We start from the raw sequence: 53,052 nt of genomic DNA on the forward strand, positions 1-53,052 counted from the left end.
GGCAGCAATTGCCAGGAGCGACTTCTTCATTGGCTGACCTTTCGAGCAAACACGCGGGAACTCTTTGAGGGTAAAGTTCCATACTTCGTTTGAATGATCAATGAACGGCACCTTTGCCGGGGCGACCAATCGGTAGGGACCGCAGCCCAGCCAGGGGAGGGCGACGATGGGTAACGCGATGATAAATGCATTGATCGCTGCCGGGATCGTCTTCGCGATCGGCTACGGCTGGATTACCCATCTCCAGAACCGCGGCCAGCGCGGCTCCCGCGCCGGGGCCAGCGTCAATGGCGGCGGCGACACCGCCACCGGCACGAGCGACGGCTTCTCGTTTGGGAGTTGGTTTTCCAGCGATAGTTCCGGCTGCGCGACCGACGGCGGCAGCTGTTCCAGCAGCGATAGCGGCAGTAGTGGCGGAGATTGCGGGGGCGGCGGCGATGGTGGAGGCGGTGGGGGCGACTAGGTCCGCCGCAATCTTGATCCAGTGCAAGGCCCTATTTTAGAGCCGTTCTAGGCTGTTTCCGGGCTAGTTTGGAATAGCTTCAAATTCCGCTTTTTCCTTTTGCATCCGGCCGGCCCCTTAAATATCGATGATGGCGCATCACCAAAGGGCCTGCCGCTTCCATGATCGTTTGTTCCTGTAACGTGCTGAGCGATGACGACATCCGCGCCGCCGTCGCCGAGTCCGACGACGCTGTGCGCCATGCCAAGCAGGTCTATGGGTGTCTCGGCTGTAGCGCCGAATGCGGCCGCTGCGCTCGGACGATCAAGACCATTATCGACGAAGCGCTTGGCACCTGTGCCACGTCCTGCTGCTCCGGCTGCCCGCACAACCACACTGTGGCGGCGAACGACGAGACGGCCCAGCCGGCCGAGTTCGCCCTCGCGGCCTGCTGAAATGCTCCGCAACCCTGGCTGAGCTTTTCCCCGGCTGCGTCCCCGTAGCCGGTTGCTCCAGTCTTCAAACTCATTTAGAAGCGTTCTAAATTCGGTTTACGGCCGATTTGGACTGCAAGAGCTGGAGTGAACCATGCAGGGCGACGCAAAAGTTATCGACTATCTCAACAAGGCACTGCGTCACGAGCTGACTGCGATCAACCAGTATTGGCTGCACTACCGCTTCCTCGACAATTGGGGCCTGCGGGACATGTCCAAGGTCTGGCGCAAGGAGTCCATCGAGGAGATGGAGCACGCCGATAAGCTCACCGAGCGAATCCTGTTCTTCGACGGCTTCCCGAACATGCAGGTGCTCGATCCCTTGCGCATCGGCCAGAACGTCAAGGAGATCATCGAGTGCGATCTCGCCGCCGAGATGAGCGCGCGGGCGCTCTATCAGGAAGCGGCGACCTACTGCCACAGCGTCAAGGACTACGTGACGCGTGATCTGTTCGAGAAGCTGATGAGCGACGAGGAGCACCACATCGACTTCCTCGAGACCCAGCTCGACCTGATCGGCCGCATCGGCCTCGAACTCTACACCCAGAAGCACGTTGGCGGGCTCGAGGGGGACGGGCATTAGTTCGGCGCGTTAGCGATGGCACAACTCCGTATCGGCCTGATGCGCGATTGCGCACCAGGCCGGGACGACAGCCTGGACGCCAGCTACAACTGCGTCTTGTAGAGCTCTTCCACGATCTCCTGACTCTGCGGCTCACCAAGGCCGGTCTGCTCGTGGACCACCTCGACGATGCTCGGCATCACCGAGCGCGGCACCTTCTCGGACGACCAAAGCTTCGAGCGCATCAGTGCCTTGCCGCAGTGGAAATAGACTTCGCTGACGGCGACGTTCAGCACCGCGCGCGGCGACTTGCCAAACTCCACCATCGAGGCGAGCAGGTCCGGATCGGCGGACAGCGAGCCGCGGCCGCCGACGCGCAGCGTCTCGTCGATGCCGGGGACGAAGAACAACAGATGCACGAAGCCCGAGCCCTCGACGACATTTCGAAAACTGTCGATCCGGTTGTTGCCGGAGCGATCAGGCATCAGCAGCTGGTTGGGGCCGGCGACGTGGACGAAGCCAACGCCGCCGCCGCGTGGTGAGGCATCGACGCTGCCGTCCGCTCCCGATGTCGCGAGCACGCAGAACGGCGACATCTCGATGAATTTCTTCGCATGCGTGTCGATTGCGGGGCGCGCTTTCGCGATCACGCGCGGGCTCGGCTGGGCATAGATGGTGGCGAGGTCTTCGGCGCAAAGATCAGTCACGAAGGTCTCCCTGGTGGAATGCCCCGAGAATATCATCTCTCGGCCCGATCGCTATCCCCCTTTGTCACGCCGCCGCGTCCAGTCGATCACGCCAGCGCAGTTCAGAGCCCACCAGATCAGGACTGGCTGCAGCGCCAGCCGCGGCCCGTGATAGAGCCAGCTGTTGGGGATGGGTGGAAGGTCGATGGCCCTCCAGGACCTGCTTGATGCTTGCCGCCCACACGCAAGGCGGATAGAGCGCGAGCTCGCGTTCAGTCGTTCACAGGAGCTATCGGCCGAGCTAGCACACGCCGCGTCGAGGCGCTATCGCGCTACACCGCATCCGCCGGCACGAAGCAACTGATGATGATGGCGCCGCGGTGACGGACGTACCACACCACGGCCTGGCCGACCGGATTGCCGCGGTCGCGGATGATGGCGCGCTCGGGCACCTCCATCCATTGTCCCTCGATCGGCACCCAATAGGCACCGCTGCGCACGTCGTACTCCGTGCGATGGCCGTCGGAGACGTCACAGCAGGGCACGCCGTTCGGTGCGATCACGCTCTTGAACCAGGCGCGGATGTCGGGCGGGACGTGATCATATTGCCCGTTGTCGAACGCGAACGCGGCGCCCGTCAGTGCGGCCAGCCAAACGCACAGTGCGAGCCTGTGCATGCGATCCTCCTCATCGCGTGTCGTGCCGTTGGCGCGCGATTATCCCGCGCGTCGATTCGGACATCGACGCAATTAAGCCCGAGCCGTCAGCGTAATGCATGCTCAAATAATATGCGGGCTAGACGGCCGTTGATGCGATGCAAAATCAGCGGCGCGCAGATTCGATCGTTTGCTGCGGCGCGGCTTGCAGAAATTGCTGGACCTGCTCGCTGTAGAATTTGGCGTTTCCGGTGGTGCCGTGGCCGCGCGTCTCGGTGCTTGCCGGGATGAGATACAGTTTGCTGTTCTTCACCCGCGTCATCGCAGCGTCCGTGATGCCGGTCTCAGGCGGGTTGCGTTCGTCGTCGGCTGAATTGATCAGCAGCAGCGGCGCTTCGATGGCCTCCAGCTTCTCGCCGGCATTGTAGTCATGCGAAGACTCCCACTGGTAGACGAAGTCGTTGGCATCTGCCGTGATCGGCATGGCCAGCCGCTCGTCGACGATCTTGTCGGCCTTCGCCGCCGTCGGCGCCTGCGATTGATAGGCCAGCGTTCCACCGATGCTCGCGATGCCGTAGGCGGTGATGGCGTATTTCATCATGCGCGGCTGGCTGGTGTAATTCCCGCCGTTGTAGTCGGGGTCGCTGCGGATGGTGTCGAGCATGATCCGCCGCAGCATCCAGTTTCGGGATGCCATCTCGGTCGGCTGCGAGGCCATCGGGATCAGCGCGTCCATCGCCTTCGGATATTTCTCGCCCCACAACCAGGTGTGCATGCCGCCCATCGAATTGCCGATGACGAGCCGCAGATGCTTGACCCCGAGCCCTTCCGTCACCAGGCGATACTGGGCCTCGACCATGTCGTTGTAGTCGTATTTCGGGAAGCTCGTCTTCATCCCGTCGGACGGTTTTGACGATTTGCCATGACGGATATTATCGGGGATGATGATGTAATATTTGGAGGCATCGAGTGGCTGCCCCGCGCCGAACAGCTCGCCGGCAAAGGCTGATGACAGCATGCTCGCGCCCGAGCCGCCGGTGCCATGCAGCACCAGGACCGGCTGGCCGCTCGGCTCACCCACGGTTGTGTAGTTCAGCTTCAGCTCCGGCATGGTCTCGCCGGTGTGGAACTTGAAATCCCTGGCGATCCAGGCGCCCTGCTTCGGCGTCGGATAATCGGCCGCCCATGCGGATGTCGAGATGGCCGCCAACGAGACGGACAACAGGATGGCTGACAGCGCCGCGCAAGAAGCTTTCATGTCGATTTCCCCCGTGCGGCTCTGGTCGGCGGCCGCGTTGCGGCGGAACTTAGCAGAACTGTCCGGAAGGATGTAGGATTTCGTTTTCGCCGGTCGTCCTTGAGGGAAAGGTCAGGAGAGACTGCATGTGCCGCAACATCAAGACGCTGTTCAACTTCGAGCCGGAGGCGACCGAGGATGAGATCCACGCCAGCGCGCTCCAGTTCGTTCGAAAACTGTCTGGCTTCAACAAGCCGTCGCAGGCCAACGAGGCGGCCTTCGATCGTGCGGTGGCGGAGGTCTCGGAGGCTGCGCGAAAACTCCTGACGTCGCTGCACACCCATGCGCCGGCGCGTGATCGTGAGGTCGAAGCGGAAAAGGCCAAGGAACGTTCGCGGCTGCGGTTCGGTTAGGCGGCTCGAAGGTCCGTTCCGTGACCTGCCTCACGGTGACAACGGTCTCAGCGCGCGATGATGTTCGCCGGGCTTTTGACACCCCGGAGCACGACCATGAGCCGCCCCCTTCTTCCGCTGAAAGCAGGTGCCATCGTTTTCACGTTGCTGTGGACCGCGTGGATGACGTGGTGGAGCGGCTCGTTCTCGAGCGCGAACGTCGTGATCCTGGCCTTGTGCGGCGCAGCGGTCGGCTATCTCTGGTACCGCGCCATGCGCTGGCAGTTCGAGCGCATGGGCATGCTGCCGCGACGCGAGAATGGGACGAAATAGATTCGTCCGTCAGTCCTTGTGGCCGTGCTTCTTCTTTTTCTTCTTCTTCCTGTGATCGCCTTCGCTGTCCTCGTCTTCGTCATCGAGGGGCGCGTCGTCGGTCTCCTGCACCGCGGCTTCCAGCGCCTCGCGCTCGGCAGCCTCATGCTCGCGCTGGCGGCGGCGTTCGTCCCAGGCGTCGAGCAGCTGATCGAGCCACGGCAGCACCTGTTCGATCGACGGAAGTTGGCCCGGAGGTCCGGCTTCACCACGCGGGCCTTGCGGCCCCGCCGGCCCTTGCGGCCCGACAGGTCCCTGTGTCCCCGGCGCCCCGCGCGGTCCCGCTTCGCCCTGCTTGCCTTGCGGGCCGGGCTTGCCCAGCGGTCCGGGCTTCCCGATCGGCCCCGGCTTGCCCTGAGGTCCTGGCTTGCCACGCGCGCCATCCGGCCCGCGCTTGCCCGGATGACCCTGCGGTCCCGGCCGCCCCGGTTCGCCCTGCCGTCCGCGCGGTCCCTGAGGTCCCTGCCGTTTTTGTTCGTCTGCCACGCCGCTGCTCCCTCGACCGGAAGCAAGCTAATTAGCGGCGTTTGACGACAGCGGCAATTCCGCCCGGGCTCGCGCCTGGGCATGATCAACACCAATCGGCGGCACATCGCGCGCTAGTCGTGATAGGCCGGCACCTCTATGCCGGAGGCGGCATAGAGCCTGATCTTGTTGCGCAACGTGCGCACCGAGAGGCCGAGCACGCGTGAGGCGCGCGTGCGATTGCCGTCGCAGCGGGCGAGCGTCTGCAGCACGAGCTCACGCTCGACCTCGTCGACGGTCGCGCCGATCAGCAGCGGAACGATCTGGTTCGGTGAAAGGACATACGCGCCCGGTTCGGACGCAGCGACATGAACAGTGGTCATCGACACACTCCCCGATCAACGCCCGCTTCCGTCTTTGGAAGCGGATCGAGAACAAACGACCCCCAAGCCGTAGATCTACGGTGGGCGGGTTTGGTTAACGAAAGATTAACAGCGGGCGATCGCACGAATTGACCTTGGGAATGCCGCCGCGCCGCCGCGATTGGCACGGATTGCATATTCCTGCGAGCATACCCCGCAAAGCAGGCATCCCTCCCGCTCACACCGTCCGGTATCCGCCATCCACCATCACGATCGTTCCCGTGACGTAGGCCGACATGTCCGACGCAAGGAAGATCGCGGGACCCACGATGTCCTCGGGCTTGCCGGTGCGCGCCAGCGGGGTGTGATCGACGAAAGCCTGCACCAGCGCCGGATTGGTCGCACGCACATTGGCGTTGATGTTAGTCTCGATGAAGCCCGGCCCGATTGCATTGACGCGCACGCCCTCCTTGCCGAGCTCGACCGCGAGCGCCTTGGTGAAGCCGAGCACGCCGTGTTTCGAGGTGGTGTAGGCCGCCGAGCTCGGCGTGCGCAGATGCACGAAGGACTGGATCGATCCGATATTGACGATGCGGCCCTTGGCTGCTCGCAAGGGCGCGAGGAACGCCTGCGTCATGTTGAAGACGCCGTTGAGGTTGAGCGAGATGATGTCATTCCAATCCTTCGCCACCGTCTCGGTATCGGCGGTGAAGGCGTTGCGGCGGGTGATGCCGGCATTGTTGACGAGGATCGAGACCTGCCCGACCTTGTCGGCGACTTGCCTGGCGAGCGCGAAGCAGTCGTCGCGTCTGGTGACGTCGAGTGCAAAGCTCTCGGCCTTGCCGCCGGACTTGCGGATCCCCTCGGCGGCTTCCGCGACCGTGTCGGCGTTGACGTCGAGCAGCACCACCTGCGCGCCCTCGCGGGCGTAGCCGGCCGCGATGGCCCGGCCGATGCCCGAACCGGCGCCCGTGATGACGGCGATATGGTTTGCGAGCAATGCCATGACAATTTCCTCCCGATTTCTTTTCGAAGTTTCATGAAAGGCTAACTCGAAATTAAGGGGTCGGAAACGGCGCCCTTGGCATACTGATCTTGATTGCTAAACGTTGCGCGCATGATGGAACGGCTCGAATCCTGGAAACTCGCACTCGAACGCCTGCGGTCGGTGGACGGCGCCGATTGGGCCGAGGCCGGACGGCTGGTGGCCGAGATCGCGCGGATGAGCACCGATACCATGCTGCGTCAGGCCGCCGAGCAGGCGCTTCCTGTGCTGCGCCAGGCCGTGGACAATGACGATCACAGCGTCACGCTGGCGGCACGGCGCCGTCTCGGCGTGGTGCTCGATGTTCGTTCACGACCTGACCGCGCCGCGCTTCGGGCGCCGCAATGCTGCGCCGAAAAAATTGTCCAGCGAGGATCGTGCCCGCAAGGTGCTCGGCCTGCCGCTCGCGGTGCAGCTCACCTGCGAGGACATCAATCAGGCGTATCGCCGCGCCGCCAAGGGCATACACCCCGACCAGGGCGGCAGCGCGGAAGCGTTCATCGACCTCGCCGCCGCGCGCGACCTCCTGATCCATCCCGGCGCGTACAAGGACGCGTGAGGGCTCATGTGCTATCCTGTAGCCCGGATGAGCGAAGCGACATCCGGGACGGGTCTAGCCCATGGTTTTGTATCGCAGAAATTTTCTTCCCGGCGGCACCTACTTTTTCACTGTAGCGCTCTTCGACCGCAGATCGACCATTTTGATTGAAAACGTTGGCGCCCTGCGTGATGCCTTCCGGGCCGCTCGCAGGGAGCGCCCGTTCGAGGTCGATGCGATCGTGATCCTTCCGGACCATTTGCATGTCGTCATGAGCCTCCCGCCGCATGACGCCGATTTCGCGGGACGTTGGCGAAGGATCGAGGGGCATTTCAGCAGCGCACTACTGCATGCGGGTATCGACGTAGCCCGCCACTCCAATGGAGAATTGGCTCTGTGGCAACGACGCTACTGGGAGCACACGGTTCGCGACGAAGATGATTTCGCCCGCCACGTGGATTACATTCACTTCAACCCCGTCAAGCATCGCTACGTCCAGCGCGTTTGTGATTGGCCGCATTCGTCCTTTCACCGATATGCGCGGGCGGGATTGCTCTCGGAAGACTGGGCGGGCGATGCCGGCGAAAGTGGGATTGCTTTCGGTGAGCGAGCCCAGGGAGGCTGACCGGGAATTCCCGAATATCGCTTCGCTCATCCGGGCTACGGACGTCAGACTTGGAGTCGGACGCTGGTGCGCCCCGGACAAGATGTGAGTGGGTCCGCCAACCGGCCAGGTTCAAAGCGTGTGCGCGGAAAATGCGTGACGTCGGCCGAAAAACCGGTGGTCCGTCCAAAAGAAAAGGGCGGTCCGCTTGCGCGATCCGCCCTTTGAAATCCGGTCTGTCGCCTCACGCCTAGAGCGTGCAGCGGCGCTCCGCGCGCAGCTTGATCTGGAGCTCCGAGGCGGCCGTGAAGGTCGGGAGCGGCTTGCTGACGACCTTGTAGGTCGACACGCCCCACTGGAACGGCTTGTACTTGAGGTCCTCGTTCCAGACCTGGCAAATGCCGGTGTTGTCCCAGCGGATCACGTAATAGCCGACTGCCGCAGAGGCCGGCACGGCGAACACGGAGGTGGCGATGCCGGCAACGGCACAAAGGGCGAGAACGCGACGCATGAAATATCTCCTGATGGGAACGTGAGAGAAAACTGGTGCGGCAAATCTGCGTGGCTGGCAAGCGGGGCGGCGACCGTTCACGGATATGTCAGCCGTTGGTCGGCTGTTCGGACGACCCTTATCCCTTGACTATCGCCTGACGATCACACGTCTAACTCTTGGCCAGCGACGCCACCGCCTCGATCTCGATCAGCATCTTCGGATCGGGCAGTGCGTGGATCACGCAGGTGGTGCGGGCAGGGTAGGGCGGCGGGCCGAAGGCGCCGGCATAGAGCGCGTTCATGGCGGCGACGTCGGAGGCGCGGGTCAGCAGCACGTTGACCTTGACGAGATCGCGGATCTCGGCGCCGGCCTCCGCCAGCACGCGCTTGATGTTGATGGCGACATTGGCGAACTGCGCCTCGAAGCCGTCGGGCAGCGCGCCGTTCGCGTCGAAGCCGGGAATGCCGGAGACGAACAGGAGATCGCCTGCGCGCGTGGCAAAGGACAGCGGCGGCGCCTTGACGTGCGGCGGGGGCGCGAAATGCTGGATCGGCATGGGATCACCTCGGATGGAGGGCTGGAAGCGCAAGCGTAGCGGCAGCTCGGGGCGCCTCCAACAAAAAACGCGAAAACAACCCCATGCACAGTAGGCATCTAGCAGGAATCATTGAGCTTTCTTTTTCACTTCGGGAAAAACAAAATAATCGTTGCTCCGTCGGGCAAAACAGGGGCAGAATGGCATGATGGCGGGTGAGCGTCTTGTCGCGCCAAACTCCGCCGTCATGCCCCGGCTCGACCGGGGCATCCAGTACGCCGCGGTTTCGGTTCACTATCGCTCTCTCTGGAATACTGGATCGCCCGGTTGAACCGGGCGATGACAGTTGGGTGTGTTGCTACAGACCGCGACTCGCGCCCATCCCATCATGTTGCCGCCCCGATCCATCGGATAGATTCCGCTCGTTCGATTCGTTTCCCTCCTTGAAGAATAGCCCCCGGAGACTCCCATGAAGTTCGCATCCACCCTCCGCGCCGCGCTGGTCGGCATTGCCGCGCTTGCCGGCCTCTCGACCTCGGCTCTGGCCGACGGCGGCACCGTGGTGCTGACGATCTACAAGGCGGGCTGGATCATCGGCGGCTCCGGCGGCTCGGGCGTGCTGAACTTCCGCGGCCGCGCCTATTCGCTCTCGACCGGCGGGCTCGACTACGGCCTCGTCTTCGGCGGCTCCAAGACCGTGCTGCGCGGCCGCGTCTCCAACATCAACCGGCCCTCCGACATCGCCGGCGTCTATGGCGCCGCCGGTGCGGGCATCGCAGTGGGCCGCGGCGCGCGTGCGATCGTGCTGACCAACCAGAAGGGCGCCGTGCTCGAGCTGTCCGGCACGCAGGTCGGCCTGATGGCGAATGCGGATCTGAGCGGGCTTGCGATCACGCTGCGGTAAGGCCGATGTCGTAGGGGGAAATGGGGCGCAAGCGCCGCGCCCACCATCTCTTCCCGACAATTCCGGCCGGGGTCGCTATACTCACGATCCCAGTGACCTCGGCAAGATGGGGATCCCATGGCGAGAGAGTTGGACGGCAAGGTGGCGGCCGTGACCGGGGCTGCGTCGGGCATCGGATTGGCCAGCACCGAGGCGATGCTGGCCGCCGGCGCGCGCGTGGTGATGGTCGACCGCGATGAGGCCGCGCTGAAGGCGCTCCGCGACAAGCACGGCGACGCGGTGATCCCGCTGCTCATCGATCTGCTGGACCCAAAAGACTGTGCAACGGTGCTGCCGCGCGTTCTGGAGCAGGCCGGCCAGCTCGATATCCTGCATGCGAATGCCGGGACGTATGTCGGTGGCGATCTGGTCGATGCCGACACCATGGCGATCGACCGGATGCTGAACCTGAATGTCAACGTCGTGATGAAGAACGTACACGACGTGCTGCCGCACATGATCGCGCGCGGGACCGGCGACATCATCGTCACGAGCTCGCTGGCGGCGCATTTTCCCACGCCATGGGAGCCGGTCTATGCGTCGTCCAAATGGGCGGTGAACTGCTTCGTCCAGACGGTGCGGCGCCAGGTCTTCAAGCACGGCATCCGCGTCGGCTCGATTTCGCCCGGTCCGGTCGTCAGCGCCTTGCTCGCGGACTGGCCGCCGGAGAAGCTGAAGGAAGCCAGGGACTCGGGAAGCCTGCTGGAGGCCGGCGACGTGGCTGAGGTCGTGATGTTCATGCTGACGCGGCCGCGCGGCATGACCATCCGCGACGTGGTGATGCTGCCGACCAATTTCGATCTTTAGGGCGCCAAGCGTGCCCCGGTGAACACCGCCAATTGCGCATCGAACGCCCGCCTGAACGCGGGCCGCGCTTCGCCGCGAGCCACATAGACGGCGATATCTGGATATTCGTCCAGCATGCCTGATGCGTTCAACCTGCGCAGCACTGTCACCATCATGAGGTCGCCGGCGCTGAACGCGCCGTCGAGCCAGTCGGCATCGCCGAGGCGACGGGCCAATTCGCCGAGCCTGACATGGACGCGATCCTGCAGCATGGGCAGCCGCTCCGCGTACCAGCTCTTGTCGCGCTCGAACAGCATGGCCATCCCGAGCTCGACGATCGGCGGCTCCAGCGTGCTCAGCGCAGCAAACATCCAGGCGATCGCGCGGGCCCGGGCGTGCGGCTCCGTCGGCAGCAGCCCGGCGTGACGCTCGGCGATATGGAGCACGATCGCGCCGGACTCGAACAGGGCGAGATCGCCGTGCTCGTAGGTCGGAATCTGCCCGAATGGATGCAGGGCGAGATGCGCGGGTTCTTTCATCGCTTGGAACGAAACCAGACGCACGTCGTAAGGCTGGCCGACCTCTTCGAGCGCCCAGCGCACCCGCATGTCGCGGGCTTGCCCCTTGCCGCGGTCGGGCGAGCTTTCGAAGGCGGTGATGGTGGGGGGCATCGGGAGGGGCTCCGGGGTTGATCGCGTTTTGCGTTCGGAGGACGAATGGAATGAGTGGATTCCGACAGGTTAATGCGTTTTCGTGGACCCCGTAGGCCGCATGAGCGATAGCGATATGCGGGGCAGCTGCCGGCCCCGGATGTCGCTGTCGCTCATCCGGGCTACAAGAAAATCCCGCCGCCGCTGTCGGAACGTCCCTACCTGCCACGTCCTTGGAACATCGGCGCGCCGCCGCGCGCCCGCCCGAGGCGAAAGGATATCCGTTCATGACCTCCATCACGCCGTTTCTCTGGTTCGACAACAACGTGCCGGCGGCCGTCGCCTTCTACAAATCGGTGTTTCCCAACGCCAAGGTTGAGACCGTCAGCGACTTCATGGCGGTGTTCGAGCTCGAAGGCCAGCGCTTCAACGCGCTCAACGGGGGCCCGCAATACAAGTTCAACGAAGCGGTGTCGTTCTTCATCAGCGTGGAGACGCAAGCGGAAGTCGATTATTTCTGGGACAGGCTCACCGCCGACGGCGGCGAAGAATCCCGCTGCGGCTGGCTCAAGGACAGGTTCGGGCTGTCCTGGCAGGTGATCCCATCAGCGCTCGGCCGCTACCTCGGCGACCCCGACCGCAGCAAGGCGAACCGCGTCATGCAGGCGATGATGCAGATGAGAAAGATCGTGATTGCGGATTTGGATAGGGCGTATGCTGGGTGAGGCAGGTGCCCGTGCCCCGGACGCAGCGCATCGCGCCGCTCTTCGCGGCGTGGTGCGCTGCAGAGCCGGGGCCCATGCCGCATCCGTGCCGGAGCTTCTGGGTCCCGGGTCTGCGCTTCGCTTGCCCGGGACACGCGAGCAGGCCAAAGCGGGGACACTCTCGACTATTCCGTTGCAGCGATCCACGCCGCAAGCTCGCGCCACGGCTCCAGCGTCCAATGCCCGGACGCCGCGCCGGACGGCGAGGGCAGCACGAACATCTCGGGCAGACTCTCATCCCGCAGCTGCCGCCCCAGCGCAATCCCGCTTGACGGCCTGCCATAAAACAAGCTCGCCGCCTTCTTGCTCGTGAACGCAATTGTCCTTGGCTGATACTTTTCGATCTTGGCCCTGAACCCCGGCACGTCGATCGTCTCCGCCGCGATCTGGTGATCCATCCCGGCGCCCGATTTGGAAAGATCGGTGAAGCCGATCCCGAGATCGAGCAAGCTTGCGAACTGGCCCGGCTGATAGCGCCGCGGCGTGATCCCGGCCTCATGAATCGCGCGCCAGAAGCGGTTTCCGGGATGGGCGTAATAGTGCCCGAGCTCGGCCGACCGCGTCGAGGCGGCGGTGCCGACGAAGACGAGACGGAGGTTGGGAAGGAGCTGGTCGGGGAGGCGGTGAGGGGATGTATCCGGCACGTCAATTATCCGCGGCTGTAGCCCGCATGAACGGAGTGATATGCGGGGCGGCAAAGACCCGGATGTCGCTGCGCTCATCCGGGCTACGCTTGCCCGCGCTAGTCCGATTTGCGCGTCACACGCACCGCCCGAGCCGCATCTAACTCATAAACTCCGTCGGTGCAGTGGTCTGTCAAAAGATCGAGGCTGAATGATACCCAAGAGTCTCCAATTGCAGACCATGCTTCGCCGGTAAGTTTGGTTTCGTGGACATTGATACTGCGGAAGCTATCCCACGAAATCCGCGGACTAATCCATCACAGGTCATCTGACCGAACCGCGCTAAAATCGACCAACCCTTGGAAAACCACCAGTCCAAGAGCCGGTACCGCAATCACTTGTCCGGTGTCACTTGCAATGCGATCTCGAATGGCGTGGTGTTCCGGATCGATAATGCAAGTATCGCCACACGCGACAACGATCACGTCCCTTCCGTTGGGATGATCGAGCACAGTGGTGCAATCGAAGATGCCTCCCACGAAATTGCCGATCCATGGATCGGAACCCTTGGGATAGAAGCGGACAACCAAACCTTCCCGAAATTCGCGCTCACCGTGTCCGGTCAAAGAGATGGCCGGAGGTCCGTACGGTGGTAGTCCTGGTAGTATTTCAGACCGCATGGGCCGTTCGCATTGCGTTTCCAACTTTGGGGGCGACGATCGTCGCCCCCAAAGTTCGCACGGGCCCGCTCACAACACCCGATTGCTCTCCTTCACCTTCTCCGCATCCAGATACAAGTTCTCGCCCATCTCCTTGAACTTCGCGCTCATCTTAGCCATGCCGTCCTCGGCGGTGCCGCTCATCGACATGCCCACGCCGTTCGGGTCGTTCAGCGTCGCGGCGTAGTCGCGGACGTCCTGCGTGATCTTCATCGAGCAGAATTTTGGGCCGCACATCGAGCAGAAATGCGCGACCTTGTGGGCTTCCTTCGGCAGGGTCTCGTCGTGGAAGTTCTTGGCGGTCTCGGGGTCGAGGCCGAGGTTGAACTGGTCGCTCCAGCGGAAGTCGAAACGGGCGCGGGAGAGCGCGTCGTCGCGCAGCTGGGCTGCCGGGTGACCCTTGGCGAGATCGGAGGCGTGGGCGGCGATCTTGTAGGTGATGACGCCGACCTTGACGTCGTTGCGATCGGGCAGGCCGAGATGCTCCTTCGGCGTGACGTAGCAGAGCATGGCGCAGCCGAACCAGCCGATCATGGCGGCGCCGATGCCCGAGGTGATGTGGTCGTAGCCCGGCGCGATGTCGGTGGTCAGGGGCCCGAGGGTGTAGAACGGCGCTTCGCCGCATTCCTTGAGCTGCTTGTCCATGTTGATCTTGATCTTGTGCATCGGCACGTGGCCGGGGCCTTCGATCATGACCTGGCAGCCCTTGTCCCACGCGATCTTGGTGAGTTCTCCGAGCGTCTCCAATTCGGCGAATTGCGCGCGATCGTTGGCATCGGCGATCGAGCCCGGACGCAGGCCGTCGCCGAGCGAGAACGAGACGTCATACTTGCGCATGAGATCGCAGATCTCGTCGAAATGGGTGTAGAGGAAGCTTTCCTTGTGATGCGCCAGGCACCACTTGGCCATGATCGAGCCGCCGCGCGACACGATGCCGGTGACGCGGTTGGCGGTGAGGTGGATGTATTGCAGGCGCACGCCGGCGTGGATGGTGAAATAGTCGACGCCCTGCTCGCACTGCTCGATCAGCGTGTCCTTGTAGAGCTCCCAGGTCAGCTTGACCGGATCGCCGTCGCACTTCTCCAGCGCCTGATAGATCGGAACGGTGCCGATCGGCACCGGCGCGTTGCGCAAAATCCATTCGCGGGTGGTGTGGATGTTGCGCCCGGTCGAGAGGTCCATCACGGTATCGGCGCCCCAGCGGATCGCCCACACCATCTTCTCAACCTCTTCCTCGACCGATGACGTCACCGCCGAGTTGCCGATATTGGCGTTGATCTTGGTCAGGAAGTTGCGGCCGATGATCATTGGCTCGAGTTCGGCGTGGTTGATGTTGCAGGGGATGATGGCACGTCCCCGCGCGATCTCGCTGCGGACGAACTCCGGGGTGATGAAGGCGGGCACTTCCGCGCCAAAGCTTTCGCCGTCGGCAAGGGCTGCTTCCGCACGCTCGAGCTGCTCCTTGCGGCCGAGATTTTCGCGTGCCGCGACGTAGATCATCTCCTTGGTGATGATGCCGGCACGGGCGAATTCGAGCTGCGTAATCTTGTGGCCGTCGCGGCCGCGCAGCGGCTGGTGATAGGCCGAGAAGGCGCGCGCGGCCTTGTCGGTGGAGACGCTGCCATTGTCCTCCGGCTTGATCTGCCGGCCCTGATATTCCTCGACGCCGCCGCGCTCCAGCACCCAGGCCTTGCGGCCGCGCGCCAGACCGGCGTTGACGTCGATGGTCACGCTAGGGTCGGTGTAGGGGCCGGAGGTGTCGTACACCGGCAGGTTCGGTTCGCCGGCGCCTTCGGACAGGATGATCTCGCGCAGCGGCACGCGCAGGTCGGGCGCGGCATCGGGCGAGGCGAAGATTTTTCGCGACGAGGGCAGCGGGCCGGTGGTGACGGCGGGGACGGTCTTGTCGGGATTGGAGCGGATGTTCATGGGATCCTCCGGTTTAATTCGTTGATGTCGCTATGCGAGAGGCAAATTCGGCTGTCATCCCCGCCTAGTGCGCAATTGCGCACGGGAGCGGGGATCCAGTACTCCGAGACGGTGCGGCTCAAGCCGAGAAGCCGCGGCGTACGGGATCGCCCGGTCGAGCCGGGCGATGACAGTGGCGTGCGGGGTGAGAGAGTGAGGCGCATCACGCCGCCTCCGCGGACAGGCCGAGCCATTGCCGCACCCGCGCATCCGGGTCGGCATTCTGGGTGACGTCGCTGACGACGGCGATGGAATCCGCGCCCGCGGCAAAGATCTCCGCGGCGTGCTCGAACTTGATGCCGCCGATCGCGACCAGCGGGATGTGGCCTACGCGCTTCTTCCATTCCGTGATCTTCGGAATGCCCTGCGGTTCGAAACGCATCGATTTGAGCGTGGTGAAGAAGATCGGGCCCAGCGCGACATAGTCGGGCTCGGCGGCAAGCGCGGTGTCCAGCTCCGCATCGTCGTGGGTGGAGACGCCGAGCGACAAGCCGGCCTCGCGGATGGCAGCGAGGTCGGCGTCGGCAAGGTCCTCCTGGCCGAGATGCAGATATTTTGCGCCGGCGACGATCGCCGCGCGCCAATAGTCGTTGACGACGAGCTTGGCTTGCGTGCCCGCGGTGATCGCCAGCGCGTCGGTGACCATCTGCAGCGATTGCGAGTCGTCGAGGTCCTTTGCGCGCAGCTGGATGGTGCCGACGCCGAGCTTGGTCAGGCGCTCGACCCAGGCGAGGCTGTCGACGACGGGATAAAAGCGATCAGGATACGGCATGCCAGAACGGTGTCCCAACGACAGGGGTGGAAGGGGAGGCGAAATCGCGGGCGTTCATCAGCCCGGCCTCAAAAGCGGTGCGGCCGGCCTCGACGCCGAGGCGGAAGGCGTTGGCCATCGCGACGGGATCGGCGGCCTTGGCGATGGCGGTGTTGAGCAGCACGGCGTCGTAGCCGAGTTCGAGCGCCGCGGCCGCATGCGACGGCGCGCCGATGCCGGCGTCGACCACCAGCGTGATATCGGGCAGCCGCTCGCGCATCAGCTTGAGCGCGTCACGGTTGGTGATGCCTTTTGCGCTGCCGATCGGCGCCGCCCACGGCATCACCACCTTGCAGCCGGCATCGACCAGGCGGTTCGCGATCGAGAGATCCTCGGTGCAATAGGGGAACACCTCAAAACCGTCCTTGATCAGGATGGTCGCGGCTTCGACCAGGCCGACCACGTCGGGCTGCAGCGTGTCGTTGTCGGCGATGACTTCGAGCTTGATCCAGGATGTGCCGAACAATTCGCGCGCGAGCTTGGCCGTCGTCACCGCCTCGCGCACGCTGCGGCAGCCGGCGGTGTTCGGCAGCACCGTGACGTCGAGCTCGCGGATCAGATTCCAGAACGCATCGCCGGTCTTGCCGCCGGCGGATTCGCGCCGCAGCGACACCGTGACGATGTTCGAGCCCGAGGCGCGGATCGCCGACTGCATGATCGCAGGCGAGGGATAGAGCGCGCTGCCGATCAGGAGGCGGGAGGGGAAGGTTTTGCCGTAGAAGGTCACCATGGGGTGTCTCTCCAAATGACACTGTCATCCCCGCCTAGTGCGCAAATTGCGCACGGGGGGCGGGGATCCAGTATTCCAGAGGCGGTGCGGTTAGAACCGAGACGCCGCGGCGTACTGGATCGCCCGGTCAAGCCGGGCGATGACAGCTGAGTGTTCGGCGAGCGCGCCATCATCATCACCCTCCCTGCCGCGGCGTGATGATCTCGATCTCGTCGCCGGGCTTCAGCGCCGTCTCGGCCCAGCGGCTCTTCGGCACGACGTCGTAGTTGAGCGCGATCGCGAAATGGGTGCCCTCGTAGTCGAGCTCGCTGAGCAGCGCGTCGACGCTGGCCGAATTCACCTCGCGCTGCTCGCCGTTCACGATCACGCGCATTGCATCACCTCATTGTCGATCTGGCCGCGCTCGACAAAGCCAAGCGTCAGCTCGGCCAGCGCCGGGGCGATCAGGAAGCCGTGACGGTAGAGGCCGTTCACGCTGATCGTGTTGCCGCGAATGCCGATGCGCGGCAGATTGTCGGGAAAAGCGGGGCGCAGGCCGGAGCCGAATTCGACGATGCGGGCCTCGCCGAAGGCGGGATGCACGGCATAGGCCGCGCCCAACAGCTCCAGCGCCGAGCGGACGCTGACGCCGGTGTCCTCGGCCTCGATCGAGGTCGCGCCGAGCATGAACAGATTGTCCTCGCGCGGGATCACATAGAGCGGCCAGCGCGGATGGATCAGCCGCACCGGCCGCGCAAGCTGCACCTCGCTGGTCTCGATCAGGATCATCTCGCCCTTGACGCCGCGCAAGCCGGGCTGCTCGTCGCGCGCAGCAAGGCCGCGGCAGTCGATCACGATGCCTTCAGGATCAAGTTTTGCGAGTTCGGCCGCGGCGACGTCGCTTTCGAACTTGATGGTGCCGCCGGCGGCGCGGATGCGCTCGTGCAGTTTCGGGAGCACGCGGCGCGGCTCGACATGGCCCTCGGTCGGAAAGAACAGCGCGTCGCGGAAGCGGCCTTCGAGCGAGGGCTCGAGCTCGGCAAGGCCGGCGGCATCGAGCCGGCGATGGCCCTCGGTCATCCGGGCAAAACGCTCGAAGTCGCTGCGCTCGCGCGGGTGGGCGACGACCAGCGAGCCGTTGAAGGGCGTGTCGGGCAGCTCGCGCCGCCAGATGTCGAGCGAGCGCAGGCCGAGCCTGGAGATGATCGGTTCGGAAACTTCCGCCTCGCAATAGGGCGCGAGCATGCCGCCGGCCCAATGGCTGGTGGCATCGGTCATGTCGGCGTCACCGCGCTCGTGCAAGGTGACGGCGTGGCCGGCCTGCGCGAACAGCAAGGCCTGCCAGGCGCCTGCGATGCCTGCGCCGATGATGGATACCGGGGAATCCGGTCGCTTGGTCGTCTGCAACATCCCTGTCCCTTCGCCGGCATGACCCGGATCAGGTTCAAAGGGTCACCGCGGTCCTGGGCGGATTTGCCCATTTAGCGGTATCTCAGCTCCTCCTCGGAGCACCCCTCGGAACGGCTCTAATGTATGCCAGCAGGGCAGGGTGGTCAACGCGCTTGGGCGGGAACCGCGCTTACCTGGGCGCCTGCGCCCGGGCGTTGCGGACGCGCTGGGCGAGCTTCCTGTGCGGCGCGGCGCCGAATATCGGCTGCGGATTGCCGTTCGGCTCGAGCCAAGGGGCGCCCATATTGGCCTCGCTCGTATTGGCGACCTGCACGGCCTCCTGCCGCTGCCGCTTTGCGGCGTAGTAATAGCCGCCGGCGAAATAACGCACGGCGCGGGCGTGATCGCCATTGGCGGCGTGATAGGCGCCGGCGAGATATTTCACGGCATAGGTGAGGTTGGTATTGGGATCGCGCAGGCCGGCGGCGTCGCCGGTGTAGCCGACCCCGCGCGCGGTCGCGAGCTTGATCTGCATCAGCCCGATGGTGCCGCCATGGCCGACCAGGCCGGGCTGATAGCGGCTTTCGCGCATTATGACGCGATGCACCAGCGCCTCCGGCACGCCGTTGGCGCGGGCATGGGCCGCGACCATCTCGGCGTACTCCGCTTGGCCCGCGAATGCGGCCTGTGGCAACGTCAGTCCGGCCGCGAGCAGCGCGGCGACATGTAAAATTTTCATCAAATGTTCCTCGGCACCGCTCACCTGCGCCCGCTCGCGTTAGGCCCCGCGAACGCGGCGATGATGTGGCGAAACGCCTCCGATTACGTTTTTGCAGCGCAGAGCCGTCATTCGGACGCAAGGCCGGCGTAGGGCTTGTCATGCAGACGAAGCCGTCATTCGCGACAGCGGGCCTGTCTATTCGCGTGCGGGCCCGAAAGCGAGTAAGAGAGCGGCGCAAATCGGGAGAGGTGCCATGACAAAAGCAAACGTGGTGAAGGCACACATCGGCGACATTCCCAGGCAAAATCCCTGTGCGCAATGCGGCGCGCCGATCCCCCAACCTGATTGGATCGAGGCGGGCGACGGACGCATCTCCTATCTTTGGACATGCCGTGCTTGCAATTATCGCTTCGAGGCGGTTGCGATTTTTGATGAGGGAGCCGTCGCGCACCCGCCGCTTGCGGCCTGAGGTTTAGTCTTCGGGCCTGATCTTTTCGGAAAACCGCTGCACACTTTGCGCTGGCGCGACCCTTCGGGTCCGGATCATGGCTTAAGCCGCAAGCTGCGGCTGCTGCCGTACCGGCAATTGCATCCGCACGATCGGCCCATGCGGCTCCGGGTCGTGCAGCGACAGCTCGCCGCCGTGGGCGATCGCGATCGCGCGCGCCGCATGAATTTATCCACGAAATCGTGCGCTGCGAAATGTTCCTGAGTGACTTAGGAACAATTGAACGCAGCCCAGATGCTCGCGCAGCACGCGACGAAATTGCAGCACGCGCGGAACTGGGACTGATCCGAGCTGTTTTCTCCGCACAAGTTTTCTGCTGAAGGAGAGGACAATATGTTGATGAAATCGATCGCGGCCGGTCTTGCCGGTACCGCACTGCTCGCAACCGTTGCGTTCGCGCAAAATCCGACCGCCACCACCGACAAGGCGCCGGCTGCCGCGGCGACGACGACCACCACGACCGCGTCGGGACAGTGGCGTACGTCCAAGATGGACGGCATCAAGGTCTATAACGACGCCAATGAGAACATCGGCTCGATCAACGATCTGCTGATGGACAAGAGCGGTAACATCAAGATCGCTGTGATCGGCGTCGGCGGCTTCCTCGGCCTGGGCGAGCATCTGGTTGCGGTGCCCTTTGAGAAGCTGAAATTCGTCAACGAGGCGGTTGCCTACACCGGCGCTGCCGGGAACAACCCGAACAGCGCAGCCAACCGGCCCGCGGCGACTACCACGACGGGTGCCGCGACCGGCACCGACAACAAGCCCGCGACGACAACGACGGCCACGTCCGCGTCGAAATGGTATCCGGACCACGCCGTGTTCAATGCGAGCAAGGACGAGCTGAAGAACATGCCCGAGTTCAAATACTCGGAGTAACGCGGCTCTGAACGGCTAAACGAGGCGCGCCCGGTTTTTGCCGGGCGCGCTGTCGTGCTCTTCCCAACCTCTCCCCGCAAGCGGGAAGAGGGAGAAGAACTTCAGTGCGTCACCAGCGGGCAGCCGCCCTTGTCGAGCGGACGGAAGGCCTCGTCGCCGGGCACGGTGGCGATCAGCTTGTAGAGGTCCCACTCGCCCTTGGAGTCCTCGGGCTTCTTGACCTCGAACAGATACATGTCGTGGACCATGCGGCCGTCGATGCGGATCTTGCCGTTCTTGGCGAAGAAGTCGTTGACCGGTGTCTTGCGCATCTGCTCCATCACCTTCGGTGCCTCGTCGGTCTTGATGGCGTCGATCGCCTTCAGGTAATGCATGGTCGCGGAATAGAGCCCCGCCTGGATCATGGTCGGCATGTGACCGACCTTCTCGTTGAAGCGCTTGGAGAAGGCGCGCGTCTCCTCGTTGGTGTCCCAGTAGAACGCGTCGGTGATGATCAGGCCTTGCGTCGACTTGATGCCGAGCGAATGAACGTCGGTGATCTCCATGAGCAAGGCGATCATCTTCTGGCCGCCCTCCGTCAGGCCGAACTCGGCCGCCTGTTTCAGCGCATTGGTGGTGTCGCCGCCGGCATTGGCCAGTGCGACCACCTTGGCCTTGGAGGCCTGGGCCTGGAGCAGGAAGGAGGAGAAGTCCGACGAGTTGAGCGGATGGCGGACCTCGCCGAGCACCTTGCCGCCGCTCTCCTTGACGACGTTGGCGGCGTCGCGCTGCAGCGCCATGCCGAAGGCGTAGTCGGCGGTGACGAAGAACCAGGTGTCCTCGCCGCGCTTGACCATCGCCTTGCCGGCGACGTTCGACAGCGCATAGGTGTCGTAGGTCCAGTGCACCGTGTTGGGCGAGCAGGCGACGCCCGTGATATCGGATGAGCCGCCGCCGGAATTGATGTGGATCTTGTTCTTCTCGCGCGTCAACGCCGAGATCGGCAGCGCCACCGACGAGGTCGGCACGTCGAAGATCGCGTCGACCTTGTCGTTGTCGTACCAGTTGCGGGCGATGTTGACGCCGACGTCGGGCTTGTTCTGGTGATCGGCGGAGACCACCTGCACGGGCTTGCCCGCGACTTTGGCACCGTAATCGGCGACCGCCATCTCCACGGCGGCGAGCGAGCCCTTGCCGGTCGCGTCCGCATAGAGGCTCGACATGTCCGTGAGCACGCCGATCTTGACGACGTCGTCGGAAATCTGCGCCTGGGCGGCGCCTGACGTGGCGGCGAGCGCGAGACCGGCCGCGATCGCGGCGATGAGCTTTTGCATTTTGTTTCTCCCTCAGCGTTGTTGTTTGGGTTTTGTTGCGGGGACCGTTCTAACGACAATCTGTCCCCGGAGCAAAGCCCGAGAATGCGCGAGGAGGGTTGAGAAATAAGCAGGGCGCGGCAGTGTTTTCACCCTCTCCCCGGGAGAAGGAAGAAGCTCACGCGCTGCTGCCCTTGAGCCGTTCGTTGCGCCGGCGCAGGCCTTCCAGGGTGGCGAGCAGGATGACCGAGACCGTCGTCAGGATCACCGCTGCCGCCGTGATGGTCGGGCTGATGTTCTCGCGGATGCCGCTGAACATCTCGCGCGGCAGGGTGCGCTGCTCGGGACCTGCCATGAACAGCACGATCACCACCTCATCGAAGCTGGTCGCGAAGGCGAACAGGGCCCCCGATGCCACGCCGGGCAGGATCAGCGGCAGGATCACGCGGCGGAAGGCGTCAAGCGGCGAGGCACCGAGCGAGGCGGCAGCGCGGGCCAGATTGGTGTCGAAGCTCTGCAGCGTCGCGCCGACCGTGATGACGACGAAGGGCGTCGCCAGCGCGGTGTGGGCCAGGATCAAGCCGAGATAGCTGCCGGTCAATCCGATCGGCGCGAAGAAGAAATAGAGACCGACCGCGGTGATGACCCCGGGCACGACGACCGGCGACAGCACGAAGGCCAGCACGAGCGGCTTGAACCGGCTCTTCCACTGCGCCAGCCCTAACGCCGCCAGCGTGCCGAGCACCATCGACAGCAGGGTCGAGGCGACACCGATGATCATGCTGTTCTTCAGCGAATTCATCCAGCGCGGCGAATTGATGAAGTCGTCGTACCAGCGCAGCGAGAGGCCCGGCAGCGGATAGGTGAGGTACGAGCCCGAGCTGAACGACAGCGGCATGATCGCAAGGATCGGCGCAATCAGGAAGATGAACACCAGCGTGGAGATCACGATGGTCGCGGTCCACGCAATGCGCTGGCTCGGCGTGCGGATGGAGGAATTGTCGCTCAATTCTTCATCCCTCCCGTGACCTGCTGTCCCTGCACCAGCTTTCCGTAGACGAGCGCGAGCAGAATAGTGGCGAGCAGCAGCACCGCACCCAGTGCCGAAGCAAGGCCCCAATTGGCCGTCTCGGTCGTGTAGAGCGCGATGAAGTAGCTGATCATCTGATCGGCGGCGCCCCCGACGAGTGCTGGCGTGATGTAATAGCCGAGCGCCAGGATGAAGACGAGCAGGCTTCCCGCGCCGATGCCGGGCAGCGTCTGAGGCAGGTAGATCCGCAGGAAGGCGGTGAGCGGCGGCGCGCCGAGCGAGGCGGCGGCACGCATGTAAGCAGGCGAGATCGCCTTCATGCTGCTGTACAGCGGCAGGATCATGAACGGCAGGAGAACGTGGGTCATGGCCACGCAGACACCAAAGCGGTTGTAGATCAGGCGCAGTGGCTCGTCGATGATGCCAAGCCAGAGCAGGCTGTCGTTCACGACGCCTTTGCCCTGCAACAGAACGATCCAGGCGCAGGTGCGGACCAGAAGCGACGTCCAGAACGGCAGCAGGACGAAGATCATCAGCAAATTCGACCGGCCGGGCGGCAGCGCCGCCAGCAGGTAGGCGACCGGGAAGCCAAGGATCAGGCACAGCACCGTGACACTGAGGCTGATGAGGAAGGTGCGGACGAAAACGTCGCGGTAGATGGCCTGATCGGGCGGAGCTGCGACAATCGCGCCGTCCACGTTCCGCGTCAGATCGAGCGCCGACAAAAGATAGAAGCCGGTCACGGGGCCACTGGCGTCCTTGATCGTGGTCCAGGTGGCGCGTTCGCGCCAGGCCGGGTTGATCTTGCCCAGCGTCTCCCTCGCCGTGCCGGGCTCGGGCGCAGTCTTCAGATTGCGTGCGGTGCTGGTCAGGATCGTGCGGAAGCCGTTCAGTGCGTAGTTGAGCCGCTTGGCCGCAATCGCAATGGTGCCGGAATCGCGCGCCGCCATGATGTCGCCCGCCAGCGCCGCGTAGGCCTTTTCGTCCGGCAGATCCCTGCCGTCCCAACTGGCGAGAGCCGCGATGGTCTGAGGCAGAACCAGACGCACCTCGCGGTCATCGACGGCACGCCACAGCATGCCGGCGATGGGCCCAGCGAAGGTGAAGAGCAGGAAGACGAGAAGCGGCAGAACCAGCGCCAATGCTTTGACCTGGCGTGCTCGCTCCGCCCGCCGCAATCGGCGCTTGAGCGGCACCTCGGTCGGGCCATGGGCGCCGGTCAAGAGCGCATCCGTCATTGGTCTAACCTTGGGTCGAGCTTTGTGGGGACGCTATTTCGCGGCCCATTTGTTGAAGCGCTCGGTCAGGCGGTCGATGTTCTCGAGCCAAAAGGCAACATTGATCTCCACCGCATTCTTGATGTTGTCAGGCGCTGTCGGCAGGTCCTTCAGAACAGCAGGCGCGAGCAGGGCGGCTGCGTCCTTGTTCGAGGTGCCATAAGCAATGTTCTCCGACAGTTTCGACTGGTTCTCAGCCTTGCCGACGAAGTCCAGGAACTTGTAGGCCGCGTCCTTGTTCGGGCTGCCTTTCAGGATCACCCAAGTGTCGAGGGTGAAGAGCGCTCCGTCCCAGACCATGCCAAAATTCTTCTTCTCGTTCTTGTTCGCGGTGTCGATGCGGCCATTGTAGACCGAGGTCATTGCCACCTCGCCGGAGGCGAGCAATTGCGGCGGCTGAGCGCCGGCCTTCCACCAGACGATGTCGCCCTTGATGGTGTCCAGCTTCTTGAACGCGCGCTCGACGCCCTCGTCGGTCGCCAGCACCTTGTAGACGTCCTTTGGCGCGACGCCGTCGGCCATGAGGGCGATCTCCAGCGTGGTCTTCGGCCCCTGACGCAGGGCACGCTTGCCCGGGATCTTCTTGGTGTCGAAGAAGTCGGCCCAGCCCTTCGGGGCCTCCTTGAGCTTGTCCTTGTCGTAGCCGAGAACGAAATCGTAGAGGATGGCGCCGACGCCGCAAGGATTGACCGACGGTGGGATATAGGCGGCCTCGCCGCCGATCTTCGAATAGTCGAGCTTTTCGAACAGGCCTTCCTCGCAGCCAACCGCCAGCTCGTCGCTCTCGACCTGGACGACGTCCCAGGTGGCGGCACCACCCTGCACCTTGGCGCGCAACACGCCGACGCCGCCGTCCCAGGACTCGTCATTCAAGGGAACACCGGTCGCTTTCTTGAACGGCTCGAAATAGACCTTCTTCTGGGCATCCTGATAGGCGCCGCCCCACGACACAACGGTGAGGTCACGCGCCTGCGCGACCGTGGCCAGCGTCGCGCTGGCGGTGAATGCCGCGGCCAAACCCAGAATAATCTTGCGCTTCAGCATGGTCTTTGTTCCTTCTTCTTCACGTGACTTGCGTTGAGCTTGGTTGGTCCAGGTCCGCCCACCTTGGAGCGATGCTGCATGGTCGGATCAGACGGGATCGAGGGCCAGGCAGTCCTCCGGGCGGAAGGTGATGAACACGTCATCGCCAGGTCTCAGGCTGCCAGCTGTAAGGCTGCCAGCTCTCAGGCTGTCATGTGTCCCCGGCTGAAGCTTGACCATGAACTCCTTGTTGTCGGCGACGTCGAGCACGGCCAGCGCGTGGTCGCCGAGGTAGATGGTGTTCTGCACCTTGGCCGGCAGTCGGTTCGGTTCGTCGCTGGAGATGCCATCCGGGATGATGGCGATCCGCTCCGGCCGCACCGACAGCGAGGTCGATGCGCCCGCGCCTGATACGTTGACCGCTCGTGCGGTCACGGCGCCGCCGCCCGCCAGCACAACGCGGCAATATTGTTTCTCGACCGTCTCGACGGTGCCGGACAGCACGTTGTTCTCGCCGATGAAATGGGCGACGAAGCTGTTCACCGGATGCTCATACAGCGCGTCGGGCCTGTCGATCTGCTGCACGATGCCATCGTTGAACACGGCGATGCGGTCCGACATGGTGAGCGCTTCACTTTGATCGTGGGTGACATAGACGACGGTGATGCCCATGGTCTCGTGCAGCTGCTTGATCTCCAGTTGCATCTGCTCCCGCAGGCGCTTGTCTAGGGCGCCCAGCGGCTCGTCCATCAGCACGAGTTGCGGATTGAAAACCAGCGCGCGGGCCAGCGCCACGCGCTGCTGTTGACCGCCGGACAGCTGCCCGGGCCGCCGCTGCGCCAGAGTTTCCATCTTGATCATGCGCAATGCCGCTTTGACACGATCCTGCGCTTCGGCCTTGTTCGTGTTGCGAACGGAGAGCGGGAAGGCGATATTCTCCGCAATCGTCAGGTGCGGAAACAGGGCATAATTCTGGAACACCATGCCGATGTCGCGCTTGTGTGCCGGCACGTTCTTGATCGGTCGGTCCGCGAGGAAGATCTCGCCATGGGTCGGAACCTCGAAACCCGCCAGCATCATCAGGGTGGTCGTCTTGCCCGAGCCCGACGGACCAAGCAGGGTGACGAACTCGCCCTTCCTGATGTCGAGATCGAGGTTTTTCACCACGAGGTGCTCGCCATCATAGGTCTTCTGAATGCCGGAAAAGCGCACCAGCGCCGGCGCAGGCGTAACCATGCCGGCTTCCATGTCGTCCTCGCGTTGTCAGCCACAGTGCTGTCAGCACCCCGTCCCCGGGGTGCGAGGAACAGCTTAGCATCGTCCGACCAGATTGCCAGCGGCGCAAGCGACTGCGCGCACGGACCCGTCGGGAAAAGGGGCGCGCTACATCCCCGACAGCTTCGTCACGGATACATTCAGCGAGCCCCCGGCTTCCGCGATCACGCGCAGCGTCTTGGAGTCGAAGGCGATGTCGGCGAGGCTCAGGCTGTCGATCTTCGCTTCGACCTTGATGCCATCCTCGTTCTTCTGATAGTCGGCGATCGCGGCGGCGATCTTCTCGCGTGCGTTGGCGGCAATCGGCTTCAGATCGACCGTCGCTTTCTGCACCAGCGCCTGCTGCATCTGCGGCACCACCGCGCGCCCCGCGGCACCCAGCAGGCCGAAGGCCGCCTCGGATTCCACGGCGAGCTGGATGTCGGCGAGCCGCAGCGTCTGCTGCGCCTGGTCGAGCATCGGCCGGCCCCAGATGTGCACGGTCGCTTCGGCGCCGAGACCAAGCCAGCTCTTCTTCTCCTTGGCGCGCACCAGCAGCGAGATCAGGAGGCGCTCGCCCGACGGGATCACGTTGACGCTCTTGACGGTGACATCGACCGGGCCGGAGCCGTCCTCGGGATAGGTGTGGCCGACCATCTGCGCCGCGATGAGCTTGTTGATCTCGGTGAAGGGCACGTCGATCGGCACGCCAATGTTCACACCGGTGCCGGTCGGCGGCACGATCGAGATCTTGTCGGGGAACGGGCAGTCGGGCTTGGTCGGCGTCGAGATCACGCGCGTCTCGAGCTCGAGGCCAAGCAGCAGCGTCACGTTCTGTGCGTCGACGCGCGGCTGTGCCGCGATGGCGCGGGTCGGCTTCATCTCGAGCCAAAGCGGCGGCAGCGCGGCGGAAGACCCCGAGCCTTGCAGCGGGATCGAGCGGCAGGCCTTGGCCCATTGCAGCTTCGCGTTGTCCCGCAAGGTCGGATCGTTGCGCATGCGTTCGGAGACGGCGTTGATCTGTTCGCCGACGGTCTTGTCGATCAGCGGCTTCACCTGGGCAGGCACGTTGACCTTGGCGCCCGAAATGTTGAGGTTGGTATCGCCAAGATTGACCTGGGCGCCGAGATTGGGCTCGAGATGCCAGTTGGCGGCGAGCTTCGGCCGCGAGGTAACGACGACGTTGCCCTTGATCTCGGCGCTGGCGTTCAAATTCTTGATGTTGACCGCGCCGATCTGTTTCGCGGCATTGCCGCCGAGCACGCTGCCGAGCGCCTCGCCGAGCGCGCCGGTGGCTTTCGACGACAGCGAGCCCGTCACGTTCAGCTTGCCCGTGAGCGGCGTCGAGATCGTCAGCACGTCCTTGTCGCCGGCAGTCGCCATCGGTCCGCGTACCGCCGACCAGCCGATGTCGGCGTTCTCCAGGATTTGCGAGATCGGGTTCTCGGCCTTGCCGGCGAAATTGCGCGGAGCGGCCTTCTCGGCCTGCTCGCGGATCGCCGACAGCGCGATGGCGACCGGCGCCACCACGATCGAGCTCTTCGAGACCGGCGGCAGCAGCGGCAATTGCGCGACCGGCGGCGCGGAATTCGTCGCCCGCGGCGACAGCCAGTCCATCGCCTTCAGGCTGATGAAAAACGACGCCGCGAGCACCGCGACGGCGATCAGGACAGTTTTCAAGTTCAGCGTCAGTCGCATCAATCCCCCAGGCCGCCCCGGGGCAGAAGTCTACAGGGCAGGCAAGGAGGGCGCTAGAGCCCACCGATGGGGTGGAATTGGGGCAAACATATTAACGGCCGCGAACGCACCGTTGCCGCGCATTCGTCCTCGCGTACCTAGCCGCGCTTCGGACGGCGCACCGCCCTCACATTGCCGCGATCTCCGCCACCGCAGAAGAAACGGTCGCCGCCATCGGACTCCAATCCTGACACCATCGTCCCGGCGGGCAGGTCGAGCTGCTCCAGCACCTTGCCCGTCTCGGGGTCGATCCGCCTGATGTCGCTGTCCTCGCCTTCCCAGGTGCCGTGCCAGAGCTCGCCGTCGACCCAGGTCACGCCGGTGACGAAGCGCTTGCTTTCGATGGTGCGGAGAATTTTTCCCGTCTGGGGATCGACCTGATGGATCTTGCGCTCCCGATACTGTCCGACCCAGAGCGAGCCCTCGGCCCAGGCCAGTCCGGAATCGCCGCCGCCGCCGGGTGCCGGGATGGTGGCGAGCACCTTGCCGGTCACAGCGTCGATCTTCTGGATGCGGTCCTCGGCGATCTGGAACAGGTGGCGGCCGTCGAACGCCGTTCCCGCATGCGCGGCGACATCGATGGAGCGGGTGATCTTGCCATCGGCCGGGTCGACCGCGTTCAATCTGTCGCCGGATGCGAACCACATAAGGCTGCCGTCATAGGTGACGCCGTGCACGGCTTCGACGCCTGCATAGGGCCCGTATTCCCTGACGATCTCGGCGGCTGAACGTTTCATCTGCTCGGTCCCTGCGGTGTGAATCCCACTTTACGTCTTCATGAGCGGTCCGGGGAGTAACAAGCCTGTCGGGAAACCCGGCACGGGCGGCGTCATCCAGCGCCGCGCCCGTCCGTGTCCGAAGGACTGCACCTTGTTCGATCGCGCCAGCTCTTCGAGGGCCCGTTGCACGGTGCGCGCGCTCGTTCCCAGCGCCAGCGCGAGCGCCGAACTCGACCAGGGCTCGCCATCAGAGAGGAAGGCGAGCACATTGGCGTGCTTCTCCTCGACGGGCCGTGCGAGGACGAGAACCTGCCGCGTGTTGCGCGGCGTCAGCGCAAAACCTTGCCTGGTCGCGCTGACGTCGGCCAGAGGCTTGAGCTTGGTGCGGAGCCGCCCGATTTCGACGCGCAGCCGGGCGCGATGCGATTCATCGACGTGCCTTGCCTGAAACGCTCCCGTGATCAACCCTTCCCGCGAGACATCGGCCGGCCAGGCCTGCGCCAGGATGCGCGCGAGTGCGAACAGCACCGGCCGCGTTCCGAGCGGCACGAGGATGCCTCGCCTGCGAACCGCGTGATGGAACGTGTCCACCACGAGCGCCTCCGATGTCACGAGGTCCTCGACCTCCTCGAGCAGTAGCGGCCGTTCGTGCCCGCGCGTGATCAAGCGCGCTGCGGGCGTGTCGAGCACGCGGCTCGTGCCTTCGACCTCGGCCGCAAGCGCGGGAATGCCGGCCTGTCGTGCTGCGCTCGCCGCGCGCCCGAGCGCCGCGCGCGCGTCTTTCGTTCTGAGCCGCCGGATCGCGATGCCGGCAATCACGAGTTCGCGGCCGACCTGCGCAGCCGGGGGCAGCGGCGTGGACTTGATGTCGGCCAGCGTGCGTTCGGCCTCGTCAAGGCGCCCGAGAAGGAGAAGTCGGCGCGCCTCGATGTGACCCGCATGGGCCGCGTTGGCGAGGTCACCGTGGCTTGCGAGCGTCGCCCGCGCGGCCACGAGCGTGTTGGCCGGCCAATTCAGGTCGCGCGAGACGAGTGCGATCTCGGCCTCCGCGACGACGCATCTTGCCCGCGCGACCGCCTCTCTCGGGCCGAAGGCACGTGCGGCGCTGCGCAGCAGCGTCTTCGCCTTGGCGAGATCGCCGAGTTGCGCCATCGCGATGCCGCGCAGCGCCAGCGAAGGTGCATCGTTGCGCAGCGCAACGCGGTTCAGCGCGCCGAGCGGATCGCCGGCTTGGAGCGCGCGCGCCGCGGCCGTGATCAGCGACTCCATTCAAATCCCGCCACACTTGTTACTCCCACCACGCAACCGTCCGGTGCGAGAGATCGTTGACGGCCGACAATGTGCGGCGAGGGGCGAGCGGTTCCGCATCTTGCATAGCGAGATACGGAACGGCCGCCCGGGAAAAGTTGGAGAGCCATGATGACATCAGCTGACAACGCAGGAAATAACGGACAAGCCGCCATGCAAACACCGCCGGTGGTGTCGCCGCAGGACTGGGAGGCCGCCCGTCAGCAACTGCTCGTGAAGGAAAAGGCGCATACCCGTGCCCGCGATGCCCTGGCGGCCGAGCGCCGGCGCATGCCGTGGATGGAAGTGACCAAAACCTATGCGTTCGAGGGGCCGGGCGGCAAGGTCAGTCTGCACGACCTGTTCCAGGGCCGGCGGCAGCTGATCGTCTACCGTGCGTTCTTCGAGCCGGGCGTGTTCGGCTGGCCGGATCATGCCTGCCGCGGCTGCTCCATGGTGGCCGACCAGGTCGCGCATGTCGCGCACCTCAATGCCCGCGACACCACGCTGGTGTTCGCCTCGCGCGCACCGCAGGCCGATATCAGCAGGCTGAAGCAGCGGATGGGCTGGACCATGCCATGGGTCACCGTCACCGACAGTTTCGATGCGGATTTCGGCGTCGACGAGTGGCACGGGACCAACGTGTTCTTCCGCGACGGCGACCGGATCTTCCGCACCTATTTCGTCAAGAGCCGGGGCGACGAGCAGATGGGCGGCACCTGGAATTACCTCGACATCACGCCGCTGGGACGGCAGGAGGTCTGGGAGGATTCGCCGAAAGGCTATCCGCAGACGCCGACCTACAAATGGTGGAACTGGCACGACAGCTACACCGAAGGTGCGGCGCCCGACAAGAGATGGGTCGAGATCTCGACCGCGGGCGAGAAGGCTTTTCGCGAGGAGGCGGCTGAAGGACGTGACTAGTCCCGTCAGCGCAATGGCCGGCGCGAGCCGCAACGGTGTGGTGGCTGCGCGCCACCTCGCCAGATGGTTGGGGCTGGCGGCGACGCCGACCTTCGCGATCATGGCCGTACTGACGGCCATGCTTGATGGCCCGGCGGACATGCTGTGTGGCTCCGGACATGGGGCGATGCTCGGCGGGATGGTGCCGATGTATCTGCTGATGAGCGCGTTTCATTCGGCGGCGTGGCTGAGGCTGATCGCAGATCGGCGGGGCCGGTGGCCCTACTGCGAAGCCGCCTGCAAATAGGCAACGATCTTGCCCGCTTCCTCCGCCGAGACGCCGCCATAGGGCTGCATCTTGTTGCCGGAGACGACCTCGTCCGGCTTGAGCATGAAGCGGGTGAGTTTGTCCTGGTCCCAGACGAAGCCGGCTTCCTTCATCGACGAAGAATAGTTGTAGTTCGGCAGCGCGCCGGCCTTGCGTCCGACGATTTTGTTGAGGTTGGGGCCCAGACGATTGTCGCCCTCTTTCACCGAGTGGCAGGTGCGGCAGGAATTGTTGAAGGCTTGCTGGGCTGCATCGTCGCTCCCCGGCTGCTGTGCGCGCGAGGTGGGCACGGTCAGCAGCAGTGCCACGGCGGCAGCGATCGCGCGCAGGCATTTGCCTTGCGGCGTTTGCGGACGTGATTGCATTCGCGCCTCCATCGGGGATCGCGCCGCAGCACGCGCGCGCATCGGTATGCAGAGGGCCAACGAAAACGGCCCCGGTGGGTTCCGGGGCCGCTTGCGTCACAATGTCCTGTCGCTTACCGCGTTGCGGCTCCGAGTTCTGCGCGGCGCTCCGTCATCGGCAGCACGATCACCTTGGTGCCGACGTTGACGCGGGAGTACAGGTCCGCGACATCGTCATTGGTCAGGCGGATGCAGCCGGAGGAGACGTGCTTGCCGATGGTGTCGGGTGCGTTGGTGCCGTGGATGCGGTAGATGGTGCCGCCGAGATACATGGCGCGGGCGCCGAGCGGATTGCCGGGACCGCCGGCCATGTGGCGCGGCAGATAGGGTTGGCGGGCGATCATCTCCGGCGGCGGGGTCCAATCCGGCCACTCCGCCTTCTTGGTCACCGACTGGGTGCCGGACCAGGTGAAACCGTCGCGGCCGACGCCGATGCCGTAGCGCATCGCCTGGCCATTGCCGAGCACGAGATAGAGATAGGTGTTGGGCGTATCGATGATGATGGTGCCCGGCGCCTCACGCGTCGCATAGGAGACGGTCTGGCGGCGGAAGCGGGCCGGCGTTTCGACCGCGTCCTGCTCCTCGGACGGCGCGGCCCGATAGGGCGTCGCTTGATAAGGCTGGTACGGCTGCGGCGCTGCGATCGGCGGCAGCGGCTGGAAGAAGGGGAAGAGCTGCACAGGCGCGGCCTTGGCCGGGCCGGCGAACGCGATCGCGGTGACAGCCACTGCGCCAAACGCAACGGCGCGCGAATAAGTCTTCAACGTCTCCAGATTGATCATCGGTCGCCCCTGTTTGCGCGGTGTTTCTTGGTCACCCGGCACCGTTGCGGTGCTCTGTTGCCTAGATCACTAACGGCAAGAAGTTTCGGGACGTTTGCGCGGAAAACCGAAAACGGTTTCATGGCGGAAAGGATTGTTTCATGACGGTTTCGTGGCTGCGCGGACCCGTTAACGAACAAAACAGCGGGCCGACACTTCCATGACGTCACACGCCTGAAATATCCGTGGTTGATGGTCCTAAGCCGAGAATCATAAAAATCTCGGGATTTCCCCATGCGGGTATTAATCGCGACTGACGCCTGGCATCCGCAGGTCAACGGTGTGGTGCGGACGCTGACCTCGCTGGCTGGCGCGGCCAAGGCATTGGATGTCGAGATCGACTTCCTGACGCCGGACGGCTTTCGGTCATGGCCGTTGCCGACCTATCCGGGGCTGCGCATTGCGCTGCCGAGCGGCAGGGAGATTGGGCGGCGGATCGAGAGGGCGGCGCCGGAGGCGCTGCACATCGCGACCGAAGGGCCGATCGGCTGGGCGGCGCGGGCTTATTGCCGTCGCAACCGGCTCGCCTTCACCACCTCCTACACCACGCGCTTTCCCGAATACGTCTCGGTGCGAACCGGCATCCCCGCGAGCGTCGGCTACGCCGTGCTGCGCCACTTCCACGATGCCGCCGCCATGACGATGGTCGCGACGCCCTCGCTGCGGCAGGAGCTGTCCGAGCGCGGTTTCAAGCGGCTCGGCTTCTGGACCCGCGGCGTGAACACCGAGCTGTTTCATCCGGACTCTCCAGCCAAGCTCGATCTGCCCGGGCCGATCTTCATGACGATGGGCCGCGTGGCGGTGGAGAAGAACCTCGAGGCTTTCCTCTCGCTCGACCTGCCCGGCACCAAGGTCGTCATCGGCGACGGTCCGCAGAAGGCCGGCCTTGAAAAGAAATTTCCCGACGTGGTCTTCCTCGGCGAGAAGAAGGGCGCTGACCTCACCGCGCACCTCGCCGCCGCTGACGTGTTCGTGTTTCCGAGCCTGACCGACACGTTCGGCGTGGTGCAGCTCGAAGCGCTCGCCTGCGGCACGCCGGTTGCGGCGTTTCCGGTGACGGGACCGAAGGACGTCATCGCAGATCATCCGATCGGCGCGATCGACCACGATTTGCGCGAAGCGTGCCTGCGCGCACTGACCATGTCGCGCGAGACCTGCCGCAACTTCGCGCTGGAGCGCTCCTGGGAAAACAGCGCGCGCCAATTCGTCGGCAACCTCACTTCACTTCAGCCCAGCCGCGTCTTGCGCGCCTCGCCTCGCATGGCGCGGCGGCCGGTGCGCGGCTGATCCCGTTCGACCACAGCGAGAACCTCATCGATGGCTAAGATCATGAACCTTGACGGCACCCAGCAGCTCGACCTCACCCGTGGCACGGTCGAGCAGGCCTATGATCGTTGGGCACCGGTCTACGACCTCGTGTTCGGAGGCGTGTTCGCAAAAGGCCGGCAGGCCGCGATCGCGGCCACCAACAAGATCGGCGGCCGGGTGCTCGAGGTCGGCGTCGGCACCGGCATCTCGCTGCCGCTCTACGCGCCGCATCTGCGCATCTTCGGCACCGACATCTCGGAGGCGATGCTCGACAAGGCGCGCCAGCGCGTCGTCGAGGGCGGCCTAGAGAACGTCGAAGGCCTCGCGGTGATGGATGCCGAGAAGCTCGAATTCCCCGACAACTCCTTCGACGTCGTGATGGCGCAATACGTCGTCACCGCCGTGCCGAATCCGGAAGTTGCGCTTGACGAATTCGCCCGCGTGCTGCGCCCGGGAGGGGAGCTGATCATCCTCACCCGCGTCAGCGCCGATACCGGCATGCGCCGCTTCATCGAGCAGAAGCTGCAGCCGGTGGTACGTCCGCTCGGTTTCCGCACCGCCGAGTTCGCCTGGTCGCGTTATGCCAAATGGCTGGCCGGTGCCGACGGCATCGAGCTCGCCGAGCGCCGCCTGATCCCGCCGCTCGGTCATTTCTCGCTGGTGCGATTCCGCAAGATCGACGTCGCCAAGGCGGCTTGATCCAAGCTCACGTAACCCGTGCGTCATCGCGCCGCTGCGCATCGTCACATGACAAAATGATGATGTCACACGGCCTACATCGAATCCCTGTAAATCCTGAACCCGAAAGCATTTGGGGGAGAGCATGATCAAGAGCTATCTCGAGCAGCTGCGGATCCAGCGCTGGGACGACCATCGCTACTATCACCACAGCCGCATCAATCAGAGCCTGCACTTTGTCAGCGCGCTGAGCTTCCTGTTCGCCTATGTCTGGCTGTTCGTCGACCCCATGGTCTCCGCGCTGGTGGGCTGGCTGGTCTCGATGACCTCGCGCCAGGCCGGCCACTTCTTCTTCGAGCCGCATGGCTACGACCAGATCAACCAGGCGACGCACGAGCACAAGGAAGAGATCAAGGTCGGCTACAACCTTCGGCGCAAGGTGGTGCTGATGTCGATCTGGGCGCTGTCGCCGGTGGTGCTGTTGGTCGATCCGACTCTGTTCGGACTGTTCACGCCTTGGGCGGGCGCGACCGACTTCATGCGGCAAGTGGCCAAGATCTGGCTCGTCGTCGGCGGCGGCGGTCTCATGTTCCGCACGGTGCACCTGTTCTTCATCCGCGACGTCGAGACCGGTCTCGTCTGGATGACGAAGATCCTGACCGACCCCTTCCACGATTTGATGCTCTACCGCAACGCGCCGCTGGCGCTGATGCGTGGCGAGCTGATGGATCCCGGCCTGCATCTCAAGCCCGAGCACACGCTGGGCCTCATCGGTGAGCCCACGCTCGAAGAGCAGCACGCCTGAGCGCGCCGTTCTCACCAAGGCCTCCGATGTCTGATGGTTGCGTCATGCCCGGGCTCGTCCCGCCTGCGCGGCCGAAGCCGCTTCGGCGAGGCGAAGGCCCGGGCATCCACGTCTTGGAGGTCTCGCGCGGAGACGCGTGGCTGGCCGGGCATAGGCGAGCGGAAGCGACGCCGTCCTTCGGACGGCTGTGCCCGGCCATGACGCCGTTGGAGGAACCAGCCTCAGCGCCCGAAGCGCTTGGCCAGCATCTCTTTCAGGATCTGCCGCTTGATGGTCTTGTTGGTGAGGACGCCATCGTGCCACCAGAAGCCGTCGGCCTTCATCTTCTCGGCCGCGCGGACGAAACGCTCGGCGACCTCGGTGAAATCGGCGTCGGTGTAGTTCAGGCTGAAGATCAGCCTGCCGGTGCCGACCCAGCTCAAGGACAGGCCTTCAGCGCGCAGGTAATATTGCAGCATCCAGTTGTAGCGGGACGGCGTGGTGTATTTCACCGTCCAGATCGACGAGAAGTTTGCGAACCGCACCGGCAGGTCGGCATCGCTCATCATTTGGTTGAGCTTTTGCGCGCGGCCGTTCCAGGTCTCGTCCAGTCCGTCATAGACGGCGCGGAAATTCGGGCTGGCGAGCCGGCTCAGAAACTCGTCCATCGCCGTCATGACGTAGGGGTGCGAGTTGAAGGTGCCGCGGGCGAAGCAGACGTCGGCGGGGCGGTCGTCGCGGAAGCGGCGCATCAGCTCGCGTTTGCCGCAGACCACGCCGACCGGCAGGCCGCCGGCGAGGCTCTTGCCGTAGGTCACCATGTCGGCCTTGACGCCAAAGTATTCCTGGGCGCCGCCGGCAGCGAGACGGAAGCCGACGAAGACCTCGTCGAAGATCAGCACGATGTCGCGCTCAGTGCAGACCTCGCGCAGCTGCTTGAGCCATTCGGTGTAGGCCGCGCGGTCGAAATTACCGCCCCGGGAGGAATCGACCAGCGAGGAATCGCCGGGCGCGTTGCCGTTCGGATGCAGGCCCTGCAGTGGATTGACCAGCACGCAGGCGATGTCCTTGCGCGTGCGCAGCACGTGCAGCGTCTTCTCCGACATCTCGGCGAGGGTGTAAGTCTCGTGCGCGGGAATCGGATTGCCGACGCCGGGCTGCACGTCGCCCCACCAGCCGTGATAGGCGCCGGCGAAACGGACCAGATGCGTGCGCCTGGTGTGGTAGCGCGCGAGCCGCACTGCCTGCATCACGGCCTCGGTGCCGGACATATGGAAGGACACTTCGTCGAGGCCCGAGATCTGGCACAGCCGCGCCACGTTCTCGAGGATGACGGGATGGTAGGGTCCGAGTACCGGTCCGAGCGCGTGCGCCCGCTTCTCGGAGCCTTCGATGCACTCCTTGTAGAAGTCGTTGCCGAAGATGTTGACACCGTAGGACCCCGTGAGGTCGTAGGAGGTGTTGCCGTCGACATCCGTGACGGTGACGCCGCGCGAGGACTCCACGAAGGTCGAGGTGCCCAAATGCTCGCGAACGAGACGCGAGAACTGGAAAGGCACGCGGTAGGTCTCGGTGAAGTGCAGGTCGGAGATCTTTTCCGCCGCTTCCTTCGTCATCGCGCGGCCCTTGGGGTAGCGCTCGGCGTAAAGGCTTGCGAGGCGGAAGAAGCCGTCCCTGCGCAGGCCTGCGATGTTCGCCGGCGCGCCGTCGCAGGCAAAGTAGGCATCGCCTTCGAATTCGTAGAACGGAAGCAGCTTTGCCACCCGGCGCGACATCTTGGAGTGTCCGGCGAGCGAGCGGTGCTTGGCGCGGGACAATTCGATCCGCGCCTTGATCTTCGGGAAGGCGGCGGCAGCAGACGCTGCGGCGGCCACGGACAAAGAAAGAATCGGGAGTGTCGTTTCCATGACAACAAGCGCTAATACTGCGAGCTGACAGATTCATGACAGTCAAAGCCCTCATCGCCTCTTTCACCCAGCAGGAAGACCTCAACTTCCTGTTGACCAACCGCATCCCGCGCGCCGCGTTGACCCGGTTCATGGGCTGGTTCTCCAAGATCGAGAACCCGCTGGTGCGGGACGGCTCCATCGCGCTGTGGAAGCTGTTCTCCGACCTCGATCTGTCGGAGGCACGCAAAACCCATTTCCGGAGCCTGCACGACTGCTTCACCCGGGAGCTCAAGCCGGGCCTGCGGCCCTTTGATCCGGACCCGTCCATTGTCGCGAGTCCGTCCGACGGCATCGTCGGCGCCCATGGCCGGATCGCCGATACCGAGCTGTTCCAGGTCAAGGGCGCGCCGTACTCGCTGCTCGATTTGCTCGGCGATTCCGTGCTGGTCGACCAGCACCGCAACGGGTCCTTCGTCACGCTGCGGCTGACCTCAAGCATGTATCACCGCTTCCACGCGCCTTATGACGCACATATCGAGCGCGTCACGCTGATCCATGGCGATGTCTGGAACGTCAACCCGATCGCGCTGAAGCGCGTCGAGCGCCTGTTCTGCAAGAACGAGCGCGCGGTGATCCGCACGCATCTATCAACTGGCGAGGCCGTGACGCTGGTGCCGGTCGCCGCGATCCTGGTGGCAAGCATCCGCCTGCACTTCCTCGACATGGTGCTGAATGCGCAGGCCAGGGGGCCGGTCAATTTTCCCTGCGACGTCAACGTGAGCAAGGGCGAGGAGCTCGGCTGGTTCGAGCACGGCTCGACCATCATCATTCTCGCGCCCGGCGATTTCACCTTCTGCGACGGCATCGCCGAAGGCACGCGCATTCGCGCAGGTCAAGCGTTGCTGAGAAAAAACTAGCCTTCAATCCGCCGCGGCGGCCGCTTATATCGTCGGTGGGGACGTTTCTACGACGACGGATTGGGTGATGGCACGGGCGCCGGTCATGGCGGCGGGTGGTATTGTGCTGCAGCGAGGTGCGTCGCCGCTGATTGCCGTCGTGCGCCAGCGCAAGCGCAACGAATGGGTTTTGCCCAAGGGCAAGCTCGACGACGGCGAGACGCCGAAGCAAGCTGCGCATCGCGAAGTGCGGGAAGAGACCGGCCACGACGTCGCCATCCACGAATTTTTGGGTACGCTCGTCTATCAGTCAGGTGGCCGCTCCAAGGTCGTGCATTTCTGGCGCATGGAGGCCGGGGGCGGTCCCGTCCGCAAGCTGATGAACGACATCAAGGCGGTCGACTGGCTGCCCCTGGAAGACGCGCTCGCGCGCCTGTCGCGCGAGTATGAGCGCGTGTTCCTGACCCAGGTTGGCCCGATCGCGCTCGCGGCGGCGGGGCTTGCATCTTCGCCTGCGCCCGAGCCGCCACCGCTGGCGACCGACGATGTCGATGCGGCTTTGCAGACACTGACACCGGCTGAAGCAGCCTCGGTGGGCGAGTTGCGGCACGGCCTGTTGCAGAAGATGAAAGCCTGGCTACGCGGAGAGGCGTGAGTTTTCTTCACCTCGCCCCGCGTTGACGGTGCACCCTCGCCCCTTGTGGGAGAGGGTGGCTCGCCGCGAAGCGGCGAGACGGGTGAGGGGTCTCTCTCCACGCGTGAAGCTGTCGATGAGTTTTCGCCGATAGAACCCCTCATCCGGCGCTTCGCGCCACCTTCTCCCACAAGGGGAGAAGGAAGAAAGTCACCGCCGCTCCTTCTCCTTCGGAACTGGCGCTGGCCGTCGCGGCGCTGCGGGGCGTTGTGCGGCGGGGAGGCGCTGCTGGAATCCGCCCGGGCGTTGCAGGCCCGGCTGTTGAGCAGCGGGCGGCTGGCCGGGTTGCATGCCGGTGCGCGGCAGTTGCGGCTGCGGACCGGGCTGCTGTTGCGTTCCGCCCGGCTGCGGCGGCGCGACTCCGCCGGGCTGCGTCGGACTCTGTCCACCGCGTCGCGGCCGGGTTTGCGGGGTGCCGTCAGGCTGCGTGCCTTGACCGGCGCGCGGTGGGCCTGCCGGACGTCCCGCGCCTTGTTTCTGGCCTTGTTGCTGCTGACCCTGACCTACGCGCGGCGTACCGGGCTGCACGGCGCCACCTTGGCCCGGCGCTTGGCCCTGCCGCTGCGGCTGTTGCGGCTGTTGTCCTGGCGCCGTGTTCGGCCGCAATTGTTGCTGTTGCGGCGGCTGGAACGGCCGCGGAATGCGCGGGCTCGCGGTCGGATTGGCGCGGCGGAAGTCGCGCTGCTCGGTGACGATCTGCCGGCCCGTGGTTTGCGCCAGATGCACCTGGCTGACGAAGCCGCGGTCGCGCGCGATCTGCTGTGCGGGAATCGTGATCGGCACCGCGGCAAAGCGCATGACGCCGGCCGCGGCTGCGCCCGGCCGGATCGCAAAACCGCTCGCGCCTTGCGTCAGCGCGCCGAGCCGGGTCCCACTTGTGCGGTCGTCGACGTCGATGTGTCCGACCCGGCCATCGGCGTCGGGATAGAGCTTGATGTTGACGTTGTTGGTCTTGTTCGCGGCCGCGCCTTCCGGCACCTCGACCACGCCCGTGGTGCCGCGGATGCCGAGCGTGGCCGTCGGCGTCGTGATCTTCATGTCGCCGGTCTTTGCCACCGCCGCCGCGACGAAGGCGACCGTGCCCTTGCCGATGTCGAAGATGCCTGCGTTGTGCTTGCCGCCGTCCTCATAGACGTAAGTGTCGATGGTGATCTTCGTGCTGGCGGAGAGGTTGAACGTGGTCGCGTCGTCGAAGGTGATGCCGAGCGATGAGTTCGACGAAGTCTGCACGACGTCGTTGAGATAGATGTCGTCGCGCACGCGCAGCGGATAGGAATTTTTGTCGCGGATCACGGTCGCGATGCCCGTCACCGTCGCAACGTTGCCGATCGGCTCGACGGCAGCGGGCTGCGCCTCGGTCGCGGGAGCGGGTGAAGCCGATGGCGTCGGCGAAGGGGCGGGCGACGGCTGCGCTTCTGGCTGCGCCTGCGCAAGCTCGATCGCATCGAATCCGAACGCAACGCTCGCGCCGGCCGGCGGCGACGCCAGCAGCACAAGCGCGAACATGAAGCGGCGCCAGGCCACGGTAAGAGTCACGAAGAATCCCGGTGAGAGATCGACCGATATCAGCCGCGTACAGCTGAACGGCGGATGAATGTCTATCGCACGGAGGCGGTGAACGTTCAAACGGTACGCGATGCTAGCTTGCGGCCAAGCCTCTCCACCGTCATGGCCGGGCTTGCCCCGGCCATCCACGCCTTGAAGCGCGGGACTAAGAACGTGGATGCCCGGGCCTTCGCCTCGCCGAAGCGGCTTCGGCCGCGCAGGCGGGACAAGCCCGGGCATGACGAAGAATGTGCATGTGTTGGAGACGACGCCTGCGGCGTCAGCTCACGCGCTTCCAGGTCTGGCCGCCGCAGAACATGCCGCCGAAGGCGCAGCCCTGCACGCGCATTGCATTCGGGCCCTTCATCGCGATCGTCGAGTCGTAATTGCGGCCGGAGTCGGGATCGTGGATACGGCCGCTCCACTTCGCGCCGTCGGGCTTCATGTTGATCAGGATGCGCTCGTTGGTCTTTGCGGCGTAGCCGCAGAGATTGACGCCGCACTGTTCGACGCGGACATTGCCCTTGTTCTCTTCGGTGGCCCAGACGCCGATCGGTGTGTTGGCAACCGCGACAGGCGCGGCGGGCACCGGGGCCGGAGCAACCGCGACCGGCGCGGGCGCAGGAGTGGGAGCCGCAACGGGCGCGGTCTGCGTCGTGGCGTCGTAACCGACGGACGGAACAGCGGCAACCGTCGTGCTCGGTGCTGCGATAGCGGGCGCTGCCGGCGCAGTCGCCTGCACCGGGGGCTGCTGCACGGGATGCTGCTGCACCGGAGCCGGCGCGGGCTGCGCGGTCGTGGCAGGAGCCGGCGTGGTGTCGACGTCATCGTCTTTGGAGCCAAGGCCCTTGAGGTTGATGTTGTTCAGCTTGATCGGCTTGTCCGAGAGGCCCGGCGCGATGATGGTCACGCAATTGAGCGAGGCGCAGTTGCGTGGCGTCTCGATGCGGATGTTCTGGCCTTCGATCTGGAACGAGATCGCATTGCCGGCATGCGCGGCGGCGGTGGACGCGAGGAAGAGGGCGGTGGCGGCGATGGTGAGCTTGTTCATGACAACCTCCGAAGATGTGTGGTCCCGATGGGACTGAAGTCGCGGGTGGATGAAGCGTGGTTCGACCCTACGCCGGGCTGGCCGGACGTTCTGTGATAGACGTCACAACGGCTCGCCGCGGCTGGGTGACGCAGCGCACATTCGGTCGCGATTCCATTTGCGTAACGTCGTCGCCACACAGAGGGAGGCGCCGATGACGCGGCTTGTGACTTCGCTTGGCACATTGATCGCGCTGCTGGCGATTGCGCCCGCAGCCGAGGCCGGGTCTTACGCGTTCTCGATTGCCGGTCATCGATTTCAGGTCGAGGCGCCCAGGAATTGCCGATCGGCTTCCTGTGTCTCGGTTTCCTCCCATCGCAGCTTTCGGCCTGACGTCGACACGACGCCAGCCCCTGCGCCGGTGCTTCCGCCGCCGCAGCCGCTCTATCCCGTGGCTCCGGTCAGGCCAGCGCAAGCGATTGCGGTCGCGCCTGCGACGGCGCAGACGGCTCCTGTCCTTGCCTCAACGACCTCGCAGCCAATTGTCCTGCCGCAGGCGCCAAGCTCCAATCCGCCACGGGTGGAGCTACCGCAGACGGATCCGCCGAAGACCGTCGCGCTCGATCCGCCGCGCATGGAGGCACTCGTCGTCGCGCCAAGGCCGCAGCTCGAGCAGGCCGTGACGAGCCCTGAGCGCGGCGACGACGAACTCTCCTATTTGCCGCTCGGCGAATGGGAGAGCGCAGGCGCCAAGGGCACGGTCCGCATCGAACGCTGCGGTCCTGCACTGTGCGGCTTCGCGCTGACTGAAGCATCGACCAGGGGCGAGAGCGTGCTCGTCAACATGAAGCCGAAAACGCACGACGTCTGGACCGGCAACATCTACAGCCGCTCCAGCGGCAGTACCTATTATGCGAGGATGACGCTGAAGAGCTCCGGCAAGCTTCACGTCGAAGCCTGCGCACTGGGCCATTTCTGGTGTTCCGGCAACGACTGGACGCGAGCCGAAGAGCGGCCGGAGAAGCTGATCACGACGTCGCGGCAGTGGAGCGCGCGGTCGTAAGGGAAGCGTTCGATACCTCCGGCTGAAGCCGCTAGATCATGCCTAGCACGATGGCACCGACAAAGGCCATGGCGAGGTACGCGGTGATAACGCTCAGTCTCCCGGCGAACGTCATGAGGTCGCTCCCGCTGTCGCGCCGCCTTGCGCGAGAGGATCACGGTTAACAGAGAGTCTCTTTTCGAAAAAGTCAGCCTTGCTGTCGCTCGTCACCGGCAGCGCTCCTGCTGGCGCCGGCCGACATGGTTAAAGAACACTGAAATCAACACGTTGAAGAGTCTTTAAGTAAATTCACCGAACGTGCGTGCATGACGCGCGGAGTTCGTTTGTATCTCGTCGGCTCCATCGTCCTTGTTTCGTTAGCGGGTTGCGGACGCGGCGTCTTCCAGGCCGAACGTGAACCGTGGCGGGCCGAGGCCGAAGCCGCATGCCTGAAATCAGGCGCGGTGAAAGAAGGGCCGGATCTCGTCCGTATCGAGCCGATTTCCGGGCCGGGCATGTGCGGCGCGGAGTTTCCGCTCAAAGTCGCCGCCCTCGGCGAAGGCTCGAGCAGCTACGGCTTTGCCGACGAGGAATTGCGACCGCCCGGTAGCGTCGGCAACCAGCCGCGCTGGCCGGTGACGCAGCCCCGATCGAATTACCCGCAGAGCCAGAACTATCCGGCATCGTCCTATCCACAACGCTCAAACTATCCCGAGACCGCGGTGCGCCAGCCCTCCGGCTATGGCGCTTCCCCTGGTCCAATGCCTCTGAATGCGCCCGGTGTGGCGCAGCAGGAAGACGAGATCGATCTGCCGCCTGAGGGCACCGATGCCGCGGGCGCGTCGCGCTACATGAATGCACCGAGCTATCCGGCGCGGCCGGCGCCGTACTCGCAGGCGCCTGCGCAGCAACCGCTGCCGCGTCTTGGTCCGGCACAGGGCAATCCCGTCACCGCCGTCGGCCCTGTTGCGATCAAGCCGGTTGCGACGCTGGCCTGTCCGATCGTATCCGAGCTCGACCGCTGGCTTGCCGATACCGTGCAGCCCTCGGCGATGCGCTGGTTCGGCACCCGCGTCGCGGAGATCAAGCAGATCTCCGCCTATTCCTGCCGCGGCATGAACGGCAATTCGCATGCCCATATTTCAGAGCACGCCTTCGGCAACGCGCTCGACATCGCCGCCTTCGTGCTCGCCGACGGCCGCCGCGTCACCGTGAAGGATGGCTGGCGCGGCATGCCGGAAGAGCAGGGCTTCCTGCGCGACGTGCAGTCGGGCGCGTGCGTGCATTTCACCACGGTGCTGGCGCCGGGCTCGAACGTCTATCATTACGATCACATCCACGTCGATCTGATGCGCCGCGCCAACCGCCGGCTGATCTGCCAGCCCGCCGCCGTCTCCGGCGAAGAGGTCGCCGGGCGGGCGCAGCAGCGCAACCCTTACGCCAGCAGGCGCGATCCCACCATCACCGGCTCGCTGGGTACGCGCAAGAGCACGCTGCGCAAGCACGAAGAGGACGAGTACGCCGACGATTGAGGCGCGCGTGCGACCCGTAGCCTGGATGGAGCTAAGCGCATTCCGGGGACGGCGTTCCCGCATCCCGCTGCGCTCCATGCGGGCTACGACCCCAGGCCGGCCCGCCTCGCGCTGAGCCCTGCCTGTTCAGTCGACGCCGCGTCTTTGGCAGAGCGCATCTCGGGCGCAAAAATTTGCGCACGCGCAAACCTCGCCTAAGCCATTGAAATCATCGATACAATCCTGCCGCGACGGGCTTTTCCCGCAGTTGGCACGGTCGCTGCAATGAGGAGGCCGCCACGAAGCGGCGCTGCCGGCGCCGTGAGCCAGCGGATCCCGTCATGCAGATGCCTGTCAGCCCTCCTTATTCAGATCTCGAACAGCGCGTGCTGTCGCGCATCACGGAGGAGCGCTGGCTTGAACTGGCATCCGAGCTGATCCGCACCGGCCAGCCCCGTTCCGGCAATCCGCTGGATCCCGATTTGCCGCCCGCCGAGGAAGAGGCGATCTCGATGCTGGTCGCGGGCAAGCTCGAAGCGCTCGGCATGGAGGTCACCAAGCACAGCGCGCAGCCGCACCGGCCGAACGTGCTGGGCGTGCTCAAGGGACGGGACGGCGCCCCCTCGCTCATTCTCAACGACCATCTCGACACCTATCCGGCCGTCGAGCCCGAGAAATGGCACATGACGGATTTCGATCCGTTCAAGGCGACGCGCCACGGCGATCTGCTCTATGCGCGCGGCACGTCCGACACGCGCGGAAACCTCGCGGCATCGTTGCTGGCAGTGCAGGCCCTGACCGAAGCGGGCGTGAAGTTCGATGGCACCCTGATGTGCTGCTACACCGTCGATGAGGAGCGGAACGGCACCGAAGGCTCCATCTACATGCTCAACAAGGTTGGCCTGACCGCCGACTACGAGATCACCGCCGAGCCGACCGCCTGGGGCGACGTCAACAAGGATTGGGGCATGAACCTATCGGTGGCCAATTCCGGCCACTGCCTGATCGAGCTCACCGTTCACGGCATCAAGTCGCACATCTGGCGACCGGACATCAGCGTCAACGCCATCATGGAAGCGGCAAAGCTGTTGCCGAGGTTGAAGGACATGGCGTTCACCCATGTCCACAGCAAGTTCATGGGGCATACGCCGCCCTGCTGCGCCGTGGTGCGGATTCGGTCCGGCCTGCCCGGCGAGATGCAGTTCTCCCCGGATGCCTGCACCATCACGCTCGCCGTGGTCGGCATCGTGCCGGGCATGACGCTATCGAGCGTGATTGCGGACATCGAGCGTCTCGGACGGGACACTTTTGCGGGCGTGAACGACGTCAAGGTCGAGGTGCGCCAGGTGCCGGGCTCGCTGTTCGTCAACGCGACCGAACCGGTGCCGGTCGAGGAGGAGCCCTGCCGCTCCTTGCGCGCGGTTTACCGGCGTCTGATGGGCCGCGAGCCCGGGGTCAACCGCAAGAATGCCTTCAACGACACGATCCGCTTCCGCGAAGCCGGAATCAATGCGGTGACGTTCGGTCCCGGAGAAGACGGTTGGGCCGTCGACAACGAGAACATCTCGATCACCAAGTCGGTGATGGCGACGCGGATCTACGCGCTGACCATCATGCAGATCCTGGGAGTGCGGACATGAGCGTCGAGGCGACCCACATGACGATTCCAATCTCGCCGGATCGCACCCGACGCGGCAGCTTCCGGCTGCGGCTTCCGAAGGTCTCGCGATCGGTGCTGCTCTCGACGCTGACCGTGGCCGTGCTGCTGGCCGGCTGGGCCATCGTCACGGAGATGGGCTGGGCCAACGAGCTGTTCCTGCCGAAGCCGCAGGCGGTCTGGGCCGCGTTCGTCAAGACGATGACGAAGGGATATCAGGGCGCGACCCTGCTTCAGCATCTCGGCGCAAGCCTCTATCGCATCCTCACGGCCTTCACGCTGGCCTGCCTGATCGGCATCCCGCTCGGCGTCCTCATGGGCGTGTCGCGCAACGCGCGCGCGCTGCTCAATCCGCTGATCGAGTTCTACCGGCCACTGCCGCCGCTCGGACTTTATACGCTGCTGGTGATGTGGCTCGGCATCGGTGAGAGCTCGAAGCTGTCGCTGCTGTTTCTTGCCGGCTTGCCGGGCATCGTCATCTCGACGATCCAGGCCGTCACCAGCGTGGACCCGGTCTATGTGCGCGCCGCCCAGTCGCTCGGCGCGACCCGGCGCCATTTGCTGTTTCACGTCTATTTGCCGGCGGCGGGACCGCTGATTCTGGCCGGCATGCGCATCTCGCTTGGATTCACCTACACCGTTCTCGTCGCCGCCGAAATCGTCGCGGCCTCCGCCGGCATCGGCTGGATGATCTGGGACGCGGCAAAATTCCTGCTCTCCGACGTCGTGATCATGGGGCTGATCGTCCTCGGTCTCACCGGCGTCGTGCTCGACCTCTTTATGCGCGGCATCGCGAAACTGTTGATGCCGTGGGCCTGAATCCAATTCTGATCGTAGGGGAGACCTCCATGATGAAGAGACTGATTGCGACGCTCGCGGTTACCACGTTGGCGCTCACGGCCGCAGTCCGCGCCGAGGACAAGCCGGCGAAGGTGACCGTCGGCTATCTGAACCTGGTCAATGCGCAGCTGGTCACCAAGCATCTTGGCCTGCTCGCCAAGGAGATGCCGGGCGTCGACATCAAATACGTCAAGATCGGTGGCGGCGGTGACATGCTGCGCGCGATCGCCGGCAGCGACGTCGATTTCGGCGGTCTTGGCAACCCGCCGACCGCGATCGGCGCGACCCGCGCCCTGCCGATCAAGGGCATCCTGGTGATCAACATGCTTGACTACGTCGAGTCGATGGTGGTTCGCGCCGACAAGAACATCACCTCGCTCAAGGACCTCAAGGGCAAGACGGTGGCGGCGCCGTTCGGCTCCACGACGCACTACCTCCTGCTCCAGGCGCTCAAGGAGGAGGGTGTCGATCCCGCCTCGATGAAGATTCTGGACCTCGCGCCGGCGGACATCGCGGCGGCCTGGCTTCGCGGCGACATCGACGCGGCCTGGTTCTGGGAGCCGAATCTCGGCAAGGCCGTGAAGAACGGCGGCAAGATCCTCGTCACCTCGGGCGAGATGGCCAAGCGCGGCTACCCGACCTGGGACATCGGCGTCGTCATGAACGCGTTCGCGGAGAAGTATCCGTCCTACGTCGACAAATTCATCAAGGCCGAATGCGAAGGCATCGATTTCTGGCTGAAGAACCCGGAGAAGACTGCCGAAATGATCGCGGAAGAGCTTTCGCTGCCTCTCGAGGACGCGCAGCGAATGATGAAGGGCACCGGGATGATCCCCTGCAGCACGCAGCTCACGGAGGAGTATCTCGGCACATCCGCGAAAAAGGGCAAGTTCGTCGACACGCTGATCTCGACCGCCGATTTCCTGGTGAAGCAGGAGCGCCTGCCGAAGCTGCTGCCGCGCGCCGACTTCGAAGCCTTCATCCAGCCCGCCTATCTGGAGAAGGTGATCGGCCGCTAGGGTCGGTGCCGGCGGGCTTGCCTCGCCGGCACATTGTCAATTCCTGCAAGCACGTGACCGACATGAATCTCGCACCTCGCCACCTCCGCGCCGCCTATCGCAGCGGCGAGCTCAAGCCGTCCGATGTCGCCGCGCACGTGTTGTCGCGCCTCGATGACGCCGACCAGAGCGGCGTCTGGATCTCGACGGCAAATCCGCAAGGCGTCATGGCGAAGGCCCGCGCGCTCGATGCCCGCATTGGCGAGATCGGCGAGCTGCCGCTCTACGGCCTTGTGTTCTCGGTCAAGGATTGTATCGATGTGGCCGACGAGCAAACCACCTCGGCCTGCCCGGAATTCGCCTACACCGCGAAAGACACGAGCCCGGTTGTCGCCGACGCCATCGCCGCCGGCGCGATCTATCTCGGCAAAACCAATATGGATCAGTTCGCGACCGGCCTCGTCGGCGTGCGCTCGCCCTATGGCATCGCCCGCAACCCGCACAACCCCGACTACATCCCCGGCGGCTCCAGCTCGGGCGCAGCGGTATCGGTCGCGACGGGCACCTCGTCCTTTGCGTTCGGCACCGATACCGGCGGATCGGGCAGGGTGCCGGCGTCCTATTGTGGCGTGACCGGCTTCAAGCCGGCGCCCGGCGCCTTCAGTCAGCGCGGCATGGTCTACGCGTGCCGTAGTTTCGATACCATCTCGCTCTACACGTGCGATCCCCGCGATGGCCACGAGATCTATCGCGTGTTGGCGCGGCGCGATGTCGAGGACTGTTTTTCACCGGTGGATTCCGCCGGATGGACGGAGCAGGCATCTCCGGCGCGGCCGCTCAACATCGCAACGCCGCGTCCGGATCAGCTCAGGTTCTTCGGCAATGCGGAAACGGAGGCGCTGTTCGGCGATGGACTCCGCAAGCTGCGGCAGCTCGATCTGTCGGTCGCATTGGTCGATTTCGCGCCGTTCATCTCGGTCAACGATTTGATGTTTTTCGGACCTTTCCTCGCCGAGCGGGACGTGTCGGTCGGCGCATTCCTCGACGCCAACCCGGAGGCGGGCGTGAAGATCGTGCGCGACCTCGTCATCGGCAGCCGCAAGTTCACGGCGGCCGACGCCTATCGTGCGCTCTACAAGGTCAAGGAGGTCCAGCGGTCGCTGCGCGATTTCTGGCAAGTTCATGATGCGCTGGTCGTGCCGACGGTCGGCACCGTGCTGAGCATCGACGACGTCGCGCGCGATCCGCTGACGGCCAACTTCAACAACGGCTATTACACCAACTACGCCAACCCGCTTGGGCTGGCCGCCATCGCCGTTCCGAACGCCGTCACCGCAGCCGGCGTGCCCTATGGCATCACGTTCCTGGCGCCGGCCGGCCGGGAGCGCCTGCTCACCGATCTGGCTTGCGCTTTCATGGGGGCTTCGGCCGAGCCAGAACATCTGCGCCGCGTTGCAATCCGAGCGGAGACCTCCTAGCCTTCGAGCCGTCACTCGAAGGGAGACCGATCGTGGGGCGCAGCGATGCGCATGAGGTGGCCGATCCAGTTGAGCCGCGCGCCGACCTGCCACGGCCCGGGACCGGACGTTATGTGCTGAAGGCGTTGGACAAGCCCGATCTGGAGCTGGTGATGCGAACCGGCAGGCTCGCGACCTACCAGAACCGCGAATATCTGCTGCGGGAGGGCGAGCCCGCAAACGGCATCCACATCATCCTGAACGGGATCGTCGAAAGCACCCATGCCGGCACGCAGGGGCGCGAACTGATGCTGTCGACCTGGGAGGCCGACGACTTCGTCGGCGCGCCCTATATCCTCGGCGATCACCGCCACAGCTGGTCGGCCCGCGCGCTCGGGCGCGTCGAAGCACTGCATCTCGACCAGGATGCGGTCCGCCGGTTGATCGCGCAGTCGCCGCCGTTCGCAGTCGCGCTGATCGAGTGCCTCGGCTTCAAGGGCGAGACCTATTCGATGCTGGCGCAGACGCTGGCCGGGCAGAAGGCGGCGGAACGGTTGGTGCTGCTGCTGGTCAAGCTGTGCGAGAACGCAGCCCAGGACGAGAGCGGCCCGATCTCGCTCGGTCGCATCACGCAGGCCAATCTCGCGCGCATGATCGGCGCGACGCGCCAATCGATCAGCCTGATCCTCAGCCGCCTCCAGAACGACGGCATCATCTGGACCGGCCCGACCAAGATGGTCGTCAACGATCTCGCTGCGTTGAGGAAGCAGGTGGCGGACTAGGCGTGAACCAATAAGGTCAGCTTACCGACGCAACGGAAGTCTCCGCCTTGAGCATGATGGGCGCTTGTGACCGGAGCGCACATGCTGTTTGTAATCTTCGATAGTCCTTTAGCGCACAGGGACTGCGCGGCTCGTCTGACATCAGCTTTGGGCCAGCAAACGCACTAGCTTCAACCGAACTGGAACAATCTCCAAGCGATCCGGTTGAAGTTTGTTATGGCCAATCTGGGACAGGCACGGATTAGTCCTGGAGAAGCGTGTTGTTTATCAGGAAAGGTGCTTCACATGGATGACGAACGAAAATCATCAAAAGCTGGGGAACGCGCCGCTGAAGGCCTGCGCGAGGCGGCTGCTAAGGACGAAGCGAAAAACGAGAGCAAGACGGGACACGATTTAGCGAAGGGCGCTGACCGCTTCGAAGAACGCTCCAAAAGCTCGGATGGAAGAAGCGCGGAAGAGAAACAAAAAGGGTGAATGTCTACAGCAGATCCGGCGCTGCGTTTCAGTGGAAGAAAGCAGGCGAACTTGGAGCCGATAGCATCGAGGTTGTGCCGACGACAATCCATCCCGGTAACAGCCACCTGACGCTGGTGCTGCGGACTGTCACGGAAGCGTCAACTAGCTCGAACTCGTCGCACTGACTTAGATCTCCCAGGGTGCGAGGGTTGTCCCAGCTGCAATCATCTGTGCAAACTGCGAGCATGGCAGCTGTGAACCACACCTCCCTGAGAAGCCGCGTCCGTCGCCTCTACGAGGGTACAACGCCCAGCGCCGTTGGTTTCCGCTATGCTTTGCTCGCGTTTGATGTTGTGACCATACTGTTCATCATCGGAACGTCGTTCCTGCACCCCAGTGAGATCATCGAAACCTTCGACCTGCTATTCGGCGCAATGATATTGGCCGATTTTTCAGCACGGCTACTCGCCCACCGGCATCCGCTTCGAAAGTTCGGCCGCCTCTCGACATGGGCTGACATGGTCGCCATCGTTTCATTCCTGGCGCCCCTCGCTGGCGAGGCTGGCGGCTTTCTGCGGATTTTGCGGACGCTGGGAATGCTCCGTGACTACCAGATGCTCGCCAGGTTGCGCATGGATTCGTCGTTCTTCCGTCGCAACGAGGAGGTCATCTTTGCCGTCACCAATCTTGCGGTTTTCATATTTGTCATGACGGGGATAGTTTACGAGACCCAGAAGTTTCGCAACGATCAGATTCGGAATTATGCTGACGCCCTGTATTTCACTGTGACCGCGCTGACGACGACTGGCTTTGGCGATATCACCCTGCCAGGCACAATAGGTCGTTTGATAACCGTCGTGATCATGATTTTCGGCGTAACCCTGTTCTTCAATCTTGCGCGCGCATTGTTGAGTCCGAACAAGGTCAGATTTCCTTGCCCAACTTGCGGACTGCAGCGGCATGAGAGCGATGCCGTGCATTGCAAAGCATGCGGCGCAGTTCTCAATATTCCCGATGAAGGTTTGGCGTAGCTGTTGCTACCTCGGCGATCGAAACGTATTGCCATCATCAGAATCTGTGCCCAAGCGGCCATTCGACCATGGCCTCTTTCTAGGCGCTCGCAGCCATCGCAATCGTTGCCGTGGTAACGGCCGGCCTTGTCTAGCGCCCCGTAGAAATCATTTCAGGCCGGCTTCGACGCTGCCGGCACCAGCCCCATGCAGCACTGCACCTCGGCCGGGACATTGTAGGTCCGCATGATGTGGCGGCTGTCGCGCAAGCCGGATGCCTCACGCTGCACCACCAACATCCAGAGCGCGTGGCCGGCTTCCATCACCAGCTTGCGTCGGGCCGGCTGCATCGCGGCCGGCACCTCGGGGAGGGCATGGGCGGCGTCGAACTCGCGCAGGCGCGCCAGCGCCTGTTCGAGCGTGCGGCCCATCCGTCCGAGCGCGGAGGCCTGTTCCTGGACAATCTCGTAATGGAGGATATCGACGGGCGGGCGGAGATCACGGGACATGAGCCCGAATATAATGCCGCCGGAGCGGCCTGCAACGCAGGCCCGCCTTGCCGCTACTTCGCCCGATACGCTGCCAGGAACATCCGCGTCGCGCTGTCGACGACTTCGCTCATGCGCTCTTCCGACGGTGCGGGCGCGGCCTGGAAGACGAAGGGCAGGAACAGCGAGGCCTTGCACAGTTCCATGAACTGCGACGCCGCCAGATCGCAATCGTCGATATCGAGATCGCCGGCGGCGGCGTGGGCTTTGAGATAGTCGGAGAGGCGGTTGATCGACTTGTCCAGCACCCGCGCATAGTAGCGGCGGCCGAGATCGGGCATGCGCTCGGCGATCGCCATCACGGTGCGGATCGCCGATCCGCCGCCGGGCCGGCACAGCAGACGGTTGTAGGCCCGGCCGAAATCCTTCAGCGTGGTTTCAACATCGCGTGCCGGATCGAAATTGAACGCGACCTGCCCGTGCTGGAGCGCCTCCTGCTCGAGGATGGCTTCGAACAGCGCGCATTTGTCGGCGAAGTAGACGTAAAGCGTGCCCTTGGAGACCTGCGCAGCGCGGGCGATCTCGCCCATGCTGGCACCGTCAAACCCGAGATCCATGAACACCTTGCGGGCCCCGTCCAGGATCTGGCGGCGTTTGGAGCTGTCCTCCTCCTGGACGACGTGGAGATGTTCGCGGCCGGGTACAATCATTGGTTCAGGGTCTCGGAAAGTTTTTGCATCGGTCCAGGGTGATGAAACCGAAATAAAGGATTCGGGCCGGTAGGGTCCGTTCGGGTATTATCTATATTGACCGAACCGTTCGGTCAATGATATTTGGGATGGGTGAGAGGGAACCGGCCGTAGGGCGGGTTGTCCCTCATCGCGCTTTTTTGGGGAGGCCTCCATGGCCGTAGTGAGAGACCAGGCTGCGCGCGTCCTTCGCCCGGACGCCGTGGAGACGCCGGCGCCCGCGGGTGGTGACGCTGCCACCGAGACGTCTGTGGCTCTCGCCGAGCAGTTGCGCTCTCATGTGGCCGAGGAAACCAAGCGCCGTCCCAGCGAGGCGCCGGAGAAGCCCGTGACCGACAAGCCGGCCGCAGCCCCAGACGCGCCCGCCGCCGGCGCGCCGAAGTCCGGCAAGCGCAAATTCGTGATGATGGGAGTAGGGCTCGTGCTGGCGCTCGCGGCCGCGAGCTATGCCGGCTATTACACGCTGGTCGGCCGCTTCTACGTCGCGACCGACGACGCCTATGTCCGCGCCAACAACACCATGCTGGGCGCGCGCGTTGCTGGCCACGTCTCCTCGATCCTCGCCGGCGACAACACGACGGTGCGCGCCGGCGACATCGTCTTCCGCGTCGACGACGGCGACTACAAGATCGCCGTCGACGCCGCCGCGACCAGGATCGCGACCCAGCAGGCCACCATCGATCGCATCGGCCGCCAGGTCGCGGCGCTCGACAGCCAGGTCGCGCAGGCCAGGGCGCAACTCGTCTCCGCCGAAGCCGGCCTCAAGCGCGCCGACCTCGATTATGAGCGCCAGCAGGCGCTGAGCAACAA

61 protein-coding genes, 2 pseudogenes and 1 riboswitch (2 of these 64 cut by a window edge) are annotated in these 53,052 nt (G+C 64.4%); of the genes and pseudogenes, 29 read left to right on the top strand and 34 right to left on the bottom strand.

Annotated features, from left to right (window positions below; genetic code table 11):
* Nucleotides 1–30, bottom strand: partial view of a hypothetical protein gene (locus tag IVB36_RS36620; protein WP_018454132.1) — the 5' end (the start) only. Its footprint begins 315 nt before the window's first position; 30 of the gene's 345 nt are visible here — the first part of the coding sequence; it begins with the start codon at nt 28–30; its stop codon lies beyond the left edge, outside the window.
* A 136-nt stretch (nt 31–166) separates the two neighbouring features.
* On the opposite strand from IVB36_RS36620, the gene IVB36_RS36625 reads away from it, so the two are divergent.
* The 3 genes from IVB36_RS36625 to bfr all read left to right on the top strand — a co-directional run bounded on the left by IVB36_RS36625 (nt 167) and on the right by bfr (nt 1,519).
* Nucleotides 167–463 carry a hypothetical protein gene (locus IVB36_RS36625; protein ID WP_143274228.1) on the top strand — a complete coding sequence of 99 codons (297 nt, stop codon included), beginning with the start codon at nt 167–169 and terminating at the stop codon, nt 461–463.
* Nucleotides 464–624: 161 nt separating this feature from the next.
* Nucleotides 625–897 (top strand): (2Fe-2S)-binding protein, encoded by a 273-nt coding sequence (locus IVB36_RS36630; protein WP_026232673.1) that lies wholly within the window; start codon nt 625–627, stop codon nt 895–897.
* 133 nt (nt 898–1,030) lie between these two features.
* On the top strand, nt 1,031–1,519 hold the full coding sequence (bfr, locus tag IVB36_RS36635) for a bacterioferritin (RefSeq protein WP_018454135.1): 489 nt from the start codon (nt 1,031–1,033) through the stop codon (nt 1,517–1,519).
* A gap of 83 nt (nt 1,520–1,602) precedes the next feature.
* Here bfr and IVB36_RS36640 read toward each other — a convergent pair whose 3' ends face one another.
* The 4 genes and pseudogenes from IVB36_RS36640 to IVB36_RS36655 all read right to left on the bottom strand — a co-directional run bounded on the left by IVB36_RS36640 (nt 1,603) and on the right by IVB36_RS36655 (nt 4,098).
* On the bottom strand, nt 1,603–2,205 hold the full coding sequence (locus IVB36_RS36640) for an MSMEG_1061 family FMN-dependent PPOX-type flavoprotein (protein ID WP_026232674.1): 603 nt from the start codon (nt 2,203–2,205) through the stop codon (nt 1,603–1,605).
* A gap of 51 nt (nt 2,206–2,256) precedes the next feature.
* Nucleotides 2,257–2,449 (bottom strand): annotated as a pseudogene (locus tag IVB36_RS36645) (hypothetical protein); the annotation flags it as partial.
* A gap of 67 nt (nt 2,450–2,516) precedes the next feature.
* A complete protein-coding gene (locus tag IVB36_RS36650; RefSeq protein ID WP_085351861.1) occupies nt 2,517–2,861 on the bottom strand; it encodes a hypothetical protein in 345 nt (114 codons plus the stop codon).
* Between the two features lie 145 nt (nt 2,862–3,006).
* A complete protein-coding gene (locus IVB36_RS36655; protein WP_247394798.1) occupies nt 3,007–4,098 on the bottom strand; it encodes an alpha/beta fold hydrolase in 1,092 nt (363 codons plus the stop codon).
* A gap of 125 nt (nt 4,099–4,223) precedes the next feature.
* Between IVB36_RS36655 and IVB36_RS36660 the strand changes: the two genes are divergently transcribed.
* Both IVB36_RS36660 and IVB36_RS36665 read left to right on the top strand, forming a co-directional pair.
* A complete protein-coding gene (locus IVB36_RS36660) occupies nt 4,224–4,490 on the top strand; it encodes a DUF2277 domain-containing protein (protein WP_018454139.1) in 267 nt (88 codons plus the stop codon).
* A 96-nt stretch (nt 4,491–4,586) separates the two neighbouring features.
* Nucleotides 4,587–4,802 carry a hypothetical protein gene (locus IVB36_RS36665; RefSeq protein ID WP_018454140.1) on the top strand — a complete coding sequence of 72 codons (216 nt, stop codon included), beginning with the start codon at nt 4,587–4,589 and terminating at the stop codon, nt 4,800–4,802.
* Nucleotides 4,803–4,811: 9 nt separating this feature from the next.
* On the opposite strand, the gene IVB36_RS36670 is transcribed toward IVB36_RS36665, so the two are convergent.
* From IVB36_RS36670 to IVB36_RS36680, 3 genes are all read right to left on the bottom strand, one after another.
* Nucleotides 4,812–5,327, bottom strand: coding sequence for a collagen-like protein (locus IVB36_RS36670; RefSeq protein WP_247294967.1), 516 nt, complete (start codon nt 5,325–5,327; stop codon nt 4,812–4,814).
* A 113-nt stretch (nt 5,328–5,440) separates the two neighbouring features.
* Entirely contained in the window at nt 5,441–5,689 is a 249-nt protein-coding gene (locus tag IVB36_RS36675; RefSeq protein WP_018454141.1) for a helix-turn-helix domain-containing protein, read from the bottom strand.
* 217 nt (nt 5,690–5,906) lie between these two features.
* On the bottom strand, nt 5,907–6,674 hold the full coding sequence (locus IVB36_RS36680) for an SDR family oxidoreductase (protein ID WP_247294965.1): 768 nt from the start codon (nt 6,672–6,674) through the stop codon (nt 5,907–5,909).
* A 111-nt stretch (nt 6,675–6,785) separates the two neighbouring features.
* Between IVB36_RS36680 and IVB36_RS36685 the strand changes: the two are divergent.
* A pseudogene (locus IVB36_RS36685) lies at nt 6,786–7,272 on the top strand (J domain-containing protein).
* Nucleotides 7,273–7,333: 61 nt separating this feature from the next.
* Nucleotides 7,334–7,876: a transposase gene (locus tag IVB36_RS36690; protein WP_085351857.1), complete on the top strand. Its 543-nt coding sequence runs from the start codon at nt 7,334–7,336 to the stop codon at nt 7,874–7,876.
* Between the two features lie 229 nt (nt 7,877–8,105).
* Here IVB36_RS36690 and IVB36_RS36695 read toward each other — a convergent pair whose 3' ends face one another.
* Nucleotides 8,106–8,366 (bottom strand): hypothetical protein, encoded by a 261-nt coding sequence (locus tag IVB36_RS36695; RefSeq protein WP_007613673.1) that lies wholly within the window; start codon nt 8,364–8,366, stop codon nt 8,106–8,108.
* Nucleotides 8,367–8,517: 151 nt separating this feature from the next.
* Nucleotides 8,518–8,904: a RidA family protein gene (locus IVB36_RS36700; protein ID WP_247294963.1), complete on the bottom strand. Its 387-nt coding sequence runs from the start codon at nt 8,902–8,904 to the stop codon at nt 8,518–8,520.
* A gap of 448 nt (nt 8,905–9,352) precedes the next feature.
* On the opposite strand from IVB36_RS36700, the gene IVB36_RS36705 reads away from it, so the two are divergent.
* On the top strand, nt 9,353–9,787 hold the full coding sequence (locus tag IVB36_RS36705; RefSeq protein ID WP_018454147.1) for a hypothetical protein: 435 nt from the start codon (nt 9,353–9,355) through the stop codon (nt 9,785–9,787).
* Between the two features lie 117 nt (nt 9,788–9,904).
* The gene (locus IVB36_RS36710) at nt 9,905–10,633 is read left to right on the top strand and encodes an SDR family oxidoreductase (protein WP_085351856.1); all 729 of its coding nucleotides are present in this window, start codon (nt 9,905–9,907) and stop codon (nt 10,631–10,633) included.
* On the opposite strand, the gene IVB36_RS36715 is transcribed toward IVB36_RS36710, so the two are convergent.
* Nucleotides 10,630–11,283 carry a glutathione S-transferase family protein gene (locus IVB36_RS36715; RefSeq protein WP_247294961.1) on the bottom strand — a complete coding sequence of 218 codons (654 nt, stop codon included), beginning with the start codon at nt 11,281–11,283 and terminating at the stop codon, nt 10,630–10,632. The genes IVB36_RS36710 and IVB36_RS36715 overlap by 4 nt on opposite strands.
* Before the next feature lie 266 nt (nt 11,284–11,549).
* Between IVB36_RS36715 and IVB36_RS36720 the strand changes: the two genes are divergently transcribed.
* Nucleotides 11,550–11,987 (top strand): VOC family protein, encoded by a 438-nt coding sequence (locus IVB36_RS36720; protein ID WP_085349134.1) that lies wholly within the window; start codon nt 11,550–11,552, stop codon nt 11,985–11,987.
* 164 nt (nt 11,988–12,151) lie between these two features.
* On the opposite strand, the gene IVB36_RS36725 is transcribed toward IVB36_RS36720, so the two are convergent.
* The 8 genes from IVB36_RS36725 to IVB36_RS36760 all read right to left on the bottom strand — a co-directional run bounded on the left by IVB36_RS36725 (nt 12,152) and on the right by IVB36_RS36760 (nt 18,984).
* Nucleotides 12,152–12,670, bottom strand: a complete 519-nt coding sequence (locus tag IVB36_RS36725) for a mismatch-specific DNA-glycosylase (protein ID WP_247294960.1) — start codon at nt 12,668–12,670, stop codon at nt 12,152–12,154.
* A 296-nt stretch (nt 12,671–12,966) separates the two neighbouring features.
* Nucleotides 12,967–13,275, bottom strand: a complete 309-nt coding sequence (locus IVB36_RS36730) for a hypothetical protein (protein ID WP_247294958.1) — start codon at nt 13,273–13,275, stop codon at nt 12,967–12,969.
* Nucleotides 13,276–13,398: 123 nt separating this feature from the next.
* A complete protein-coding gene (thiC, locus tag IVB36_RS36735) occupies nt 13,399–15,297 on the bottom strand; it encodes a phosphomethylpyrimidine synthase ThiC (protein WP_247294956.1) in 1,899 nt (632 codons plus the stop codon).
* 202 nt (nt 15,298–15,499) lie between these two features.
* Nucleotides 15,500–16,108 carry a thiamine phosphate synthase gene (locus IVB36_RS36740; protein ID WP_085349131.1) on the bottom strand — a complete coding sequence of 203 codons (609 nt, stop codon included), beginning with the start codon at nt 16,106–16,108 and terminating at the stop codon, nt 15,500–15,502.
* Nucleotides 16,095–16,877 carry a thiazole synthase gene (locus IVB36_RS36745; RefSeq protein WP_247361152.1) on the bottom strand — a complete coding sequence of 261 codons (783 nt, stop codon included), beginning with the start codon at nt 16,875–16,877 and terminating at the stop codon, nt 16,095–16,097. Before IVB36_RS36745 ends, IVB36_RS36740 begins: the two co-directional genes overlap by 14 nt.
* A 175-nt stretch (nt 16,878–17,052) precedes the next feature.
* Entirely contained in the window at nt 17,053–17,250 is a 198-nt protein-coding gene (thiS, locus tag IVB36_RS36750; RefSeq protein ID WP_085349129.1) for a sulfur carrier protein ThiS, read from the bottom strand.
* Nucleotides 17,241–18,266 carry an FAD-dependent oxidoreductase gene (locus IVB36_RS36755; RefSeq protein WP_247294948.1) on the bottom strand — a complete coding sequence of 342 codons (1,026 nt, stop codon included), beginning with the start codon at nt 18,264–18,266 and terminating at the stop codon, nt 17,241–17,243. Before IVB36_RS36755 ends, thiS begins: the two co-directional genes overlap by 10 nt.
* Nucleotides 18,254–18,382, bottom strand: a riboswitch (TPP riboswitch). Its footprint overlaps the gene before it by 13 nt.
* Nucleotides 18,383–18,435: 53 nt before the next feature.
* A complete protein-coding gene (locus tag IVB36_RS36760) occupies nt 18,436–18,984 on the bottom strand; it encodes a lytic transglycosylase domain-containing protein (RefSeq protein ID WP_247294945.1) in 549 nt (182 codons plus the stop codon).
* A gap of 235 nt (nt 18,985–19,219) precedes the next feature.
* Here IVB36_RS36760 and IVB36_RS36765 point away from each other — a divergent pair, with 235 nt between their 5' ends.
* Together IVB36_RS36765 and IVB36_RS36770 are read left to right on the top strand one after the other, a co-directional pair.
* The gene (locus IVB36_RS36765) at nt 19,220–19,435 is read left to right on the top strand and encodes a hypothetical protein (protein WP_018454159.1); all 216 of its coding nucleotides are present in this window, start codon (nt 19,220–19,222) and stop codon (nt 19,433–19,435) included.
* A gap of 372 nt (nt 19,436–19,807) precedes the next feature.
* On the top strand, nt 19,808–20,353 hold the full coding sequence (locus IVB36_RS36770; protein WP_018454160.1) for a PRC-barrel domain-containing protein: 546 nt from the start codon (nt 19,808–19,810) through the stop codon (nt 20,351–20,353).
* A gap of 101 nt (nt 20,354–20,454) precedes the next feature.
* Here the strand turns inward: IVB36_RS36770 and IVB36_RS36775 are convergent, their stop codons facing one another.
* The 8 genes from IVB36_RS36775 to IVB36_RS36810 form a co-directional block, all read right to left on the bottom strand.
* Nucleotides 20,455–21,666 (bottom strand): ABC transporter substrate-binding protein, encoded by a 1,212-nt coding sequence (locus IVB36_RS36775; RefSeq protein ID WP_018454161.1) that lies wholly within the window; start codon nt 21,664–21,666, stop codon nt 20,455–20,457.
* A gap of 157 nt (nt 21,667–21,823) precedes the next feature.
* Nucleotides 21,824–22,654, bottom strand: coding sequence for an ABC transporter permease (locus IVB36_RS36780; protein WP_018454162.1), 831 nt, complete (start codon nt 22,652–22,654; stop codon nt 21,824–21,826).
* Nucleotides 22,651–23,913 carry an ABC transporter permease gene (locus IVB36_RS36785; protein ID WP_247294943.1) on the bottom strand — a complete coding sequence of 421 codons (1,263 nt, stop codon included), beginning with the start codon at nt 23,911–23,913 and terminating at the stop codon, nt 22,651–22,653. The genes IVB36_RS36780 and IVB36_RS36785 overlap by 4 nt, the downstream gene beginning before the upstream one ends.
* 33 nt (nt 23,914–23,946) lie before the next feature.
* Nucleotides 23,947–24,996: an ABC transporter substrate-binding protein gene (locus IVB36_RS36790; RefSeq protein WP_085385377.1), complete on the bottom strand. Its 1,050-nt coding sequence runs from the start codon at nt 24,994–24,996 to the stop codon at nt 23,947–23,949.
* Nucleotides 24,997–25,083: 87 nt separating this feature from the next.
* Nucleotides 25,084–26,223, bottom strand: a complete 1,140-nt coding sequence (locus IVB36_RS36795) for an ABC transporter ATP-binding protein (protein WP_085385378.1) — start codon at nt 26,221–26,223, stop codon at nt 25,084–25,086.
* 135 nt (nt 26,224–26,358) lie between these two features.
* Nucleotides 26,359–27,927 carry a DUF4403 family protein gene (locus IVB36_RS36800; RefSeq protein WP_247394802.1) on the bottom strand — a complete coding sequence of 523 codons (1,569 nt, stop codon included), beginning with the start codon at nt 27,925–27,927 and terminating at the stop codon, nt 26,359–26,361.
* A gap of 137 nt (nt 27,928–28,064) precedes the next feature.
* A complete protein-coding gene (locus tag IVB36_RS36805) occupies nt 28,065–28,703 on the bottom strand; it encodes a PQQ-binding-like beta-propeller repeat protein (RefSeq protein ID WP_085385379.1) in 639 nt (212 codons plus the stop codon).
* A gap of 30 nt (nt 28,704–28,733) precedes the next feature.
* Nucleotides 28,734–29,954 carry a helix-turn-helix domain-containing protein gene (locus IVB36_RS36810; protein WP_085385380.1) on the bottom strand — a complete coding sequence of 407 codons (1,221 nt, stop codon included), beginning with the start codon at nt 29,952–29,954 and terminating at the stop codon, nt 28,734–28,736.
* Between the two features lie 147 nt (nt 29,955–30,101).
* Here IVB36_RS36810 and IVB36_RS36815 point away from each other — a divergent pair, with 147 nt between their 5' ends.
* Nucleotides 30,102–30,896: a DUF899 domain-containing protein gene (locus IVB36_RS36815; protein WP_085385381.1), complete on the top strand. Its 795-nt coding sequence runs from the start codon at nt 30,102–30,104 to the stop codon at nt 30,894–30,896.
* The gene (locus IVB36_RS36820; protein WP_039798961.1) at nt 30,889–31,182 is read left to right on the top strand and encodes a hypothetical protein; all 294 of its coding nucleotides are present in this window, start codon (nt 30,889–30,891) and stop codon (nt 31,180–31,182) included. Before IVB36_RS36815 ends, IVB36_RS36820 begins: the two co-directional genes overlap by 8 nt.
* Here the strand turns inward: IVB36_RS36820 and IVB36_RS36825 are convergent.
* Together IVB36_RS36825 and IVB36_RS36830 are read right to left on the bottom strand one after the other, a co-directional pair.
* Complete coding sequence (locus IVB36_RS36825; RefSeq protein WP_039799008.1) at nt 31,158–31,568, bottom strand: c-type cytochrome; 411 nt, start codon at nt 31,566–31,568, stop codon at nt 31,158–31,160. The genes IVB36_RS36820 and IVB36_RS36825 overlap by 25 nt on opposite strands.
* Nucleotides 31,569–31,681: 113 nt before the next feature.
* Nucleotides 31,682–32,389 (bottom strand): L,D-transpeptidase, encoded by a 708-nt coding sequence (locus tag IVB36_RS36830; protein WP_085385382.1) that lies wholly within the window; start codon nt 32,387–32,389, stop codon nt 31,682–31,684.
* Between the two features lie 273 nt (nt 32,390–32,662).
* On the opposite strand from IVB36_RS36830, the gene IVB36_RS36835 reads away from it, so the two are divergent.
* From IVB36_RS36835 to IVB36_RS36845, 3 genes are all read left to right on the top strand, one after another.
* Entirely contained in the window at nt 32,663–33,715 is a 1,053-nt protein-coding gene (locus IVB36_RS36835; protein ID WP_247294938.1) for a glycosyltransferase family 1 protein, read from the top strand.
* Between the two features lie 30 nt (nt 33,716–33,745).
* Entirely contained in the window at nt 33,746–34,435 is a 690-nt protein-coding gene (locus IVB36_RS36840; RefSeq protein WP_085349115.1) for a methyltransferase domain-containing protein, read from the top strand.
* 124 nt (nt 34,436–34,559) lie between these two features.
* Entirely contained in the window at nt 34,560–35,219 is a 660-nt protein-coding gene (locus IVB36_RS36845) for a hypothetical protein (protein WP_247394805.1), read from the top strand.
* A gap of 221 nt (nt 35,220–35,440) precedes the next feature.
* Here the strand turns inward: IVB36_RS36845 and IVB36_RS36850 are convergent, their stop codons facing one another.
* Nucleotides 35,441–37,105 carry an aminotransferase class III-fold pyridoxal phosphate-dependent enzyme gene (locus IVB36_RS36850; RefSeq protein WP_026232679.1) on the bottom strand — a complete coding sequence of 555 codons (1,665 nt, stop codon included), beginning with the start codon at nt 37,103–37,105 and terminating at the stop codon, nt 35,441–35,443.
* 35 nt (nt 37,106–37,140) lie between these two features.
* Here IVB36_RS36850 and asd point away from each other — a divergent pair, with 35 nt between their 5' ends.
* Nucleotides 37,141–38,004 carry an archaetidylserine decarboxylase gene (gene asd / locus IVB36_RS36855; protein WP_247294936.1) on the top strand — a complete coding sequence of 288 codons (864 nt, stop codon included), beginning with the start codon at nt 37,141–37,143 and terminating at the stop codon, nt 38,002–38,004.
* Nucleotides 38,005–38,071: 67 nt separating this feature from the next.
* Nucleotides 38,072–38,638, top strand: a complete 567-nt coding sequence (locus tag IVB36_RS36860; protein ID WP_247294934.1) for an NUDIX hydrolase — start codon at nt 38,072–38,074, stop codon at nt 38,636–38,638.
* A 189-nt stretch (nt 38,639–38,827) separates the two neighbouring features.
* Here IVB36_RS36860 and IVB36_RS36865 read toward each other — a convergent pair whose 3' ends face one another.
* Together IVB36_RS36865 and IVB36_RS36870 are read right to left on the bottom strand one after the other, a co-directional pair.
* Nucleotides 38,828–40,213, bottom strand: coding sequence for a FecR domain-containing protein (locus IVB36_RS36865; RefSeq protein WP_094183504.1), 1,386 nt, complete (start codon nt 40,211–40,213; stop codon nt 38,828–38,830).
* A 289-nt stretch (nt 40,214–40,502) separates the two neighbouring features.
* Nucleotides 40,503–41,273, bottom strand: a complete 771-nt coding sequence (locus IVB36_RS36870; protein ID WP_247294890.1) for a DUF2147 domain-containing protein — start codon at nt 41,271–41,273, stop codon at nt 40,503–40,505.
* A gap of 193 nt (nt 41,274–41,466) precedes the next feature.
* Between IVB36_RS36870 and IVB36_RS36875 the strand changes: the two genes are divergently transcribed.
* The 9 genes from IVB36_RS36875 (at nt 41,467) to IVB36_RS36915 (ending at nt 51,026) form a co-directional block, all read left to right on the top strand.
* Nucleotides 41,467–42,315, top strand: a complete 849-nt coding sequence (locus IVB36_RS36875) for a DUF2147 domain-containing protein (protein WP_247294888.1) — start codon at nt 41,467–41,469, stop codon at nt 42,313–42,315.
* Between the two features lie 305 nt (nt 42,316–42,620).
* Nucleotides 42,621–43,826 (top strand): extensin family protein, encoded by a 1,206-nt coding sequence (locus IVB36_RS36880; RefSeq protein WP_247294886.1) that lies wholly within the window; start codon nt 42,621–42,623, stop codon nt 43,824–43,826.
* A gap of 320 nt (nt 43,827–44,146) precedes the next feature.
* A complete protein-coding gene (locus IVB36_RS36885) occupies nt 44,147–45,445 on the top strand; it encodes a M20 family metallopeptidase (protein WP_085361423.1) in 1,299 nt (432 codons plus the stop codon).
* Nucleotides 45,442–46,281 carry an ABC transporter permease subunit gene (locus IVB36_RS36890; protein WP_085361422.1) on the top strand — a complete coding sequence of 280 codons (840 nt, stop codon included), beginning with the start codon at nt 45,442–45,444 and terminating at the stop codon, nt 46,279–46,281. Before IVB36_RS36885 ends, IVB36_RS36890 begins: the two co-directional genes overlap by 4 nt.
* A 29-nt stretch (nt 46,282–46,310) precedes the next feature.
* A complete protein-coding gene (locus IVB36_RS36895; protein WP_085361535.1) occupies nt 46,311–47,321 on the top strand; it encodes an ABC transporter substrate-binding protein in 1,011 nt (336 codons plus the stop codon).
* 62 nt (nt 47,322–47,383) lie between these two features.
* The gene (locus IVB36_RS36900; protein WP_247294884.1) at nt 47,384–48,778 is read left to right on the top strand and encodes an amidase family protein; all 1,395 of its coding nucleotides are present in this window, start codon (nt 47,384–47,386) and stop codon (nt 48,776–48,778) included.
* Nucleotides 48,779–48,810: 32 nt separating this feature from the next.
* Entirely contained in the window at nt 48,811–49,539 is a 729-nt protein-coding gene (locus IVB36_RS36905) for a Crp/Fnr family transcriptional regulator (RefSeq protein WP_018454215.1), read from the top strand.
* A 285-nt stretch (nt 49,540–49,824) separates the two neighbouring features.
* The gene (locus tag IVB36_RS36910) at nt 49,825–50,013 is read left to right on the top strand and encodes a hypothetical protein (RefSeq protein WP_085385390.1); all 189 of its coding nucleotides are present in this window, start codon (nt 49,825–49,827) and stop codon (nt 50,011–50,013) included.
* A gap of 227 nt (nt 50,014–50,240) precedes the next feature.
* Complete coding sequence (locus tag IVB36_RS36915) at nt 50,241–51,026, top strand: potassium channel family protein (RefSeq protein WP_085361420.1); 786 nt, start codon at nt 50,241–50,243, stop codon at nt 51,024–51,026.
* A gap of 152 nt (nt 51,027–51,178) precedes the next feature.
* Here the strand turns inward: IVB36_RS36915 and IVB36_RS36920 are convergent, their stop codons facing one another.
* The gene (locus IVB36_RS36920; protein ID WP_085361419.1) at nt 51,179–51,514 is read right to left on the bottom strand and encodes a DUF6665 family protein; all 336 of its coding nucleotides are present in this window, start codon (nt 51,512–51,514) and stop codon (nt 51,179–51,181) included.
* 53 nt (nt 51,515–51,567) lie between these two features.
* Nucleotides 51,568–52,203, bottom strand: a complete 636-nt coding sequence (locus tag IVB36_RS36925; RefSeq protein WP_085361418.1) for a TetR/AcrR family transcriptional regulator — start codon at nt 52,201–52,203, stop codon at nt 51,568–51,570.
* A gap of 193 nt (nt 52,204–52,396) precedes the next feature.
* Between IVB36_RS36925 and IVB36_RS36930 the strand changes: the two genes are divergently transcribed.
* A protein-coding gene (locus IVB36_RS36930; protein WP_085361417.1) for an HlyD family secretion protein crosses the window boundary here: on the top strand, nt 52,397–53,052 show its 5' end (the start). Its footprint extends 661 nt past the window's final position; 656 of the gene's 1,317 nt are visible here — the first part of the coding sequence; it begins with the start codon at nt 52,397–52,399; the stop codon falls past the right edge of the window.

Source organism: Bradyrhizobium sp. 35, from assembly GCF_023073215.1.
Taxonomy (GTDB): Bacteria; Pseudomonadota; Alphaproteobacteria; order Rhizobiales; family Xanthobacteraceae; genus Bradyrhizobium; species Bradyrhizobium canariense_D.

What these genes read in the sequence shown, in the direction of transcription:
- IVB36_RS36840 (WP_085349115.1), top strand. Translation starts at nt 33,746, where the DNA reads ATGGCTAAGATCATGAACCTTGACGGCACCCAGCAGCTCGACCTCACC.
- IVB36_RS36890 (WP_085361422.1), top strand. Translation starts at nt 45,442, where the DNA reads ATGAGCGTCGAGGCGACCCACATGACGATTCCAATCTCGCCGGATCGC.
- IVB36_RS36660 (WP_018454139.1), top strand. Translation starts at nt 4,224, where the DNA reads ATGTGCCGCAACATCAAGACGCTGTTCAACTTCGAGCCGGAGGCGACC.
- IVB36_RS36720 (WP_085349134.1), top strand. Translation starts at nt 11,550, where the DNA reads ATGACCTCCATCACGCCGTTTCTCTGGTTCGACAACAACGTGCCGGCG.
- IVB36_RS36835 (WP_247294938.1), top strand. Translation starts at nt 32,663, where the DNA reads ATGCGGGTATTAATCGCGACTGACGCCTGGCATCCGCAGGTCAACGGT.
- IVB36_RS36880 (WP_247294886.1), top strand. Translation starts at nt 42,621, where the DNA reads ATGACGCGCGGAGTTCGTTTGTATCTCGTCGGCTCCATCGTCCTTGTT.
- IVB36_RS36830 (WP_085385382.1), bottom strand. Translation starts at nt 32,389, where the DNA reads ATGATCAATCTGGAGACGTTGAAGACTTATTCGCGCGCCGTTGCGTTT.
- IVB36_RS36910 (WP_085385390.1), top strand. Translation starts at nt 49,825, where the DNA reads ATGGATGACGAACGAAAATCATCAAAAGCTGGGGAACGCGCCGCTGAA.
- IVB36_RS36810 (WP_085385380.1), bottom strand. Translation starts at nt 29,954, where the DNA reads ATGGAGTCGCTGATCACGGCCGCGGCGCGCGCGCTCCAAGCCGGCGAT.
- IVB36_RS36795 (WP_085385378.1), bottom strand. Translation starts at nt 26,223, where the DNA reads ATGGAAGCCGGCATGGTTACGCCTGCGCCGGCGCTGGTGCGCTTTTCC.
- IVB36_RS36825 (WP_039799008.1), bottom strand. Translation starts at nt 31,568, where the DNA reads ATGCAATCACGTCCGCAAACGCCGCAAGGCAAATGCCTGCGCGCGATC.
- IVB36_RS36625 (WP_143274228.1), top strand. Translation starts at nt 167, where the DNA reads ATGGGTAACGCGATGATAAATGCATTGATCGCTGCCGGGATCGTCTTC.
- IVB36_RS36850 (WP_026232679.1), bottom strand. Translation starts at nt 37,105, where the DNA reads ATGGAAACGACACTCCCGATTCTTTCTTTGTCCGTGGCCGCCGCAGCG.
- IVB36_RS36630 (WP_026232673.1), top strand. Translation starts at nt 625, where the DNA reads ATGATCGTTTGTTCCTGTAACGTGCTGAGCGATGACGACATCCGCGCC.
- thiC (WP_247294956.1), bottom strand. Translation starts at nt 15,297, where the DNA reads ATGAACATCCGCTCCAATCCCGACAAGACCGTCCCCGCCGTCACCACC.
- IVB36_RS36755 (WP_247294948.1), bottom strand. Translation starts at nt 18,266, where the DNA reads ATGTTGCAGACGACCAAGCGACCGGATTCCCCGGTATCCATCATCGGC.
- IVB36_RS36705 (WP_018454147.1), top strand. Translation starts at nt 9,353, where the DNA reads ATGAAGTTCGCATCCACCCTCCGCGCCGCGCTGGTCGGCATTGCCGCG.
- IVB36_RS36690 (WP_085351857.1), top strand. Translation starts at nt 7,334, where the DNA reads ATGGTTTTGTATCGCAGAAATTTTCTTCCCGGCGGCACCTACTTTTTC.
- IVB36_RS36845 (WP_247394805.1), top strand. Translation starts at nt 34,560, where the DNA reads ATGATCAAGAGCTATCTCGAGCAGCTGCGGATCCAGCGCTGGGACGAC.
- asd (WP_247294936.1), top strand. Translation starts at nt 37,141, where the DNA reads ATGACAGTCAAAGCCCTCATCGCCTCTTTCACCCAGCAGGAAGACCTC.
- IVB36_RS36895 (WP_085361535.1), top strand. Translation starts at nt 46,311, where the DNA reads ATGATGAAGAGACTGATTGCGACGCTCGCGGTTACCACGTTGGCGCTC.
- IVB36_RS36870 (WP_247294890.1), bottom strand. Translation starts at nt 41,273, where the DNA reads ATGAACAAGCTCACCATCGCCGCCACCGCCCTCTTCCTCGCGTCCACC.
- IVB36_RS36665 (WP_018454140.1), top strand. Translation starts at nt 4,587, where the DNA reads ATGAGCCGCCCCCTTCTTCCGCTGAAAGCAGGTGCCATCGTTTTCACG.
- IVB36_RS36815 (WP_085385381.1), top strand. Translation starts at nt 30,102, where the DNA reads ATGATGACATCAGCTGACAACGCAGGAAATAACGGACAAGCCGCCATG.
- IVB36_RS36790 (WP_085385377.1), bottom strand. Translation starts at nt 24,996, where the DNA reads ATGCTGAAGCGCAAGATTATTCTGGGTTTGGCCGCGGCATTCACCGCC.
- IVB36_RS36710 (WP_085351856.1), top strand. Translation starts at nt 9,905, where the DNA reads ATGGCGAGAGAGTTGGACGGCAAGGTGGCGGCCGTGACCGGGGCTGCG.
- IVB36_RS36900 (WP_247294884.1), top strand. Translation starts at nt 47,384, where the DNA reads ATGAATCTCGCACCTCGCCACCTCCGCGCCGCCTATCGCAGCGGCGAG.
- IVB36_RS36650 (WP_085351861.1), bottom strand. Translation starts at nt 2,861, where the DNA reads ATGCACAGGCTCGCACTGTGCGTTTGGCTGGCCGCACTGACGGGCGCC.
- IVB36_RS36675 (WP_018454141.1), bottom strand. Translation starts at nt 5,689, where the DNA reads ATGACCACTGTTCATGTCGCTGCGTCCGAACCGGGCGCGTATGTCCTT.
- IVB36_RS36915 (WP_085361420.1), top strand. Translation starts at nt 50,241, where the DNA reads ATGGCAGCTGTGAACCACACCTCCCTGAGAAGCCGCGTCCGTCGCCTC.
- bfr (WP_018454135.1), top strand. Translation starts at nt 1,031, where the DNA reads ATGCAGGGCGACGCAAAAGTTATCGACTATCTCAACAAGGCACTGCGT.
- IVB36_RS36760 (WP_247294945.1), bottom strand. Translation starts at nt 18,984, where the DNA reads ATGAAAATTTTACATGTCGCCGCGCTGCTCGCGGCCGGACTGACGTTG.
- IVB36_RS36700 (WP_247294963.1), bottom strand. Translation starts at nt 8,904, where the DNA reads ATGCCGATCCAGCATTTCGCGCCCCCGCCGCACGTCAAGGCGCCGCCG.
- IVB36_RS36925 (WP_085361418.1), bottom strand. Translation starts at nt 52,203, where the DNA reads ATGATTGTACCCGGCCGCGAACATCTCCACGTCGTCCAGGAGGAGGAC.
- IVB36_RS36770 (WP_018454160.1), top strand. Translation starts at nt 19,808, where the DNA reads ATGTTGATGAAATCGATCGCGGCCGGTCTTGCCGGTACCGCACTGCTC.
- IVB36_RS36695 (WP_007613673.1), bottom strand. Translation starts at nt 8,366, where the DNA reads ATGCGTCGCGTTCTCGCCCTTTGTGCCGTTGCCGGCATCGCCACCTCC.
- IVB36_RS36745 (WP_247361152.1), bottom strand. Translation starts at nt 16,877, where the DNA reads ATGGTGACCTTCTACGGCAAAACCTTCCCCTCCCGCCTCCTGATCGGC.
- IVB36_RS36715 (WP_247294961.1), bottom strand. Translation starts at nt 11,283, where the DNA reads ATGCCCCCCACCATCACCGCCTTCGAAAGCTCGCCCGACCGCGGCAAG.
- IVB36_RS36775 (WP_018454161.1), bottom strand. Translation starts at nt 21,666, where the DNA reads ATGCAAAAGCTCATCGCCGCGATCGCGGCCGGTCTCGCGCTCGCCGCC.
- IVB36_RS36800 (WP_247394802.1), bottom strand. Translation starts at nt 27,927, where the DNA reads ATGCGACTGACGCTGAACTTGAAAACTGTCCTGATCGCCGTCGCGGTG.
- IVB36_RS36740 (WP_085349131.1), bottom strand. Translation starts at nt 16,108, where the DNA reads ATGCCGTATCCTGATCGCTTTTATCCCGTCGTCGACAGCCTCGCCTGG.
- IVB36_RS36920 (WP_085361419.1), bottom strand. Translation starts at nt 51,514, where the DNA reads ATGTCCCGTGATCTCCGCCCGCCCGTCGATATCCTCCATTACGAGATT.
- IVB36_RS36860 (WP_247294934.1), top strand. Translation starts at nt 38,072, where the DNA reads ATGGCACGGGCGCCGGTCATGGCGGCGGGTGGTATTGTGCTGCAGCGA.
- IVB36_RS36765 (WP_018454159.1), top strand. Translation starts at nt 19,220, where the DNA reads ATGACAAAAGCAAACGTGGTGAAGGCACACATCGGCGACATTCCCAGG.
- IVB36_RS36805 (WP_085385379.1), bottom strand. Translation starts at nt 28,703, where the DNA reads ATGAAACGTTCAGCCGCCGAGATCGTCAGGGAATACGGGCCCTATGCA.
- IVB36_RS36885 (WP_085361423.1), top strand. Translation starts at nt 44,147, where the DNA reads ATGCAGATGCCTGTCAGCCCTCCTTATTCAGATCTCGAACAGCGCGTG.
- IVB36_RS36785 (WP_247294943.1), bottom strand. Translation starts at nt 23,913, where the DNA reads ATGACGGATGCGCTCTTGACCGGCGCCCATGGCCCGACCGAGGTGCCG.
- IVB36_RS36655 (WP_247394798.1), bottom strand. Translation starts at nt 4,098, where the DNA reads ATGAAAGCTTCTTGCGCGGCGCTGTCAGCCATCCTGTTGTCCGTCTCG.
- IVB36_RS36875 (WP_247294888.1), top strand. Translation starts at nt 41,467, where the DNA reads ATGACGCGGCTTGTGACTTCGCTTGGCACATTGATCGCGCTGCTGGCG.
- IVB36_RS36680 (WP_247294965.1), bottom strand. Translation starts at nt 6,674, where the DNA reads ATGGCATTGCTCGCAAACCATATCGCCGTCATCACGGGCGCCGGTTCG.
- thiS (WP_085349129.1), bottom strand. Translation starts at nt 17,250, where the DNA reads ATGCGCGTGATCGTGAACGGCGAGCAGCGCGAGGTGAATTCGGCCAGC.